The 50,742-nt window shown below is 27.4% G+C and carries 51 protein-coding genes, 3 pseudogenes and 1 riboswitch (1 of these 55 running past the window's edge); of the genes and pseudogenes, 5 read left to right on the forward strand and 49 right to left on the reverse strand.

Features of this window, described 5'->3' with window-relative positions; genetic code table 11:
• The 3 genes from NGI68_RS12185 to NGI68_RS12195 all read right to left on the reverse strand — a co-directional run.
• On the reverse strand, window positions 1–462 hold the 5' portion of the coding sequence (locus NGI68_RS12185) for a DAPG hydrolase family protein (protein ID WP_251861746.1). The gene continues 318 nt to the left of window position 1, outside the view; 462 of the gene's 780 nt are visible here — the first part of the coding sequence; it begins with the start codon at window positions 460–462; the stop codon falls past the left edge of the window.
• Between the two features lie 168 nt (window positions 463–630).
• Entirely contained in the window at window positions 631–2,631 is a 2,001-nt protein-coding gene (locus NGI68_RS12190) for an oxidoreductase (RefSeq protein ID WP_251861747.1), read from the reverse strand.
• A 114-nt stretch (window positions 2,632–2,745) separates the two neighbouring features.
• Window positions 2,746–3,699, reverse strand: a complete 954-nt coding sequence (locus tag NGI68_RS12195) for a flavodoxin family protein (RefSeq protein WP_251861748.1) — start codon at window positions 3,697–3,699, stop codon at window positions 2,746–2,748.
• A gap of 206 nt (window positions 3,700–3,905) precedes the next feature.
• On the opposite strand from NGI68_RS12195, the gene NGI68_RS12200 reads away from it, so the two are divergent.
• Window positions 3,906–5,159, forward strand: coding sequence for a PucR family transcriptional regulator (locus NGI68_RS12200; RefSeq protein WP_251861749.1), 1,254 nt, complete (start codon window positions 3,906–3,908; stop codon window positions 5,157–5,159).
• Between the two features lie 199 nt (window positions 5,160–5,358).
• Here the strand turns inward: NGI68_RS12200 and thiM are convergent, their stop codons facing one another.
• From thiM to NGI68_RS12265, 13 genes and pseudogenes are all read right to left on the reverse strand, one after another.
• Window positions 5,359–6,189 carry a hydroxyethylthiazole kinase gene (gene thiM, locus NGI68_RS12205; RefSeq protein WP_251861750.1) on the reverse strand — a complete coding sequence of 277 codons (831 nt, stop codon included), beginning with the start codon at window positions 6,187–6,189 and terminating at the stop codon, window positions 5,359–5,361.
• Window positions 6,134–6,703: an energy coupling factor transporter S component ThiW gene (gene thiW / locus NGI68_RS12210; protein ID WP_251861751.1), complete on the reverse strand. Its 570-nt coding sequence runs from the start codon at window positions 6,701–6,703 to the stop codon at window positions 6,134–6,136. The genes thiM and thiW overlap by 56 nt, the downstream gene beginning before the upstream one ends.
• 308 nt (window positions 6,704–7,011) lie before the next feature.
• Window positions 7,012–7,117: riboswitch (TPP riboswitch) on the reverse strand.
• Window positions 7,118–7,644: 527 nt separating this feature from the next.
• Window positions 7,645–8,356, reverse strand: a pseudogene (locus NGI68_RS12215) (polysaccharide deacetylase family protein).
• 98 nt (window positions 8,357–8,454) lie between these two features.
• Window positions 8,455–9,126 (reverse strand): response regulator, encoded by a 672-nt coding sequence (locus NGI68_RS12220; RefSeq protein WP_251861752.1) that lies wholly within the window; start codon window positions 9,124–9,126, stop codon window positions 8,455–8,457.
• Window positions 9,126–10,685, reverse strand: a complete 1,560-nt coding sequence (locus NGI68_RS12225) for a sensor histidine kinase (RefSeq protein ID WP_251861753.1) — start codon at window positions 10,683–10,685, stop codon at window positions 9,126–9,128. The genes NGI68_RS12220 and NGI68_RS12225 overlap by 1 nt, the downstream gene beginning before the upstream one ends.
• 260 nt (window positions 10,686–10,945) lie before the next feature.
• Window positions 10,946–11,944, reverse strand: a complete 999-nt coding sequence (locus tag NGI68_RS12230) for a 2-hydroxyacid dehydrogenase (RefSeq protein ID WP_251861754.1) — start codon at window positions 11,942–11,944, stop codon at window positions 10,946–10,948.
• A gap of 37 nt (window positions 11,945–11,981) precedes the next feature.
• Window positions 11,982–13,028 (reverse strand): AEC family transporter, encoded by a 1,047-nt coding sequence (locus NGI68_RS12235; protein ID WP_251861798.1) that lies wholly within the window; start codon window positions 13,026–13,028, stop codon window positions 11,982–11,984.
• Between the two features lie 466 nt (window positions 13,029–13,494).
• A complete protein-coding gene (locus NGI68_RS12240) occupies window positions 13,495–14,577 on the reverse strand; it encodes a hypothetical protein (RefSeq protein ID WP_251861755.1) in 1,083 nt (360 codons plus the stop codon).
• A gap of 25 nt (window positions 14,578–14,602) precedes the next feature.
• Window positions 14,603–14,812, reverse strand: a complete 210-nt coding sequence (locus NGI68_RS12245) for a hypothetical protein (RefSeq protein ID WP_251861756.1) — start codon at window positions 14,810–14,812, stop codon at window positions 14,603–14,605.
• A 375-nt stretch (window positions 14,813–15,187) separates the two neighbouring features.
• On the reverse strand, window positions 15,188–15,760 hold the full coding sequence (locus NGI68_RS12250) for an ATP-dependent Clp protease proteolytic subunit (RefSeq protein WP_251861757.1): 573 nt from the start codon (window positions 15,758–15,760) through the stop codon (window positions 15,188–15,190).
• A gap of 228 nt (window positions 15,761–15,988) precedes the next feature.
• Window positions 15,989–16,336 carry a YmaF family protein gene (locus NGI68_RS12255; RefSeq protein ID WP_251861758.1) on the reverse strand — a complete coding sequence of 116 codons (348 nt, stop codon included), beginning with the start codon at window positions 16,334–16,336 and terminating at the stop codon, window positions 15,989–15,991.
• A 157-nt stretch (window positions 16,337–16,493) separates the two neighbouring features.
• The gene (locus tag NGI68_RS12260) at window positions 16,494–16,739 is read right to left on the reverse strand and encodes a hypothetical protein (RefSeq protein ID WP_251861759.1); all 246 of its coding nucleotides are present in this window, start codon (window positions 16,737–16,739) and stop codon (window positions 16,494–16,496) included.
• A gap of 121 nt (window positions 16,740–16,860) precedes the next feature.
• Window positions 16,861–17,127, reverse strand: a complete 267-nt coding sequence (locus NGI68_RS12265) for a DUF1599 domain-containing protein (protein ID WP_251861760.1) — start codon at window positions 17,125–17,127, stop codon at window positions 16,861–16,863.
• A 426-nt stretch (window positions 17,128–17,553) separates the two neighbouring features.
• Between NGI68_RS12265 and NGI68_RS17295 the strand changes: the two are divergent.
• A pseudogene (locus NGI68_RS17295) lies at window positions 17,554–18,861 on the forward strand (IS110 family RNA-guided transposase).
• A gap of 199 nt (window positions 18,862–19,060) precedes the next feature.
• Window positions 19,061–20,044: a sulfide/dihydroorotate dehydrogenase-like FAD/NAD-binding protein gene (locus tag NGI68_RS12275; protein ID WP_251861761.1), complete on the forward strand. Its 984-nt coding sequence runs from the start codon at window positions 19,061–19,063 to the stop codon at window positions 20,042–20,044.
• Between the two features lie 190 nt (window positions 20,045–20,234).
• Here the strand turns inward: NGI68_RS12275 and NGI68_RS12280 are convergent, their stop codons facing one another.
• From NGI68_RS12280 to NGI68_RS12315, 8 genes and pseudogenes are all read right to left on the reverse strand, one after another.
• Window positions 20,235–20,405 (reverse strand): aspartyl-phosphate phosphatase Spo0E family protein, encoded by a 171-nt coding sequence (locus NGI68_RS12280; RefSeq protein WP_251861762.1) that lies wholly within the window; start codon window positions 20,403–20,405, stop codon window positions 20,235–20,237.
• Between the two features lie 286 nt (window positions 20,406–20,691).
• Window positions 20,692–21,840: a PAS domain-containing protein gene (locus tag NGI68_RS12285; RefSeq protein WP_251861763.1), complete on the reverse strand. Its 1,149-nt coding sequence runs from the start codon at window positions 21,838–21,840 to the stop codon at window positions 20,692–20,694.
• Window positions 21,841–22,578: 738 nt separating this feature from the next.
• Complete coding sequence (gene msrB / locus NGI68_RS12290) at window positions 22,579–23,028, reverse strand: peptide-methionine (R)-S-oxide reductase MsrB (RefSeq protein WP_251861764.1); 450 nt, start codon at window positions 23,026–23,028, stop codon at window positions 22,579–22,581.
• A gap of 284 nt (window positions 23,029–23,312) precedes the next feature.
• Window positions 23,313–23,393: pseudogene (locus NGI68_RS12295) on the reverse strand (ABC transporter ATP-binding protein); the annotation flags it as partial.
• Window positions 23,394–23,609: 216 nt separating this feature from the next.
• The gene (locus NGI68_RS12300) at window positions 23,610–24,080 is read right to left on the reverse strand and encodes a hypothetical protein (RefSeq protein ID WP_251861765.1); all 471 of its coding nucleotides are present in this window, start codon (window positions 24,078–24,080) and stop codon (window positions 23,610–23,612) included.
• A gap of 192 nt (window positions 24,081–24,272) precedes the next feature.
• Complete coding sequence (locus tag NGI68_RS12305) at window positions 24,273–24,572, reverse strand: hypothetical protein (protein ID WP_251861766.1); 300 nt, start codon at window positions 24,570–24,572, stop codon at window positions 24,273–24,275.
• 56 nt (window positions 24,573–24,628) lie between these two features.
• Window positions 24,629–25,981, reverse strand: coding sequence for a CCA tRNA nucleotidyltransferase (locus NGI68_RS12310; RefSeq protein WP_251861767.1), 1,353 nt, complete (start codon window positions 25,979–25,981; stop codon window positions 24,629–24,631).
• A gap of 240 nt (window positions 25,982–26,221) precedes the next feature.
• The gene (locus NGI68_RS12315; protein ID WP_251861768.1) at window positions 26,222–26,974 is read right to left on the reverse strand and encodes an alpha/beta hydrolase; all 753 of its coding nucleotides are present in this window, start codon (window positions 26,972–26,974) and stop codon (window positions 26,222–26,224) included.
• A 288-nt stretch (window positions 26,975–27,262) separates the two neighbouring features.
• On the opposite strand from NGI68_RS12315, the gene NGI68_RS12320 reads away from it, so the two are divergent.
• Entirely contained in the window at window positions 27,263–27,388 is a 126-nt protein-coding gene (locus NGI68_RS12320; RefSeq protein ID WP_251861769.1) for a helix-turn-helix domain-containing protein, read from the forward strand.
• Here the strand turns inward: NGI68_RS12320 and NGI68_RS17150 are convergent.
• The 14 genes from NGI68_RS17150 to NGI68_RS12380 all read right to left on the reverse strand — a co-directional run bounded on the left by NGI68_RS17150 (window position 27,382) and on the right by NGI68_RS12380 (window position 37,578).
• Window positions 27,382–27,495 carry a CPBP family glutamic-type intramembrane protease gene (locus NGI68_RS17150; protein WP_502799393.1) on the reverse strand — a complete coding sequence of 38 codons (114 nt, stop codon included), beginning with the start codon at window positions 27,493–27,495 and terminating at the stop codon, window positions 27,382–27,384. The two genes, NGI68_RS12320 and NGI68_RS17150, sit on opposite strands and share 7 nt — an antisense overlap.
• A gap of 277 nt (window positions 27,496–27,772) precedes the next feature.
• Window positions 27,773–29,119, reverse strand: coding sequence for a B12-binding domain-containing radical SAM protein (locus NGI68_RS12325; protein ID WP_251861770.1), 1,347 nt, complete (start codon window positions 29,117–29,119; stop codon window positions 27,773–27,775).
• A 51-nt stretch (window positions 29,120–29,170) separates the two neighbouring features.
• A complete protein-coding gene (locus NGI68_RS12330) occupies window positions 29,171–29,380 on the reverse strand; it encodes a helix-turn-helix domain-containing protein (protein WP_251861771.1) in 210 nt (69 codons plus the stop codon).
• 10 nt (window positions 29,381–29,390) lie between these two features.
• A complete protein-coding gene (locus NGI68_RS12335; protein WP_251861772.1) occupies window positions 29,391–29,843 on the reverse strand; it encodes a DUF2975 domain-containing protein in 453 nt (150 codons plus the stop codon).
• 144 nt (window positions 29,844–29,987) lie between these two features.
• Complete coding sequence (locus NGI68_RS12340; protein ID WP_251861773.1) at window positions 29,988–30,299, reverse strand: DJ-1/PfpI family protein; 312 nt, start codon at window positions 30,297–30,299, stop codon at window positions 29,988–29,990.
• Window positions 30,300–30,459: 160 nt separating this feature from the next.
• Window positions 30,460–31,014 (reverse strand): hypothetical protein, encoded by a 555-nt coding sequence (locus NGI68_RS12345; RefSeq protein ID WP_251861774.1) that lies wholly within the window; start codon window positions 31,012–31,014, stop codon window positions 30,460–30,462.
• A gap of 304 nt (window positions 31,015–31,318) precedes the next feature.
• A complete protein-coding gene (locus NGI68_RS12350; protein ID WP_251861775.1) occupies window positions 31,319–31,870 on the reverse strand; it encodes a DUF7010 family protein in 552 nt (183 codons plus the stop codon).
• Between the two features lie 546 nt (window positions 31,871–32,416).
• Entirely contained in the window at window positions 32,417–33,379 is a 963-nt protein-coding gene (locus tag NGI68_RS12355) for a threonine ammonia-lyase (protein WP_251861776.1), read from the reverse strand.
• Between the two features lie 16 nt (window positions 33,380–33,395).
• Complete coding sequence (locus NGI68_RS12360; RefSeq protein WP_251861777.1) at window positions 33,396–34,409, reverse strand: ornithine cyclodeaminase family protein; 1,014 nt, start codon at window positions 34,407–34,409, stop codon at window positions 33,396–33,398.
• 423 nt (window positions 34,410–34,832) lie between these two features.
• On the reverse strand, window positions 34,833–35,039 hold the full coding sequence (locus tag NGI68_RS12365; protein WP_251861778.1) for a hypothetical protein: 207 nt from the start codon (window positions 35,037–35,039) through the stop codon (window positions 34,833–34,835).
• Between the two features lie 109 nt (window positions 35,040–35,148).
• Window positions 35,149–35,502 (reverse strand): Rossmann-fold NAD(P)-binding domain-containing protein, encoded by a 354-nt coding sequence (locus NGI68_RS12370; RefSeq protein WP_251861779.1) that lies wholly within the window; start codon window positions 35,500–35,502, stop codon window positions 35,149–35,151.
• A gap of 2 nt (window positions 35,503–35,504) precedes the next feature.
• Window positions 35,505–35,639, reverse strand: coding sequence for a hypothetical protein (locus NGI68_RS16970; protein ID WP_286010114.1), 135 nt, complete (start codon window positions 35,637–35,639; stop codon window positions 35,505–35,507).
• 292 nt (window positions 35,640–35,931) lie between these two features.
• Window positions 35,932–36,798: a B12-binding domain-containing radical SAM protein gene (locus NGI68_RS12375; RefSeq protein WP_251861780.1), complete on the reverse strand. Its 867-nt coding sequence runs from the start codon at window positions 36,796–36,798 to the stop codon at window positions 35,932–35,934.
• Window positions 36,799–36,948: 150 nt separating this feature from the next.
• The gene (locus tag NGI68_RS12380; RefSeq protein ID WP_251861781.1) at window positions 36,949–37,578 is read right to left on the reverse strand and encodes a class I SAM-dependent methyltransferase; all 630 of its coding nucleotides are present in this window, start codon (window positions 37,576–37,578) and stop codon (window positions 36,949–36,951) included.
• 845 nt (window positions 37,579–38,423) lie between these two features.
• Here NGI68_RS12380 and NGI68_RS12385 point away from each other — a divergent pair.
• Window positions 38,424–38,864: a C-GCAxxG-C-C family protein gene (locus tag NGI68_RS12385; RefSeq protein ID WP_045519964.1), complete on the forward strand. Its 441-nt coding sequence runs from the start codon at window positions 38,424–38,426 to the stop codon at window positions 38,862–38,864.
• A gap of 147 nt (window positions 38,865–39,011) precedes the next feature.
• On the opposite strand, the gene NGI68_RS12390 is transcribed toward NGI68_RS12385, so the two are convergent.
• The 11 genes from NGI68_RS12390 to NGI68_RS12440 all read right to left on the reverse strand — a co-directional run bounded on the left by NGI68_RS12390 (window position 39,012) and on the right by NGI68_RS12440 (window position 50,250).
• Window positions 39,012–39,212 (reverse strand): DUF4177 domain-containing protein, encoded by a 201-nt coding sequence (locus NGI68_RS12390; RefSeq protein WP_076178532.1) that lies wholly within the window; start codon window positions 39,210–39,212, stop codon window positions 39,012–39,014.
• A gap of 50 nt (window positions 39,213–39,262) precedes the next feature.
• Complete coding sequence (gene arsB, locus NGI68_RS12395; protein ID WP_251861782.1) at window positions 39,263–40,336, reverse strand: ACR3 family arsenite efflux transporter; 1,074 nt, start codon at window positions 40,334–40,336, stop codon at window positions 39,263–39,265.
• A 43-nt stretch (window positions 40,337–40,379) separates the two neighbouring features.
• Window positions 40,380–40,796 carry an arsenate reductase/protein-tyrosine-phosphatase family protein gene (locus tag NGI68_RS12400; protein WP_251861783.1) on the reverse strand — a complete coding sequence of 139 codons (417 nt, stop codon included), beginning with the start codon at window positions 40,794–40,796 and terminating at the stop codon, window positions 40,380–40,382.
• Window positions 40,797–40,890: 94 nt separating this feature from the next.
• Window positions 40,891–42,636: an arsenical pump-driving ATPase gene (gene arsA, locus NGI68_RS12405; RefSeq protein WP_251861784.1), complete on the reverse strand. Its 1,746-nt coding sequence runs from the start codon at window positions 42,634–42,636 to the stop codon at window positions 40,891–40,893.
• 18 nt (window positions 42,637–42,654) lie between these two features.
• Complete coding sequence (gene arsD, locus NGI68_RS12410; RefSeq protein WP_076178535.1) at window positions 42,655–43,026, reverse strand: arsenite efflux transporter metallochaperone ArsD; 372 nt, start codon at window positions 43,024–43,026, stop codon at window positions 42,655–42,657.
• 21 nt (window positions 43,027–43,047) lie between these two features.
• On the reverse strand, window positions 43,048–43,371 hold the full coding sequence (locus NGI68_RS12415) for an ArsR/SmtB family transcription factor (RefSeq protein ID WP_076178536.1): 324 nt from the start codon (window positions 43,369–43,371) through the stop codon (window positions 43,048–43,050).
• A gap of 476 nt (window positions 43,372–43,847) precedes the next feature.
• Window positions 43,848–45,065 (reverse strand): IS701 family transposase, encoded by a 1,218-nt coding sequence (locus NGI68_RS12420; protein WP_251861785.1) that lies wholly within the window; start codon window positions 45,063–45,065, stop codon window positions 43,848–43,850.
• 192 nt (window positions 45,066–45,257) lie between these two features.
• Window positions 45,258–46,027, reverse strand: a protein-coding gene (locus tag NGI68_RS12425; RefSeq protein ID WP_251861786.1) for an IS5 family transposase whose coding sequence is annotated in 2 segments (ribosomal slippage) — window positions 45,258–45,700 and window positions 45,700–46,027 — 771 coding nt in all. Because the reading frame shifts where the segments join, the coding sequence is not laid out codon by codon here.
• 130 nt (window positions 46,028–46,157) lie between these two features.
• The gene (locus tag NGI68_RS12430; protein ID WP_251861787.1) at window positions 46,158–47,633 is read right to left on the reverse strand and encodes a SulP family inorganic anion transporter; all 1,476 of its coding nucleotides are present in this window, start codon (window positions 47,631–47,633) and stop codon (window positions 46,158–46,160) included.
• A 193-nt stretch (window positions 47,634–47,826) separates the two neighbouring features.
• Window positions 47,827–49,473, reverse strand: a complete 1,647-nt coding sequence (locus NGI68_RS12435) for a ribonuclease J (protein ID WP_251861799.1) — start codon at window positions 49,471–49,473, stop codon at window positions 47,827–47,829.
• A 576-nt stretch (window positions 49,474–50,049) separates the two neighbouring features.
• Window positions 50,050–50,250, reverse strand: coding sequence for a helix-turn-helix domain-containing protein (locus NGI68_RS12440; RefSeq protein ID WP_045883779.1), 201 nt, complete (start codon window positions 50,248–50,250; stop codon window positions 50,050–50,052).
• Window positions 50,251–50,742: the final 492 nt, after the last annotated feature.

The following is a 50,742-nucleotide window of genomic DNA, read 5'->3' on the forward strand; positions in this document are numbered from 1 at the left end:
TATATAAATAGTCCTTGATCCAAATCCTGTATCCTCATCAACAGTGTGAGTGACTCCCCATATTCTTTCTTCCATAGGAATGTTTTTATTCAATAGCCTTTCCCGTTTTGTAGTTTTAATTCCAAAATGATCTTCTCTATTCCATATTTTATATCTTAATGGTTCTAATCCATGCCAAGCAAACCACCAATCAAACATTTCTTTAGTAACTTTGGGCATTTTTATAATATTAGAAACAAATCCAGTACCATTATCCATTACACAATAACCTACTTCAGCATCAAGGTATCCTATGTTTAATAATTCATCCTTATTTTCTATAGTTAGTGCTTCCTGTGATTTTATTGGTCCTTCCATGATTTTTTCTAGTGAATCTTTTGGCTGTTTTGCCATTTCCATATAATAATATTTAGAATAGCTAATATTCTTTTCATAATCTTCTAACTCTTTTATATATGACATACTTATTCCCCCATTATTTATTTTTACATATATTGTTTGTTCATTGATTTTAATAATTATAATATTCTATAATTATTTCAAACTGCAAAATCTTAATTATTTTAGGATTAATTATATTAACACAGTAAATACTTATAAAACAGTTTGTCAATAATATGTAAATAAATATCAAATTTCTATTGCCATATTAAATCCTGCATGAACTGCACTATATACATTACCTATTTCTTTGCCATCTCCAATTACATAAACTTCTGTTTCTGGAATTGTATGTCTCAGTGTATCTATAGTTTTCCTACGCCTTTTCATTCCTAAAGCTAATAGAACTGTATCAGCCTCATATTCCTTCCATTGAAACTTAGAATTAATTGTCTTGATGCCTTTTTCGGTAATTTCTTCCAATTTAGTATTAGTTACAACTTTAACTCCATGTTTTTTTAGTAAAGATTCTAGGGAAAATCTATTAATTAATGAAGCTCCATTAAGTAAAGCCTCTGAACCTTGCATTTCTATTAAAGTAACTTCTTTGCCTTTCATAGCTAGACTAACTGCTGATTCTGCACCTGTCAGTCCACCACCAATTATTATAACGCTTTGTCCAACCTCTACTTTTCCACAATCTGCATCACCTGACCAATGAACATGACCCTTATGAATTCCTGGAATATTAGGAATAAGTGGTGTTGCACCAACAGCTAAAATTAATGCATCTGGATTTTCTAATTTTATAGTTTTCTCTGTAGCTTCTGTATTTAACTTTACTGTTGCTTTACTCTTTAAAGTTTGATTAACTATCCACTTTAAGTAATTTCTTAGATCTTTTTTAAATTCAAGATCTATAGCATAATTTAAACTACCACCTAATTTATCTTCTTTTTCAAAAAGAACAACTTCATGTCCTCTTTCAATAGCAGTAAGTGCAGCTTGCATTCCAGCTGGTCCACCTCCAACTATTACTACCTTTTTCTTACTATCTGCCTTTGGAATTTTACCATTAGGATAATCTATTTCACGTCCATTTATTGGATTAACTGCACATCTAGTCTTTTTAAAAAAAGCTGAACGACCACAACATGTATTACAACGTAAGCATGGTCGTATATCATCTGTTTTTCCAAGAACAGTTTTCCTCATAAACTGAGGATCTGCTACAAAAGGTCTTGCCATTGCTACAAAATCAACTAATCCTCTTGATAATATTTCTTCTGCATTATCTAAAGTCATTACCGAACCAACTGCAGTTACATATATATCGCTACCAACTGCTTTCTTAATTTCTTCCGCAAAATGTATATTTAACATATACGGTATATACATAGGTTGAATCATATATTGAATTGTAAATTGGTTAGGAAGCATACCAGCGGAAACATGTAGAATATCAATCTTATCTTTTATTAATTTTACAAATTCAATTACTTCCTCAGTTTTCATGCCACCATGAACCAGTTCATCTGCACTAATTCTATATTCTATAATAAAATTTTCACCAACTCTTCTGCGCACAGCATCTAATAATTCAATACAGAACCGTGCTCTATTTTGAAAACTTCCCCCATATCTGTCTGTGCGTTTATTTACATAAGGAGATAAAAACTGTGCCGGAAGCATGCCATGAGCTCCATGAATCATTACCATTTTAAAGCCACTATCTTTGCATCTACCAGCAGCATCTGCATAATCTTGAATAGTTTTATTTATCAATGAAATATCCATTTCCTCAACTTCTCCTGGAGTCTTTCCTTGCAATTTTGAAAAATATTCATCAATTTCTGCTGGTTTTGAAGTGGAGCTTACTGGTTTTAATCCTTTAGATGCTAGATTTATTGAATTAGCAAACCGTCCTCCATGATTTAGTTCTATAGAAATTAATGCTCCAAATTTTTGTACTTCATCTGCTAAATGATCTAGTCCCATCTTAACATTATCATTACCTAAATTAATTTGTCCTTCATGATCCATAGCATGTTCCCAGTTCACAGCAGAATCTCCTACTGTAACTATTGCTGCACTTCCCCTTGCAAAAGTTTTATAAAATTCTATAAGTTCCTTTGTAATCCATCCTTCTGGTGTGGCCATACAAGGTACCATTGGTGCTACTTCAATTCTATTTTTAAATTCTACACCTTTAATTATTATAGGTTCAAATACATGCTTATACTTCTTCATAAAAAATACACCCCTAATATTTATACTATAATTTAAAGCATGCTATATAAGTTTTTTAAGTAAACCTATATGGTATGTTTTAAAATTCAAATAGATAATTATAATACTATGATTTTATTTTTTTATTTCGATACCTGGAAATTTTAATTCTTTATATTTAGCAAACTTTTCTTTAACAATAGCTAAATTTTCTTCTGTATAAAATCCACCTTGTGTATGCTCAATTTCTCTTAAATGCTTTTCTCTTCCCTCTACAGATGTACGATCACGACTTAAACCATCTTCCTGAATCACAAACTTCCACTTGCCATCTTCTGTCTTTTCTAAATTTCCACCTGCACCACATACTTGACATTCAACTGGGAAACGTACACCATCCCATTGCATTTCTCCCAAAATTAACGCATTAGAATGGCAATGTGGGCACCATCCCATATTCTCTTCTCCCATCCATGCTCTTTCTTTAGCTGGAGTATTTAATGATTTCATAATGTTTTCTCCCATTTTATGAGCACGCTGAATCATGTCATCATGTAATAAGCATTGTTTTGGTGCTGGTACTCTAGTTGCTAAATACATGTCTACTACTTTAAAATCATTTGTAAAACAGGTAGCTTGTATACTTTCTAAAGCCATTGATTGCCATGAACGAGTAGAACCACCAACTGAAATTAATCCAGCAACTCTATCTTTATGTTCAATTGCTCCAATTAATTCTAAAAATGCTGACTCATATGCTAAATTTCTATGCATAAATTTTAAATATGTGGCTGTTGCCGTTAAATCATATGTAGGCGCTGATACAATTAAGGCATCTACATTTAACATTACTTTCATGATTTCTTCTTTATCATCTTTTTTACTTAGTGTACATCCAACATTTTTCCCATTAATCATCCCCTGTGTGCAAGCTGTACAACCTGAACATTCCATGATATTATAATCTCTTAAATTAATCATCCTTACATGTGCACCTTGTTCTTCACATGCAAGTAATGCCTCTTTCAATAAAATTTCCGAATTTGAATCCTTTCTTCCTGCTGTAATACCTAATACTGTAAAACTCATACTGTCATCTCCTTTTCATAATGTTAATATGTCTGTATTTTATTATTTTTTAATAAAACATAAATTTCTGCTTACAGAAACAAATGAATTAGTATAATATTAACATGTATAGAAATGCCATTCATCCAAAATAAGTTTTAAAATATTAACTTGAAATATATAATATTTAGACATTTTTATAATTATAATAAAGTAAGGAGAAGCCTATGCAGAAGAAATATGATTTATATAAAAAGAAATATGAACTTTATGATAGTTTATTCACTAAAAGTACTGTAGATGAAATTGTTAATACATCTGAGAATTTTTTAGATAATCCCATTTTCATTTTAGATACAAGCTATCGTATTATTGCCAGATCCAACCTTGCAAAGACTGAAAATTCAAGTGTTGAATCACATAACGGAGAAAATTATCTTCTATCAAATACTATTAAATTGATGAAAAAAGATAAATGCATGGATACTATTTATAAAACAAATACTGCTTTCTTTCATTATTCTAATGAAAATTTAATCTTTTGTTCAATTAGAGTTAATTGTATCACCATTGCATATATAACTATTTTGCAAAGCAAATGTACCTTTCAAAAAGAAGATCTAGATTTAACAAATATATTATCCAAAGTGCTTTCTATACAAATGCAGAAAGAGAACCTATTTATAAGTAACTCTGGATTAGATGAAGAATACTATTTAATGGATTTATTATTAAATGGTTTAGATAGTATCAGTTACGCCAAAGAACGTTTAGCTCGTAGTAATTTTATCTTAAATAAAAATCTAGTAATACTTTCAATACCATTTAAACAAAAATACAAAGATTATAGACATAACTTTGCATTAAAGCAATTAATTCAATCTGTAAAAACCATATTTAAAAATTGTATTTCAGCATATTATTCTGATAAAATTATTTTTCTTATTAGCAGCAAAGATGAGTATATTATTTATGACAATAGAAAAAAAGATTTATTAGAATTTTTAAATTTAAATAATTTGAAATGTGGGGTCAGTATTGTTTTTCAAAACTTATTGGATATACAAGACTTTTTTAATCAATCAGTGCATGCCTTACAATTATCAATATATATGAAAATAAGTAACAGACTTAATTTTTTTGAAAATTATATAGAATATTACTTATTTTATATAGCTACACATCCAACCAATGATTTATATAAACTAAATTTAATAAATTTAGTTCATCCTTGGATTAAAAAACTTATAAAATTTGATAATGAGAATAATACCCAATTATTTGAAACTCTAAAAACTTATCTAAAAAATGATAGAAATGCTAATAATACTTCCAAACAACTGCATATACATAGAAGTACTTTCTTTTATCGTTTTAATAAAATAAAGAGTTTGATTAATATGCCTTTAGAAGATAATAATAATCTATCTAAATTAGAGTTATCATTTAAGATTTTAAATTATAATGCATTACTTAAATAGAAAAATAGTGCATCATACTATCTTATATGTACTATGAACATAATATTAACCCATTATTTATATGTTTAACTAAAAACAAGTATGATGCTTATATATCCTATTTATTTCATTAATTTAATTATTTTTTTCTTAACACCATAATAGCTGAAGTTCATTTTTATTTTCTGTACTTTAAATTATAGATTATTACTATCTATTGCTATCTAAATTTACATTTTATTCTTTCTGTTATAGTATCATCAGAAATATTTAACATACTGTCTATAATCTCAGTTTTAAATGATCCTGTCCCCTTAGCATGCTGAGAAAGCTCGCCACATATCCCCATAAGAATTGTAGCGAGAATAGTCCCTTCTAGTATATCATGAGAAGATATATAAGTTGCTATAATGGCCGTAAGCATGCATCCTGTACCCGTTATCATTGAAAGCATTTCACATCCATTTGTTATTAAATATGTATTAAAACCATCTGTTACTATATCTGTTTGTCCTGTTGCTACAATAATAGCACCTGTTTTCAATGACAACTCCTTCATCATTTCTATATTTTCATCAATATTTTTTTCTGTTGCAATATCAGATATACCAACATCAATGCCTATTGCGTTACTTTTTATATTACAAATTGCTTTTATCTCAGACATATTCCCTTTGATCACATTGGGCTTGCATTCTAAAATAATTTTTTTTGCATACTCTAGTCTAAGCCTACTACATCCAACGCCTACAACATCAATTATTTGTGGAATTTTATTTTCAAATGCTACTTTACCAGAAATCAGCATAGATTTCATTCTATTATCTGTTATATTACCAAGATTAATACCCAGTGCTTTAGAAACGCCAGTAATTTCACAAACCTCTAATTGATGTTCTGCCATAATAGGTTTACCACCAACTGCTAAAATCATATTTGCGCAATCATTCATTGAAATGGGATTTGTAATATAATGTATAAGAGGTTTTTTAAATTTAACATCCTGTTTTATTTGTAATAACTTCTTCATTGTTATTTCTTGGTTTATCATAAACTCTAGCCCCCAACCTTATTTGAATTTTTTTAAGTATACCTCTTCTTTTTAATTCGACTAAAAAAATAAATGCAATTATTCCTCCTATAAGCGTTCCCATAATAAATGAAGGAACATAAAACATCCATGTAAGTCCTGTTCTTCCCCATATAAATGTCATAATAGGGTATGAAAGTATAGCTCCTATGACTCCTGTTCCTATAATTTCACCTATAATAGCACATATCAAGATTCCTTTAGACAATCTGTATAAAATTCCAGATAAAACTGCTCCAAAAATTGCTCCAGTCAAAGCTAAAGGTGGAATTCCCATAAAAAACATTCTTATCACACCTATCAATGTGGCACAAATCAACGAATACCAAGGGCCAAGAAGTACGGAGCATACAATATTTATAAAATGAGCCATAGGACACATTCCTTCAATTCTGAGAATTGGTGAAATCACAACCCCCATTGCCACCATCATTGCTAGCATAAGTTTTTTTAATAATTTTGAGTTTTTTTCCATAATAAAAATACCTCCTAATAATATTTAACTCCCTAATATATCATATAGGAGATAAATGTTATTATTGAGGTATACTCTTATATACTCTTAGCATAACCAAATAGCAATCCCATATATGATATAATCCATATTGGTCGGTCGAAGCTCAAAAGCTTCCTCTCACCTTGAAACACAAGTTCCCTCGCTATTTAGTTGTTTTGTTAATATAAACAAAGGGCGCTCCCCCATTGCTTATGAAACATATACTATTTAAAATAAAAATGAGATATACCAAACTAAGGCATATCTCTTTATACTCATAAAATATATAAATAGTATAAAATATTTCCTTACGTCGGCATTACCCGAATCAAGTTATAGGTCGAAGCATAAGCTTCCTCTCAGCCTGATATACAAGCTCCCTTTTAAAAAAATTATATCATATTATTTTACTGGACTCAATAAAATCTTTTATTAAATCATAGTAAAAACTTATATACATAAATATTAATTAATATTTTATTTTATGCTTCATCACCTCACTTAATAATATTACTTAACTACACATTACTATTATGTTTCAACATTTATTTTCTAATATTATCATTACTTATTTTCATTTTATATCTTTATAAAATTTATCCAAATAATTTTATTTATTAGTATTCTCTGCTTTATAATATAATCTTTCCATATGTAATACTTATGATACTCTGTTCTATACCTTTTTAGTTTATTATTTTCAGTAAAAAATTTAATTGTTTTTGATCATATTAGGATTTTTATAAATATTTGATTTTTATATAACATATAAAAGATCCCATTGCCAATATCAATGGGATCTTTTTAAAAAATAAGGAGGTCTCTAACTATACCCAGTTTATGGGAATCTTTATATTTAATATTCTATAAGAATTTAAATATTCCTTCTTAAAATCTCTAAATAAATATTTTTTTAAAATTTATTTATTTTTTAATGGAAAATAACATTCAGGTGTTTCATCATTAATAGTCTTAAACTCATAACCTTTATCTTTATAGAATTTTATTATATCAGGTAAAACTTTACAAGTATTTTTTTTCATATAATCACAGTGCACAAGTAATATTATAGGTTCAGATTTTTTATTAATCTCTGTAGCTTTTTTAAATATTTTGTTAGGTGACATCTTTGGTTTTATACCATCTTGTGAGTCAACATTCCAATAATATACCTTAAAACTTTTTTCTCTAATTGACTTTTAAATTCTTTATTCAACCTCTTTACACTACCCCCTGGGAATCTAATTATATTTGTATTAACACCTGTTACTTTATGAATTTCTTCCTGACATCTTAACATTTCATCTATAAATACCTCATTACTAGAATATATTTTTTTGAAATCATGAGTATAAGTATGCAATCCCATACTGTGTTCTTCATTTTGTATTCTTTTTATAGTATCTTCTTATCCTTTAATTTGATTTGCTATGATAAAAAAGTTGCTTTCACATTGTATTTTTTTAATGTATCTAGTACCTTATTAGTATTTTCACTAGGGCCATCATCAAAAGTTAAATATATTACATTATGTTCTTCTGAATGATTTTTATTAGTTACTTTATTATCAAAAGCATATACACAAATACTTGATATACATAGTAATAAAACTAAACTAATACTAAATTTAATGCTTTTTTTATATTTTTATAATTCTCTAATTGTATTATAGGAATATATATATTTTAGATGTTGAAAATCATTTCTTATTATAAAATCCTTCTTTCTAATTATTTTTTATATATATAGTTATACTCTGGTCTTCCCACATTACCATAAACAGGAGTTACTTTTACTCTATTTATATTTTCTAAATAATCCATATATTTTTTCACTGTAACATTACTAATGTCTGTTTCACAAGATATTTCTCTAATAGTCCAAGTTTTACATTCTTTTCCTTCTAAAACTTTAGCTATTTTTTCTAAAGTTCTCTTTTGCAGTCCTTTAGGAAGATGTAATTTTTCTTGATTTTCAAGACAGGATATATTATCTATTTCCTTTTGCTTAAATTCATCACTCTTTGCTAAAACTTCCTCTATAGACATATATTTTTTTATAGCTTCACTAAATCTATCAAACTCGAAAGGTTTTACTAAATAATCTATTGCACCATAAGCAAAAGCTGTTTTAATTTCATTTCTACTATTTGCTGCAGTTACCATAATAATATCTACAATGTACCCTTTTGCTCTTAAACTCTTTAATATATCTAATCCACTTTTTTTAGGTAAATAAACATCCAAAATAATTAAGTCTACATGTTCTTTATCTAGTACATCAATTATTTTCTCTTCTTCTGTAACACATCCTAAATAATTTAATCCTTTTATCAAATTTACATAACTTTTATTTATTAAAGCGACCATAGGATCATCTTCTACTATAAGAACATTTTTCATTATCTTTCCTCCTTAAATAAAGTTATAATAAATTTCTTTTCATTTTTTTCTTCTTTCAAATTTATAATCCCTTCATGAAGTTCTACTTTTGTTTTTACAAGATAAAGACCAATACCAGCATTTTTATCACTATTATATTTTGAAGAAATACCTCTTTGAAAAATCTTGTTTCTTATACTTTTAGGTATGGCCATACCATTATCTTCCACTTCAATATATATTTTCTCATCATCTTCTTTTAACTTAACTTTAACTTGTTTATTATCATTATTTTCACAAGTACAAGCCTCAAAAGCATTACCTATGAGATTGCCTAATATAGTTATAAGATCATCACTGCAAATTGGCCCATGATCTTCGTAAAGACATGAATCTTCTGATACTTCAAATTTAATATTCTTCTCTTTAGCAATAAGTTTTCTACTTATTATCATAGCCCTAATATAAAAATCCCCTATATAAGAGTATTTTTCATTATTACTCTCTTGCATCTTTTGAGTATTCATTATATATTTTTTTGCTGCATCATACTGCTCTATATTTATAAGCCCTAATATAACATGAAGCTTATTTTTAAATTCATGAATACTAGCTCTTAAATCTTTAACCAATTCATCTGCACCAGTTATTTCCTTTGCAATCTTTTTTATATCTTTTTTATCTGTAAATATAATTACCTTACCTAAATATTTTTTTTGTTCATATATAGGATTAATTGTTACAAAAAGATTTTTTCCATTAATACGTATTTCTCTCATATTAATTAGCTCATTTGATTCCAAATATGGCTTAACCTTTTTTAAAACTTTTTCTAATGAAAAATCTTGAAAAAGCATTGCACAATTTTCATTTATCTCTACCACTTTATTACTATTATCCAATGCTATAATTCCATCACTTATGTTATCTATAATAATCTTCTTTTCCTTATATAATCTTGCTATTTCTTCTGGTTCCATATTAAGCATTGATTCTTTTATGCCTCTTACAAAATACTTAGTAAAAATAACAGTAAATAAAATTGCCACAACAAACAATAAACAATACAATATCTGTGTTTCCCAAGTCAGCCATTTTACATCATTATAATATTTACCTACCATAACAAAACCAACTCTTTTATTATTATAAAATACAGGCTCAAAACGTCTTAATGTAACTCCTATGGATCCTTGTGTTATAGAATAATAGGCTGTCCCTTTTTGTAGTACATCCTTTTTATCCTCACCTATAAATATATCCCCTATTTGCTTTACATCATTATGAGAATATTTTACTCCATCTATATCACCTATTACTATTATGTCTGCATTAGGAACACTTTTTACATACTTTTCCGCAATTTTTTGTATTGTCATATCATTTTCTTTTTTGGCAAGCTTTTCTCCTATTTTATCAATATGACTTACAGTGAAAGCTATAGTATATAAGTTGTCCTTTATACTTTTGTTTATAAATGTAGTCTTATCATACAAAAATATTCCATAGGATATTATAATAGGTATTACTGCTATCAAAATTGCTCTAATTACTATCTTTCTTTCAAATTTACCTCTCATATTTATCACCAATTTATATATTTGAAAATATTATAACATATTTATTCTTTTTTTGCTAAATCCCTTCTATTATTTGGTATATTATTTTAATATAATTAAAATAATATTGAAATATATGCTTTTTACTACTAAATACTTTCTTACCAATCTAATTATATCCCTAAAATTTATAAACATTATTATACTTCACTTTATCTTAAATATATATACATTATCATAGAAATAAATCACTAGAACAAACTCTAGTGATTTATTTGAAATTACGCTATTTCATTTTCACATTTCCCTGCTGTAATAAATTCATTCATATTTTTATATGAAATACTAATCATATTAGTTAATGCTTGATCAGTAAATGATCCTATATGTGGTGTTACAATAACTTTTGGGAACATATCCACTAGTTTGTTTACTGCCTTGTTTTCAAGTTCTCTTCCTCTTAAATTTTTGGAGAAAAAGCTGGATTCTCCTTCAAAAACATCTGTACCATATCCTCCAAGTTTTCCTGATTCAAGAGCATCTGATATAGCATCATTATCTTGAAGTTCTCCTCTTGCAGTATTTATAAGTATTGCTCCTTTTCTCATTTTAGATATAAATTCTTCATTAATCATATGATAATTTACACCTTTTATATATGGAACATGAATTGTAACTATGTCTGATTTAGAAAGCACCTCTTTAAGAGCCATAAATTCAACTACTTCTTTGGCTGCATCGCTTTGGAATACATCATAACCTACTATTTTAGCTCCAAGACCTTTGAAAAGTTTAGCACTAGTAAGACCTATTTTCCCAGTTCCGATTACCCCTACAGTACAATTTCTTATTTCTTTACTAAACATTTTAGAATCTACAGTAAAATCTTTTTTTCTAGTTTTGCTAGCAGCATAAGCTGTATTTCTTAATAGCATCATAGCCAATGTAACCGCTAGTTCTGCTATTGCATTTGGTGAATAAACAGGTACTGTAGCAATTCTCATTTTAAATTCTTTTACCGCTTCTAAATCTATATGATTATACCCAACAGTTCTTGTAAGAATATACTTAACTCCATTTGAAGCTAAGAATTCTATGTTCTTTCTGTCTGCTTTGCAATTTCCTCTTATCATCACTGCATCCGCCCCTATAGCTTTAGCAGCATTTTCATAATTTAAAAAATCACTAACTAACTCAATTTCATATCCAAAATTGTTTAATTTATTAAAATAAGTAACTTCTATATCTCTAACACCATAACATACGATTTTAGTTGACATCATTATACCTCCCATTTAATTACTAATACCATAAAATCTATGCAAATAAGTTCAATTGTTTTATAACTTCTAATGCTACAATCCATATAGGCATAAACACTATACTAAATATAGTTGAAAGGAAAGAACAATTTGAAGTAATAAGTGCTTCTTTATCAAAGCTAATTGAATAAGCTGCTGCCACTGTAGCTGTAGGTGTAGCCATTGCAATAACAACTGTAGCCAAAGCCATATGAGAAATTTTTAATATTCCTGTAACTGTTAAAATATATAATGCAACAATATTTAAAGCAGGAACCAATATTACTTTCATAAGTGTATAGTACCAACATTCTTTAGAAGATACTGCTTCTTTTAAAGAAATTGTAGCAAGTTTACCACCTATAGCAAGCCAAGCCAATGGTGAACATAATTTTGCAAGATAATTTAATGGACTATATAACCATGCAGCTGTTTTATCTATTCTTAAGAAAGCATAACTAGCTGTTTTTCCTCCTTCTGTAACAACAACTTGTGGAAGTGATTTTTGAACTACCCAAATTATCATACCAAAAAGTGTGGCTAACACTATAGGATTAAAAATTATTTTTTTAATATTTGCCTTGTCCATTTTTAAGCCAGACATCTTTACATATCCATAAGAATATAAGAACGCTCTATATGATATATTAAGTATTGATGCATACATTACTCCAGTAGCTCCATAAACAGCTTGTGTTATTGGGATACCAAAGAACGTAGTTGAACCGAATATAGTAAGTACCCTTAAAACTTCTTTTTTATCACCTTTAAATTTAATGTATAATACCTTTGTTATTATTATTAGTAATACGTACATTGCGAATCCCCATATAAGAAGATTCATTGCTTGTTTTAAAGACTTACCATTTATATCTTGCATAAATGAGTTATATGCCAATGCAGGTAATGCAGCTGATAATACAACTTCACTTAAAATCTTTGATGTGGAATCTTTAAAAACTTCCTTCTTTCTTAAAAAATAACCAAATAATATAATTAAAATTGATGATGCTATAGCTCCTACAATTTTAGAGTCTGTGGCTATTTTAATCATTATTTCCATAATATTCACTTATTTTCTACCTCCTATAATTATAATTTTCCCACTTTAAATATTAGGTTTAAATATAGATTGTTTATTTTTTAACTTTGAATGGGATATTAAATATATTTTTATGTATTTATTACAGAAAAGCTTCTCTACTTTGATATTTTTTATACTATCTTATTTTATCTTAATAGTACATCTTAACTAACTTTTTTAATAATTAATTAATTTAATTAAATTAATTAAATTAATTAATTATTTTTTAATTTATTAAACAGAATACTTCTCACATAACTATAATTTAAATTGAAAAATTCTAAAATATATATTATTTTATCTCAATTAATGTTATTTAATTAACGACTATTTTTTAATTACTATCTATAGCAAACCCTTCATAGTTTACTTAATCTATTTAATAAAAAAAGCTCTATGAACTTAAATTTCATAAGTTCATAAAGCTTTTTATTATTTTATGCTACTAAGCTTTAACACCATAGTTTATTATTAAATTAGCTATTTCGCCTATATTAGAATATCCATAAACCACACTGTTTACAACCTTGCAAGAATATATTTTTTCGTTATTGTCATTTTCAACTACAACGCAGTCTCTTTTCAGTCTGCCATTATAATATAAAATATCTTTAACAAAATTATGTGGTTTATTGTATTTTTTAAAAGCTTCTGCATCAATATAGTGCATTAGAGCTACATCACCTTCCATAAGTGCAAATCTACAATCAAAATCTACAGGCCAGCAAGAAGGGGGACATATCATGAGTTCTGGTTCATCTATTACTCTAAGATGACATCCTATTACTGGTAACTTATAATTTTTAATTTTACTTGATATAAACTCTGGTATATCTGGCATTTCTCCATTATATTTAAAAGCCCATATCATATCGTCATCCTCAATAATTTCAAATGCTTCTTCACTTTGCAAACATATTTTAACAACATCATTTAAAATTTTCCAGTTATTACTTATGGGCTCTTTTTTAATATATCTATGCTTATTTAAAATTTCTTTTTTCATTAAATTAATATGTTTATTAGAATTTAGTGTATGTAGTGCTTTTTCTTTTTTAAAACCACATAAGTCAATTATATTCTCGGAATCATAATTATCATTACATTGTATGGTTAAAGGGTTTTCTATATCATCGCATATAAGTATATCACAGGTATTTATATAATTTGTAACAGCACCAATTATAATAATATTTCCTTTTTGTGCGTAGTATTCAGCTTTATTTAATATATTAGTAATTTTTTCTTTATTGTCACTTAAAAAAGTTAATTCATTTTCTATATCATATAATTTTTCTATATTACATGGGGATAGTATGCGCCAAGGGAGTGTGTCTCCATAAGTTCTAAGTAAAAGAATATGCTCTCTGTATTCCTGCAAATAGGTATCTTTATAATTATTTTCTGCTTCTATAATCTCATGTACTATTTTACTTTGAATATTATATAATTTAATTGGTGAGTCAATATTATCTATTTCTTTTAATAAATTTCTTCTTATATATTTTAAATTATCCTCTACTTTCATAAAGAAACCTCCAAGTACTCCTAAACTATCTATTAATATCTATTTGTTGTTTCTGTTTGTTTTTAAACCAATACTTTATTCCTAAGGCATTAAATATTATAAATAACGTAACTCCACATCCTATAAGTTCATTAATTTTTAGATGGGAATTATAATATAAGAAAAAAATCGAAAGATCTATAATAATAATAGAATTAACTACTAAATTTAATATATATTTAAAAAAATCATTCACATTATTCTCCCCCTTTTAAATAATTTTTTAAGTTAATTAAATGATATTCATTTAATTAACTTAAAAAATTCATAATTCAATATTAGCACATCCTATGACCCAAGTAAAATAAGCTTAATTTCACTTCATAATTTAAATATAAATAACTTTAAAAATTCATAATTTATTTATAAACTAACTCCTTGTGCCACTTAAATTGCGCTTACATAATCATATTTTTCACATTAACCCAATACTAAATCAACTGACATTAATATTAGTTTATTTATAACTTTATAAAATAAAACAACAAGCCCTATTTATAAGAACTTGTTGCTTTATTTTGGTATATATAAATCAATATAATAATAAGTTAACTTTTTGTGCTAGTTAAAGTTAGCTTATGGAATTATATTTTGAAATAACTTTGTTTACTATTCCGTAGTCAACGGCTTCTTGAGCATTTAGCCAATAATTTCTATCAGTATCCTTTTCCACTTTTTCAAAAGATTGTCCAGTAGCCTCACTAATTATACTATTAATTCTTTTACGTACTCTCAATATTTCTTCTGCTTCAATGCCAATATCTGTAGCTTGTCCATTAAAGCCACCTAATGGTTGATGTATCATATATCTTGTATTTGGTAAAGAATAACGATCTTGCTTATCTGCTGCAAGATAAATTGTAATAGCAGCACTTGCTACCCAGCCTGTACCAATTACAATTACTCGTGGTTTAATAAATTTAATCATATCATGAATTGTATCTCCAGCCTCAACATGACCACCTTGACTATTTATAAATAATTTTATTGGTTCATCTCCCATTTCTTGTAGAATAAGAAGCTGTGTAGTTATTTTTTCTGCTAGTTCTTGATTTATTTCTCCTGAAATTATGATTGATCTAGATTTCAACAATTTTTCTTGTACTAAAGTTGATTTTTCTTGTTTCTGTTCTTCATTATTCATTATATCATCCTCCTATAAGTACTATAATTAATTTTAATAATAAATACATATTTATTATATTATAAACATTATGAATTTAACTAATTATAACATAATAATGCTAAAATTGTTAATAAGTTAATTATCTAATTTAGTAAGCTCCGATCATATTAATATATTTATTTAAATTTTGAAATAAATATAAACATATGAATAAGAGCCGTCAATTGCGACGACTCAAAATTTTATCTAATCTGTAGGTTCTTCAATTAAAGTAGCAAATATAAATTTATGCACATGACCTCTATCAAGAGTAGTTGTTCCATAAACAAAGTGTACATGTCTACCATCGCCAACTGGTATTGCACGGCCAGTTCTAGCTCCAACTTCATGAAGATGTTGCACAGCAAAATCTGAATTTCCTAATAACTGATGGACATGACTATTGCCACTTGGTATGGCCTCACTAGTAACTCCAGCAAAACGATGATTGTGTGGTATTCCTTCAAAAATTGTAGTACTACCTAAATATTCGTGTACGTGAGTTTGACAGCTTTGAGTTTGTTCTTTTTCACAATCAAAATTTTCATCAAACACAACAATTCCTCCTTTGAAATGAACAAAAATGCTTGTCCTATTATATAATATGAATATCTCTTTGAAAGGTTACCTTACACATGAAACTTTTTAATAAAGAATGAAAATTTCTATTAAAACTATTAAAATAAAAAACAAAAGAGCCCTTATGAGCTCTTTAAAACTTTTCCGCCATATCTTTTAATTCTTCTGGAAGATATTCTTTTAAATATTTAAAATGTATTCTATCTGCCATTTCTGCTGTGGCATAAAATTTAAGATATAAATTTCTTAATTCATCAATTTTTATAGGTTTATCTGTTTCATACTGATCTGTTAAATATATGTCTAATAACTCCATAGCAACATCACGACAATTTCTTTGTATTGGTATCAGATTATTATTTGTTATTTGCTCTGCCATAATATACACATCCTCTCTACATCTTAGTATATTCTCATATATCTAAATATGTTAATGTAGGATGTAAAATATATATGATGTTATTTATATGATTTAAATATAGATTTATGTACCATTAATATTACTCTTCCTTCTCCAGTTCAATTAAAGTCATAATACTATAGTTAGCCAAATCCATTAATGTGTCTTTTATAGATTCATCTACTAGAGCATCCTTAGTGCACAAACTTTGCAGCCTATTAACCTTATCTGTAATTCTAGTCACAGCACTAATTATACCTAATTTCTTATATGTTTCTCCAAAGCTATCACCATAATCATGATTTTTATCTTTATATAACTTATTTAGATTTTCACAGATTTGTTTATGCTTATTTGCTTTATCCATATTATTACCTCCTTATATAATGTAGTTGTAACATTTGATAGAAAACATCTTTATTTTCTAACGAACATTATCAATCTACTTTTTAAAATTATTCTTATATTTTATTTAGCCTATCAGATAATTAATCTCTTCATTTTATGTTTTCTATTAAAATATCTGACAGGAAACTTAACGTTAAAATTAAATCATTGTATAATATCTCCTGAATAGAGGTTAGATGGAAACCTCCAGGGAATCTCGTAGAGATTATACCCGTAAATTAGCGTATCATTCCATCAGTGAGATTTCTATGGTTTAGCTGGTTGGGTTTCCCGTAGGGTGTTCCTATTGAGAATTCCCCCTGTCACAAATAAGGTTATAGGCTCATTGATAGAAGTGGATACTCTATTCTATCTCAAACTAATTAAGGTAAAGGAGATATTAATTATGTCTAATTATTTTTATAATCCAACAGTAGGTATTGATGTTTCAGCAGACTTTTCTATAGTTTCTATTCTTGCACCTAACGGTGATATTTATAGGAAGGCATTTAAGATTAAATATGACGTGGACGGCTTTAACCACTTAGTTAAAGAAATAAAGAAAGTGGAAAAAGAGTTTGACATGAAAACAGGCATTTTCATGGAGTCCACTGGCGTGTACCACTTATTTCTTTTCCACTTTCTTAAAACCAACAACTTAGAGGCTTTTGTTATTAATCCTCTAGTTACTAATTCTAACAAAAATAAAAACATAAGAAAAGTGAAAAATGATAAAAAGGATGCCTTAGCTATGGCTAAAATAGGTAAATTTGAAAATATTAAAGCTTCTAGCTACTTTGATGTTTCTATTTTTACTTTAAAATCTTTATGCCGAGATTACTATAAACTTGTTGATACAAGATCAACATTCAAGAAAAAATTATCTGCTGACTTACGTGTGGTATTTCCAGGATATAACAGTGTATTTTGTGATATAACTGGAGCAACTTCAATTGCTATTCTTAAGTGTTACCAAACACCTCAATCTATTCTTGATACTCCTAGAGAACATATTGTAAAAATTCTTAGAGAGTCATCTAAAAAGAATTTAGCTTGGTGTAACAATACTTATGATAAATTAATTAAGACTGCTTCTAATGCTAAAGATATTGCTATATCATCCATTGGATTATCAACAAAAGTAATTATTAATATTGGAACTATTGAAAACTTTAATAAACAAGTAGAACTAATATTGAAAGAAATAGAAAATGTCTTATATAGCAATGAAGTTTCTTCAAAGTTTTAAAAAAATATCCTGTTATTGATGTCAATACCTGGCGTTGGTTTTATTTCAGCTGTAACTATACTAACTGAAATCGGAGATTTTCAAGGTTTCTTAAAACCTAAGCAGTTAGTTGCATACTTTGGTGTTGACCCCTCTGTTAATGAATCTGGTAAATTTAAAAGTGATAAAGACAAAATATCCAAAAGAGGTACTCGATTTGGACGTAGAGCTTTATATGCAATAGCATTAGCTTCTATAAGAACTAAACGTACTGGGGAAGCCAACAATAAAATCTTACTAGACTACTACAAAAATAATCTAAATGGTAAAAAGAAGAAGGTAGCCTTAGTAGCTATTATGCATAAACTTATTAACTATATCTTTGCCGTTCTACGTGATCAAAAAGAATATGAACAACGTTTACCAAAAATTCATCTGTTTTCTATAGATTATTTTCTCCATGCATTTAATTTGTATGTCTATTAAATTAAGATTTAGTTACATTGTATATTTGTATTATTACTTAAAAATCACTAAAAATCCAGATAAAAATAATGCATCACTTTATTAAATTACTAAATTTTTAACTTATTCTTCTAAAATGAAATATATTATATAAGTTTATGTAACAAAATCATATTTAAAAAATATTTTAATAGTATAAAGATAAAGTGGAGGAATGGGCATGGATTACGAAATAAAAGATTGCATAGATGCTGGTAGTGAATATTGTCCTTGTCATTTAGCTGAAACAGGAGATTGTATACTATGTTCTCAGTTATCTGGGAAAAAATTTTGTGATTGTATAAATTGGAAAGGTGTTTGCATATACCAAGAATTTATATGGAATAACAAAAAGGCTAAAGACGAAAGAGAAACTTATTTAGGCAAAATTATAAAAAAACATAACATAGAAGATAAAACTATAGTTTTAACCATAGAACTGAGCCATAGATTATGTCAGCAATTAGTTTATCCAGGTAGCTTTGTATTTTTAAGAAATAAAAATCATTCTGGTTTTTATGATACACCTATTTCTATAATGGCCGTAGATACAGAAAAGGATTTTATTAAGGTAGCCATTGAAATCAGAGGTGTAAAAACTAAAACCATAGCAAATTTAGATAAAGATGATAATATTTGGGTAAGAGGCCCTTTCTGGAATGGAGTATTAGGCCTAAAGAACGTTTATAGAACTAAAAATGGAACCAGTCTTTTAATCTCAAGAGGCATAGGCCAAGCGCCTTTGGTACCAGTTATGAAAAAATTACACTCTAATGGAAATAAAATAATAGCTATAATTGATAATTCTGGTTATGAAAATATACTAATAAAAGATTATCTTAAATTATACAATGCAGAAGTTATAGAACTAAACACTTTAAATTCTGGCGAGCTTACAGAAGAACTAAAAAATAAACTAAAAGATATTTTAGATAAGGAAGATATTAATATAATTCATTGTTCTGCTCAAGACATTATAATATATAAGCTTGTTGAATTTTTAGGCGACAAAGTACCAATATCTAGTTCTAATAATGCAAAAATGTGCTGTGGAGAAGGAGTTTGTGGTACTTGTACTGTAAGATATAAAGGACATATAGTTAAGCGATTATGTAAAGTTCAAACTGATCCTAAATATGTATTTAAAGAAAGACGTCTTATTTAAATATATACAAATTGCTTAAGCACATATACCTGAAATATAAAAGCATAAGTAATATAATATTTTTTCAAATTATAAAATTAAAAATCTAAAAATAATATAATTAACATAAAACCCCAAGAATTTCACTTGGGGCTTTATTAATACCTTTAATCTTCATAATTTGAAGATTTTATCTTTAGTTTACCAACATTTAGTGATTATTATGTCTCAAAAAATTGTCGTACTCATTAAGTAATTTATCTAATCTTTGGCTTAATAGTACTAGCTCTTCATCAATAAGTTGAGATTTTTCACTTATTAGTTGATTCATTAGTGTCCTAACTTCTTCTATTTTCTTTAATAACAATTCTTCTTTTGACATAGTATCCCCCCTTTCTAGATTCACTATATAAAATTGGAAGGATACTATGTAATAATTTGTAATAAAAGAAACACTTAGAATTTAATCTAAGTGTTTCTTTTACAATATATTATTCTTTATTTTTATATTGGCTAAACTTTTTCATATCATTCATATCACAACTTACATGGATAAATATCTCCACAATTTAAGTATTATTATATTTTTAACATACATTTCTTTTACTTTCATTTATTTAATATGACCTTAACTATTCTTTAACATTAAGTATTAGGATATTCTTCTATTAATCATTACCTATATTCTCTTTTTTACCATTCCATGATAATAATCTCTGGCTTCTTTCTAAACTTCTAATTCGAGTTACATCCTGCATCATTTCTAACACTCCTTTAAAGTTTCCCACTTCATCTCTTACAGCATTATAAATAATATAGATAAACTTTCCTCCAATTTCTAACCAAAATTCTGCCTCATCCTTTTCTCCTGCTCTAAATGCTCTAAATGCTCTAATTATTTCTTCTACCGTACTTACACTTTCTCTAGGGTGACAATTTTCAACCTTTCTCTCAATTACTCCTGCACTTCTTGGAAATACTCTGTGTTTAGTATCACTATAAAATTTTACAATTTCATTTTCATCATCTCCCTTTCTCATCTTAACAAAGTCTTCCTCAGACAAGATTTCTATTGAGGTTGGATAAAGAATTTCTTCTTCTTTTACCATCATATCCTCTACCATTTCAATCACTTCATCCTGAAGTTCTAAAAATTCCTTATCCTGATCAGCTTCTAAATACCCTTTAGCTTTTTTAATAATATCCCTAATATTATTATCTAATGTCCACATTACCTTAGATGGCTTATCAAAGCCTTTACCTTCTAATGCTGGGAACAATTGATTTTGTTTTCTAGCAAAGTGAATATTAATTTTCTTCAACTTATCATAAAGTTCGGCCCATTGATTCTTTATAAATTTCTTCTGAAGTATACTTCTCATTTTATTTAGAACTCTTCTAATAGCATCTACTTCATCTAAGTAAGTTCTAATTGGATGTCCTAAATCAATATCTAACTTATTGTTTATAAGAATTCCTTCAAAAATTTCTAAAATTCCATCCATTTTTTCTGCCAATTCATCATCTGAAATACCATATTGTTGAAGATATTGTTCACATATTGCAAATTCTTCAGGTGTTATCTTATCAAAGCGCTCCTTCATCTCTCTTTTAGCCTCTTCTAAAGAAATATTACCTTTTAGATAGTTAAGTTTAATTGTAACGATTTTTTTAATCTTCTTATTATCCAGATTTAAATATTCACCCATTTTAATCTTTTCAAGTTCTGTTTTTAGATAAAAGTATACATGAAATTCTTCCTCACTTACTTTTTCTATATATTTATTAAATGCCTTTTGTTCCATCATCTTATACATTGGAAAAGGTTCAAAATCTTTAATGACATGTATACCCTCTCCTGGTTTTAAACTTTAAATTATCTTTGTTATACAATCTTTAAAGGATTCATGCTCACCACGACCGTCTATGGTAATATACTTTATTTGTTTTTTCATATTTCATCATCCCTTCTTAATTAATGTAAACAATTTAAAATATACTTTATTTCAAATGATTAATAATTTTATATTATCTAATATCTCGATATAAATGATAATATCTATCATTTATAATGTATCACTTTTATTATTTTCTAGTCTGTGATTACTATCACAAAAATATAGAAATTGTAACTATGTTATTAAAATAAAATATTTAAATCTAATTATTCCAATTGATACTGACATTAGCAGTAAAAACCTTATATATTATTCTACTTTTGGGTTTAATTACTTGAAGATCTTTGTATACTTTCTTTACTTTTTTATAAACTAAAATCTCATCTTCTATAGTAAAATTTCTTTTAAAATAAGAAAAATAATTAATGTCTATATAAAAACTTTATGTAACAAAAGTATTTTATATAGACATTTTTATAATATGAATATAAAGTAAAATTTTTATGGTAATGAAAAAAATAACTATTAGTTTTCTAAAAATAGATTCTCTTTTATTATCTATTCATATTAGTTATATAATTTATTATATTAAAGAGATTTATAACTTTAGTCTATAATATATGAATAAATGTAAATCATTCTAATAAAGCAAATATGTTATTTAAAAAATTTTAAATATTCACCATATCCTTCTTCTTCAAGCTTATCCTTAGGGATAAATTTAAGTGCAGCTGAATTAATACAATATCTTAATCCACCTAACTTTTCTGGTCCATCGGAAAATACATGTCCTAAGTGAGAATCAGAATTTTTACTTCTTACTTCCGTTCTAATCATTCCATATTTTTTATCAGCAAATTCTTTTACTATTTCTTTATCTATTGGTTTGCTAAATGCAGGCCATCCACAAGAAGAATGAAACTTATCATCTGAAATAAATAAAGGTTCTCCATTTGTTATATCTACATAAATACCATCTTCATGTAAATCCCAATATTCATTTTCAAATGGTGGTTCTGTTCCATCTTCTTGGGTTACTTTATACTGCTCTTTCGTTAATATATTTTTTAATTCTTTTTTAGACTTTTTACCATAATTTTTATCCATACTTCCTCCTTCGTTTCGTATTTGCAAATTATTTTTTAAAGTTTAAATAAAAATTTTTATATAGTTTCTTATATGACATTTTCTACATGTTTTTATATGTTTTATTATACACTTTACTACCCTATATTGTTATAGTATTTATTATTCTCTTTAGCCATATTTCCTATACTTAAAATAAAAGCCTAATATTATAAGTTTCTGTACTTTATTATATCGTTAAAATTTTACATATTCATCTAATAGTTTTGACTTTAACCTAGTAATATCATTATTTTCCCTGTAATAATATTATCATTAGCCTTTGTTACATTATCTTTGTTTCCATAATACTTTTCAATTTTTTCGACTCTTAATATATTTTCCATTTATAGCTCCCCTTTTTTATTTTATGTGGGATTTTTTAACTTAACCTCATGTAATTTATTTTACACAATAAAATTTACAGTATCAATTGGAGTAAATTTTATTACTATTACATTTTATTACATTAATTTTTATTATAATAAAAAAACACCACAAAATTCATTTAAATATCGTGGAGTCTATAAATTATTTGTTTTTGAGTTGTTGGATTTATTTATCTATGTAACGTTTATCTTAAGCACATAATCAATAGAATGTCCTTCATCCCATGAACTAAAAATTAAGAAAATATATTCTCCCTTTTCTTTTGGGGCATTAAAGGAATTTCCATTTACCACTTGTTCCTTTAATTTAATGTCTGACTCTTTATCTTTATTGTATATTAATAAGTACACATTAGTTTTACGTGGCTGTCTCAATAAAGTATTAAAATTAAATTTTATTTGTCCACCTTTTTCTACAGGAGACACTCTAAGTTCTTTAGCTAAATTTATTGGACTATCAGCCAAACTTGAATTTCCAGGTTTGTTAGCCAAAGTATAATCGCCTGTTGCAGTTTCAAATTTACTCTCATTATATGTAACATTAATATCAGGTGGCCATAAAGGAATGACTTTTTTCATAGGTTTAATCCAGAATAATACGGAAACTAACAATACTATTATTATAATACTAAAATATTTTTTCAAAGCATAACCTACTTTTAACTTGATTTATTTTTATTATATATGAATATTAAACTCTTTGAATTTAAACATTCCATTTCCATGCTTTAAATGACCATTTTCATATGCCCAGCACCAGGTATTAAATATAATTTTTTATTTGGTGCATTAATTTTTTTAAAATATTCTTCCGCAATAATATACGGAGTTTGTCAATCATTTATTGTTAATTTTTATATATATTTTCTTTATTAAAATTAATACAGCATAAATAATAAGAATATTCCCAAAGAAATATAATAAATTGATTCCCATTCCTATATTTCCATCAAACAAATTAGTTAAAAGCTGTAAACTGCCTTTATTATTTTGATATATTGACCAATACCTACAAGGAAATCCAAATTTATATTCTATAAAAATTCCATTTTGTGTTACATTTGCTGGTACAATAAAAGAAATAATAATAACTATTAGTACACTTACCTTAAATTCCAAGGTCTGAATTCTTCTCATTTCATTCACCTTTCTACAGCATTATTACACAATAAATATCTTGATAAAATATATTTTTATAAACTCTTTACTAGCTCAATTAAATCTTTTTTATTATTTAAATTAGGCTTTTCTAAAACTATATCCAATAATTTATTCAACACAGTTCCTATTTCTTTTCCTTGTCTTATTCCTAATTTCATTAAATCATATCCAGTAATATCTAAATCCTTCACTTTTAGTGGTTGTTTTTCACTAAGTATTTTTTCACACTTTATTTTTAAATTTAATACATTATGAAAATTATGATATTCTTTGGCACATCCTTTTATATCAGCCATTTGTAGCTGAAATAAATCATCCAAGTTATGAATTCCTACTCTATTAATAAACTTTTTTATGCTAGAATCTTTTAATTTGTCATCTATGGTCATATGATTATAAACTAACTTATGTACCTTATCTATTGTTTTATTATCAAATTTTAATCTTGTTAGTATTTTTTTAGTAATATCAGAACTTATTTTTTCATGGCCATAAAAATGCCCTTGCCCATCATCCCCTATACTAAAACACTTAGGTTTTCCTATATCATGTAATAACGCCGATAATCTTAATTCTAATTTATTAGGTATATTTTCTAACACACACAATATATGATCATACGCATCTTTATCATGATGTTTATTATGTTGTTCAAACCCTATACAATCTTTTAGCTCAGGAATAATATAATCTATCAAATTTAATTTAACCATATTTCTTATACCATAAGCAGGTTTACTACTTATTAATATTTTGCATAATTCCACTCTAATTCTTTCTATAGATACATTGCTTATATTTACACTTAATTCTCTTATACTAAATTTTGTAGATTTTTCTATATGGAAATTTAATTGTGAAGCGAATCTTATACATCTTAACATTCTTAGTGCATCTTCATTATATCTATGTAATGGATCTCCTACACATCTAATAATTTTATTTTTTAGATCTTCCACGCCATTAAAATAATCTACTAATCCATTTTTTTCACTATAAGCCATAGCATTAATTGTAAAATCTCTACGCCTTAGATCTTCTTTTAAACTTGATGTGAATTTAACTTCTTTAGGATGCCTATTGTCTTCATACTCTCCATCTATTCTATAAGTTGTAATCTCGAAATTTTCATTATTAAATATTATAGTAACTGTTCCATGCTTAAGTCCAGTAGGAATAATTTTGCATTGTAGGTTTTTAAATATTCCCATTATTTGTTGTGGTTTTGCATTAGTGGTTATATCCCAATCATTAGGATTTTTACTTAGTAAACTGTCTCTAACACACCCTCCTACTATATAACCTTCATATCCTTGATTTTCTAAAGTATCTATAATATATTTTACCCATTTAGGTATTAGAATTTTTATATGTTCACTTATCATTATTTATCACACCTTTATTTCTATAACTGTTTCTTGTACCTTGTTATAATTAAGTTTATCAGATAAATCTATATTACATGATTAATATTTAAAATCTTTTTCATATTATATACAAAATTAATATTCTCATTTGTATTTGAATATCTTGAATAAATATAATTTCATTCTTTATAGTATTTAGTATATGTTGTTACTTATACATTAACATCCATAGAACTTTAGATATTTCTCAATATCAGATTATATATATTTAGCACTGTGGTTACCAGTGAATATATGATTCTCACAATTTACACCTTTTTTATTCAATATTTTATGTAAAATTGAACAGCCTTTATAAAATCCACCTTCATCTTTATCTCCGGCATCCAGATAAACTCTCATATCAGAAGAAATATTAGTGTTTCTTGCAATGTATATTGGATCATATTTTTCCCATACACTCATGTCCTTATAATATAATTTATCTTCATCATCAAGCTCCAATTCCAGAGCAGGCATATGTGCTCCTACTTTGGAAAATATATGCTGATATCTAAATGCATTATGAAGAGCTATATACCCTCCAGCAGATACGCCTCCTATATATCTTCCTTTTTTATGCTTTATAGTCTTAAAGGTATTATCTATTAAAGGCACTATTTCTTTTATAAAATAATCTTCGTACATTCCTAAATTTATAATTCTATTACCATCTCCATTATGAGACACCTGTTTACTCATTAAAGATGAATTAATCCCTCTGCTGTTTTCAATTCTTGGACATACAATTATCATAGGTTGAATTTCTCTATCTTTTATCAATTTATCAACCTTAATATTCATATCTATTTGAAACATTATATTTTCGTTTCCACTTCTTCCATGTAAAAAATATAAAACTGGTAGAGACTTAAAATTATTATACTCCTTGGGCAAATATACCAACATCCCCATTTCTTTATCAAGTATATTACTATAAAAAGTTATTTTTTCTAATTTTGATTTATTCATTTTCATACCACCGTATTGAAAATTTTGCTATTTATAATAAAACTCACTTATATTATAATATCTATATTTACTGTATAATTAAAGAATTATATTGCTAAATTTTAGTACAATTTTGATATAAGGATATAGATATGAAAAATTTACAAACTTATTATTCTAAGAAAATGTCCAATCCAAACTTGGGCATAGACATATTCCTAGCAGAAAACTATAAAAAAGGCGTAAAATTTAACACACATTGGCATGAACATATGCAGCTATATTTTTTTACTAAGGGTAGTGCTTTAGTTGAACGATCTTTCAGATATTGTCCATATAAGTACCTATCATTTTTGTAGAATTTTTAAGCAGGTGACAGGTAAAACAACTACAGATTATATTAATGGAATAAGACTAGAGAAAGCTGTTCAATAAATGATGTTTCCATGCCATACTCCAAATATAATTGATGACATAATTATGGCAGTTAGTGCTTTATACTTGTTTAAGAAACCTTCTAAAATAATTCCTCTTAACACTATTTCTTCAAAAACAAGTAATCACCTACATTTCTAAATTTTTCATGTAAATAATAATACTTTTATAGTTATTTAAAAATATACTCTTAGCCAAATTTAACATATATTTTATATTTTACCATTATTATATGGTTATTGTATCATAAATTATTTTAATAATACAATGTTATAAAATTTACAGAAATATTAAAAACCTACCTTAAAACTTTATAACTAAAAGCTTAAGATAGGTTTTAAAATAAAAAATTTATAAATAATAGTACTATAAAAATTCCACCATCTACTTTATAGAATAAGCCAGCCATCTAAAAAATTTTCCTATACTTTTAAATGAAATTATATTACACAGTAATTCTGTCAGCTTTCCAAATTTTCTATAAAACAAATTAAAGGCTAAAAATGGAATCCATTGTTTTTTAGATTTGGGCAGTCTTTTCATTATATTTTTAAATGTGTACACTTCTTTGTATATCCATATATACCCGTTATACAATTCTTCTGCCCCCATATTCTTAGGTTTATATACCACATGGGCAGTATTATAGTTTGACAAATCAAAATCTATAATTCTATTTTCTTTTATTAATGATGAGTATAACTTTGTACCAGGATATGGTGTAAGAATATGTGAAGTTACCGTTTCTATCTTATTTTTAACTATCCATTCTAATGTATTTTTAAATACAGAAACATCATCTTCATCTAATCCGAAAACAAAACTTGCATTTATCATTATTCCTCTTTTATGAATTTCATCTACAAGTTTCTCATATCTATTTACACTATTTTGCACCTTGTGTACACTATCTATGGACTTTCCATTTATACTTTCAAAACCTATAAATAAACTTTGACAACCAGACTCTTTCATTTCATCTAACAATTTAGGCATATCTACTATATTGGAAGTAACCGCTGCGTTCCATTTTAGTTCAAGAGGTTTTATTTCCTGTAATAATTTTTTTGTCCATTGAGGATTTCCAATAAAATTATCATCAATAAACATTATATGTCTTGTTTTTAATGCCTTTATATCTTTAATTACATCTTCTATGGGTCTATTAATATAATTTTTAAGCATATTTTTGCAACTATTATAGCAAAAATCACATTTAAATGGACACCCTCTGCTTGTACTAATTATATTTGTATATAAATACTTTTTATTATCAATAATGTAATAGTTGGGTGCTACTATTTCTTCCCCTTTAATATTCTCTGTATCATAATATATATTTTTAAGTGAATTATTTTTTTTATCCTTAAGAATTTCTATCCAAACTCTCTCTGCCATTCCAACACATATTACATCAAAACTATTAAGAGCTACCTGTGGATCCGCTGTAATATGTATACCTCCTGCAATTACTGTTACTCCTCTATTTTGAAATTCTTTTGATATTTCAACTGCTCTATTCATAACATCTACAGTAACAGTTATAGCCACCAAATCTACTGGATCATCAAAATCTATCTTTTCAACATTTTCATTTTCAATAATAACTTCATGTTCCTTTGGAGTAAGATTTGCTATTGTTAATAAAGCCAATGACGGAGACATTCTTGTTTTTAATTTTGTATCCATAGGTCTTGGCAACATTGCAGGTTGAATTAATTTAATTTTCATATATTACCTCCCAAATAAACCTTTATAACATACTCTCATTCAATTTATAGTTTATAAATCATTTCTGTATTCTAAAATATCACCGGGCTGACAATCCAACGCTTTACATATTGCCTCTAAAGTTGAAAATCTAATGGCTTTTGCCTTTCCATTTTTCAATATAGAAAGATTGGCCATGGTTATTCCCACCCTCTTTGTAAGTTCTGTTACACTCATTTTTCTTTTAGCCAACATCACATCAATATTAATTATAATCGCCATTTTATCTACCTCATACCGTTAAATCATTTTCTGACTTTATATCAACGGCATATTGTAAAAGCCTTTGAAGAACAGCAGCAAAAACTGCAATGACGGCAGATACAAAAATAATGATTAATGGTATTGCTACCACACCTGGTGCATCATCTACATCTGCTATTGGATATAAAAAAGGTAAGAGTATAGCATATAAAATACTTATGGTAATCCCACAATATTTTATATGCTTTAAAGCATTTACAGATAATTCAGAAAAAGCTTTGTTCTTATCAATATAACTTAAAAGCCTTAAAGCTTGATACAGGGCAAAGAAAAATGTTATAGCCGTTGCATATATACCAATTAAAATGGGATAGTGAAAATAATGTACCATTAAAGGCAATCCAAATATACACATACCCAGAACCGGAATTCCAATGATAATAACAGCTATTTTTAGAAAAATTGTTGAATATCGTTTCATAAAAACACCTCTCTTTTAATTTCTATAATATAGGATACCACACATTTTTATTGTTTATCAATAAATTTTTATTAATTTATATCATATTTTTATCGAATCATCTAATTTGCAATTAAGGTGCTCTTAAGGTTAAAATTAAAGAATTTATTTTTTATAATAACCTAGCTTATGAAATTCATACCATTCATTAATCTTATCCACAGGCTTAGCCTTTAAATATAACATAATCTCTTTAGTAAATTCCAATGTGGCTGTCCCATTTGCAGTAATAACATTACTATCACATACCGCTTGTTTTTCAATATAATTATTTTCACCTTTATAATGAGGAGTTTTCAATTTGAAAAATTCCAATATATTACTTGAATGTTTTCTACTATCTAAATATCCATTCTCCCCTATAAAAAAAGTAGCACCGCAAATTGATGCCACTGGAATGTTATGAGCAAATTGCATGATTAACTATAAGTTTAATATGATTATTCTTCTCTTTCACCCATCATCACCATCAATTAATAAAAGCATTGCAAAATTCTTAGGATAATCATTTATAGAATAATCCGAAAGTAAATTCATATTCTAATTTAACATTTATATCATCTCTTGTCTTTTCTTTTTATCTTCTTCTATTTCTTACTTTCTTTATTATAAATGTAATTATTACTATAGCAATAATTAAAGTTAAAATATCTTTCCATATTCCACTATAACCGTAATCTATAGTTTCCCATGTACCATTAGATCTATTTACAACTACTGTATTATGGTTAGTTAATATTCTATACATCCAATAATTATCCCAAAAGCTACCTCTAAAACTATTACCATGAGGAGTATAATAAGTAGTATTGTACTTAGGTGCATTATAATGATTATAAATTACAGTATTATTAATATTTTTGTTGGCATTTGTATTTGTATTTGTATTTGTATTTTTACTTTTATTCATATTCTTATTAACTTTAAATTTTCCACCTTTAAATCTTTTAGGGTACTTAATCTTAAATGAATTGCTTTTAAAACTACTTGATTTGTTACTTTTAAAGCTACTTGAATGGAAACTTGAACGACTACCACCTCTTGAGCTAAGCCCTTTTGCTTGTACATTAAAGGCTATTCCTATTGATATTATAGTTATTAACAATAAAGTCACCATTTTATTTCTTTTCATTAATTTATCTCCCTTTGTTTTTATAATTTATTTTAAACTTATTGTAATACTAATATGTTTTATACTCTTATTTTATTAATTCGAACTCTTTATTCAAATCTTCTCCCCTATTAGTCAATTTGTCAATATAATTTACAAATATAATGTCTTCTTCTAAATCAATCATTTTAACTGTCTAAACCTTTTATTTATATTGAGACATAAAAACACCCCAAAATTCAATTCATGAATAATGCGGTGCTTAAGTAAATTATTTATTTTTTCAGTTATGGCATTAAATAAGAAAAGTATAAAATAAATATGATTAAACGTTACATTTAAAATCCAACATAAGTTTCTTGTTCTCAACTGCCAAGCTGATACTAAACAAAACTTCCATTATCACCATCATCATTGCAAGAATATGAGGTTCGAAGTTTATACCAACTATAAGAGACAAAATTGGTATTAAAATAGCTAATACTGCATAAGACTTAGATTTATAAAGCCAACCATATGGCAACAGGTGTGCTCCAAAAATTATTGCTAGTACCATTAGCATTTTTTCAGGTACAGTTGGATATATCCACATGGCAATCAGTAAATATATCATCTGATTTAGAGAAAAAATAATTCCCAAATTAGTTAACGGATTTTCTTTATTCTGAAAATTCACCTTTATTATTTTAGATATAAGAAATGCTAAAGGCATTAATGGTGCCGTAGCGCAAAATGTAAGTAAGTTCTTAGTTAAAATATGTAATGATGTTAAATGAATAATTAGTACAACACACCAAATAATAATTGATGCTAATATAAAATGTAACCCTTTCTTTTGCTTAATAGCACAGCATAAACGTAATTCTTCTAAGCTCATATTCAATCCTCCATACAAGTAAAATATAGATATTTTTTATTTTTTATCTTTTTTATTAGTAGACACTAAAGAGCATAAAATAGCAGCACCGATTGCAATCCAAATAGCAATATTCATTTGAAATTTCTCCTCTCAAAATCTAATTTCATTTATCTAATTTAAGTAAATTATAACATATTTTATATATCACATTATTCAATTTTCAAAAATCATCATTTCTATTTTTACTTTTAATATTTACGTCATATTATCTTTATATTGCGACACAAAAACGCCCCAAAATTCAGACTCAAATACTACAGTGTTTTAATAAATTATTTGTTTTTTCAGTTGTTATGCTAAATATAAATATTTAAAGTATATACTTGTAGAAAACTATAAATTTTCTTTAAATAAAATATAAAAATACCCTAAAATTAATTTAAATATATATTCACTCACACTTTTAGGGTATTTTTTTATTACTCTGAGATTTAAAATTTATTTAAACTAGCAAGTATATATGTTGACAAGCTAGTATTCATCATTTTTTTAAATAATCTTTAATCAATATTTTTCTAAAATAGAAGTTAAAAGTTTTCCATCGATGTTTCCACCAGATAGAACAAGGGCTATATTTTTTCCACCAATTCTTTCTCGATGCTCCATAACTGCAGCTATAGTTGTACAACTTCCTGCTTCTACAATATATTTTTCTTCTTTTGCCATAAAACTAACTGCCTTAGCTATAGATTTTTCTGTTACAATAAGGAAGTCATCAACATAATCCTTGGCCATTTCATAGCTTAGCTTTCCGATACCACCAACCAGAGCATCACATATTGACTCTTTGCTAGGATATTCTTCATAGAAGGTATTGTCTTTATAAGAGTCTATCATAGCAGGACATGCTTCTGTCTGTACACCAATTATACGAATGCCTGGCTTTATTGACTTTGCAGCAACTGCAATACCTGTAATAAGACCTCCACCACCAATTGGAACTACTATTGTATCAATATCTTGATTTTGCTCAAGGATTTCAATGGCAATTGTTCCTTGGCCACCATATATTTTTGGATCACTATAATATGCATCAATGAAAGTTAGACCGTTTTCCTTTATATATGCCATTCCAAGTAAGTGGGCCTCATCATAATTTTTGCCCATAAGCATTACATCCCCACCAAAGTATTTAATCTTATCTATTTTACTTTGAGGAGTGTTTTCAGGTACAATAACTTTTGCATTCTTTATGCCAAGAATAGAAGCACCGTAACTAACAGAACTACCATGATTTCCAGAAGAAATTGCTGCAATTCCACACTCTTTTTCTTCTTCAGTTAAAGTCATCATTTTATTTAAAGCACCTCGGATTTTAAAGCTTTTTGCTCTTTGAAAAGATTCCAGTTTAAAGAAATATCTTTTATTTTCATCTCCTAAATAATAGGATTCCTCTAATGGTGTTTTGCGTATATAGTTTTTAATGCGTTCATAGGCATTTTTTACTTCTTTATAATTAAAACTCATAATGTTATTCCTCCTTTTAAAGTTTTGATTTTGAACCTAATTTATTTTTTTCTGCAAGTTGTAGTGCAACTTCAGCTGTAGCAATATCTAAAAGTGCCATACCAGTAGCATCAAATATTGTTATTTGGTCATCGTTTGTTCTTCCATTAACTTTATTTAATATCAAATCACCTATTTCACCAATTATATTTCTTTCGTTTATCACTCCTTGCTTAAGAGGTATTTCTATTTCACCTACATCCTTACAGTGTTCCATGTCGTCTACAAATATTAAAGCTGATGACATAATTTCTGAATCTATTTCTTGTTTTCCTTCCATATCTGCACCTATACAAGAAATATGAGTACCTTTTTGAACCCAATCTTTTTTTATAATTGGCTTTCTTGAAGGCGTTACAGTTATGATAATATGACTTTCTTTAACTGCAACTTCCAAATTTTCTACGGCTCTAAATATGATATCTTCACTATTAATTTCAAATTCGTCTTGAAGTCTATTGCGAATACCAGCGACAAAACGCTCCGCTTCTAATAGATCTAACGCAGCTACCTGTACTTTTTTTATATTTGGCAGTACCGTTAAAGCTGCAGCAATTTGGAAAGCCGACTGATTGCCTGCACCTACAATTAATAGATTTTCTGAAGTCTTTCTGGCCAAATATTTTGCTCCTAATGCCCCTGCTGCTCCTGTTCTCATTCCTGTGATATAAGAAGCATCTGTGATTCCAATTGGCATTCCAGTTTCGGCATCAAACACAGCAATCATTCCAATTAAAGTTGGAAGGTTTTTTTCTACATTTGCACCAAACCATGTTACAGTTTTGTGACCGAAAAGTTGCTTACTTTTTAAGTAGCCAGATTTAATATCCAAATCTGCTTTACCTAGATCAAATTCATAAAAGACAGTAGGCCATACATCTGTCATTCCTTCACTTTTTGATTTATATACAGATTCAACCACATCAATTACTTGGTTCATTTTTAGAGTTTTTGATACGTCTTCTTTGCTTAATACTTGAATTTCAAACATATTAATTAACCTCCTTTAAATTATTCAAGAAATTTTTAGTTTAATTTATATTTATTAGCTCCTATATTAAAATCCTATAAAATATCCCCCCTTTAACCAATATGAATTGAACTATTCCTAAAAAACAATAAAGCACCAGATCTCATCTCTCCTAAAAATAGGCCCTAACGAAATGAAATCTAGTGCTTTTTATTATTCTTACCCGGGGGTAAGAATAAGCATCATGTTATTTAATTGGTAATATTATATTATAATATTTTTCTTAAATCAACAAGAATTTAATTTCATATTACGAACATTTTAAAATAAACTTTAAAAAAGTAATACCCACTAAATAAAAAAAACCCTATAATATAAACAATATGAGCACCTAAACTATGGGCAAAAATAATAAACTTATTAAGTTTTAAGTGTTGTACAAAATTATACAATGAGTTTCTTTAAAAGCAAACATTTTTTCAATGTTTTTAATAATAAAGATGTTGGTAAATAATAAAGACGTTCAGGAAATATATTCCACACTTGTATAGTAAGTGCCCTGCAACCTTTATAGCCTTCTCTTAAAATAAGTATTGATAGTTTTGCAAAATCATCCTGATTTACATAAATTTCTTCCAAACCAGCTTTCATAACACCTGCTAAAAATTATACATAGTTTGTTTATAGTAAAGTAATTATATTCTTTGACACCTTTGGATTAAGTCCTACTTTATTCATAACTTCTTAAACTTTTAAAAACCTATCTGTTATTTTCCCATGTTTTTGTCCAAGAATTGTAGATGCATTTTTCACTCCGAATATTGTATAATAAATAGAGTTTCCTTCTTTTCCTCCATCCATAATATGTGGTTGTAGAAAAAACTTTAAACTCTATTAAATAAGGTTCAATTTCTTTAATATTATAAATCCATATATTTTTCAAAATTAATATATCTGATTTATCATCTATTTTTAAAATAATAGGGAATATTGATATTAGTTGATTAGCTTTTACAGTAACATTAATAAGATCATAATTTTCATCTTCACTTATTTTGTCAACAATTTTAGGGTTATATAATACCTCTTTATGATTTTCTTCTCCAAATCTCATATCTAAACAACGTATAGTATTTCAATTATCTGTTTTTTACCTTTACGAACAAAATGTGTAATATCATTACCTGATTCAAACAATTGCCATCTATAAATACTTCTAATAATTCCAGTACCTGTAATAAGAATTTTCATATGCAATATATACCACCTTTTGTAAATTTCAAACCATCTAACTATTTATTTATATATACATTCAAGTGAAGTTAATTTATATATATCAATAATACATTGTACGTTTATGAGCAAATTATATCATTATTTGTCATTATATTCAGAATAACATCTTACTATACTACTCTAATATTACACATAAAAAACGTAGTTACCTAGAATTTTGCTTCTAAGTAACGACTTTATTTATTACTTTTCAAATTTATAAGTTACTTAGATGATATTGAAACATTATATTTAATAAGCTTCCTTATTAAAATCTTCTGTACTGATCTTTAGTAGTTAAATCTTTATCTAAAACTTTTTTTAAACCATTTAAAATATGTTCCTTATCCAAAGGTAATACACCTTGAAGATTCACAAAATTAGATGCATGATTTATTCTTAAAGTAGTGCCTTTAACTTTAAGCTTTTCCACAAGACTTAAAGCTTCTAAAACTAGCTCTTTTGGTGTTAACAATTCAAATCTTCCTGCTTTTATATCCTTCATAAGTTCCATTTCACCACTAACTAAAAGTGTCATTAAACTTACAAAGTCAGGATTTATTATATTAAGAGCTTCTGCTGTTTTTGTTATATGTTCCTTAGATAATTTTTTACCCCCTAATCCTAAAAGCACTGTTGTATAAATTGTTATTCCTGCTTCTTTAAGCAAATTTGATGCTTTGATTGCATTGTCTACTGTTGAATTTTTATGTACAAAAGTTAAAACTTCATCGCTTCCACTTTCTAAGCCAAGATATAGTTTTTTTAATCCATTTTCACGCAGCAATTTTAAGTCTTCAGGACTTTTTCGAAGTACATCGGTAAATCTTGCATAAGAAGCTACATGAGTGCATTCTGGATATATTTCTTTAATATGCTTTAGTATTTCTAAAATACTTTCTGTTTTTAACACAAAAGCATCCCCATCAGCTAAAAATATCTTTTTTATATTTGAATACATTTTTCTTGTTTCTTTTAGCTGATCCACTATATCACTGATTTTTTTAATTCTGAAATCTCTATCTTTATACATACTACAAAATGTACACTTATTATGGGCACAGCCTGAAGTAACTTGAAGGATTAAACTATCATATTCCATTGGTGGTCTATATATATTTTTTTCATTTTCCATTTAATAAACCTTCTTTCATTTGATTTCTTTATTTTGAATTTTATGCTGTATCTAGTAAGTCTTATTTATGTTTACCCATCCATCTGAACCCTAGTTTATTTAGTATGGAGACTTCTACTTCTGCTAGTTGTGGAAATTACATAATTGTATTTATAGTTCTTTCTGACATTTTATCATTATAAATTTGAATGGAGGTGTATTTTCCTTATTCTTATGTGGCTCATCAATTTCTACAAATTCTATAAGTCCATATTTACCAAATTCTTGTTTTATGGAGTCAGAATCATAAAAAAACATTTTTACCCCTTCCATTATCTCAAAATAGTCTTTACCCAGTTGTTTGCCCTTTCCAAACATTGGAGCTTTCTTTGAAATAGTAGTAAAAATCATATATCCATTTGGCTTCAACTGATTATAGCAATCTTTAATAAATTTATTTCTCTCAGCATTATTCAATAAATGAATAAGTGCGTAACAAAATATACCGTCATAAAGTTTATTATCAAAAGGCATATCACTTACTGAACCATTAAAGATACTAATATTAAGCCCACTTTGTCGTGCTAATTCAATGGCTGTTTTTGAAATTTCAATACCTGTTACATTTATTCCGTTATCAATAAAAACATTTGCGTTTCTACCATATCCAATACCAGGTATTAATATATCCTTAACTTTCTTTTCAATAAAAAAATCTTTTGTTAAAATTGCTGAATCTGATGGTTCATTCCCCCACATCATCTGATTTTGTAAAAAACTTGATTCCCAGAATTCTGTCATACCTTTCTCTCCTTTATTTTTTATTCTAATTATACTTTATTTACTTCGTATTTTTTACAATTGTTTATTTGTTCAATTACACATTAGGTAATTATAGAATCACAAACATTCAACATAACTTATTATAACCCATTCTAAATGTGGTAGCCAAATTTCAACTCAGTTCTTTAACATAGCCTAAAATTAATGAAAAACTTTTATAATAATTTATATTTTTTATTTTGGTTGGACTAGGTTTCTTTTACCTCTACTTAAAAGTAATACCCTATGGCAAATGGAAGCCTGTACAAAAATTTCTATTTGGATATTTTAAAAAAAGTAATGCTCCACTAAATTAAAAGATACCCCATAACATAGACAAAATAAGTCTATCTATAGGGTATCTTTTAACTAATAAGGTTGCATTTCTTTTGTAATTATATTTTGTCCTTGGAATTGCTTATTTCTGTAGCTACAAAGAAATACTTAAAAGTAGCAGATATAAGCTAGTACAAGGCTGCCTATTTTAAAGTATTACGCCCTAGCGGATTATAGGCTTTAGATAAGCTACTTAATGAGCCCTATGGAATACCTAAAATTAAGCATTGTGTAATTAGATAAAGTTTCTTTATTTTAAAATACATATACGCACATTATTCTTAGCAAAAAAATCACTATATAATGAAGAAGGAATATAATTTTCAATGTAGAATATTACAACATAATAGAATAAGAAAATTGAAAAAATAGATAAAAATATGAATTAAAAACGAATAATAGTTTATTCATTTTCATGTGAACTATATTTTTTATTAGCTTAAAATAAAAATAGTTTACAACTAATTAATCATTTTGGAGGTAATATAATGAATAATATTGACTTTGATAAAATAAGAAAAGTTGCTGAAGATTACTATAGAAATGGAGATTTTTATTGTTCAGAAGCGGTAGTTAAAACTATTAGAGATGAATTTAAAATAGAAGTTTCAGATGATGCTATAGCTATGGCATCAGGATTTCCAGTAGGTATGGGAGGTTCAGGATGTACTTGTGGCGCTATAGCAGGTGGAATAATGGCACTTGGTATGGTGTTTGGTAGAAAAGAAGCAAAAGACCCTATAGTTGCAAAATCCATGGAACTAAGTAAAAAATTACATGATGATTTTAAAAAAGAACATAAAAGTCTCTGCTGTAGATTTCTAACAAAAGACATGGAATTAGGTTCAAAAGAGCATATGGATCAATGTATAGCATTCACGGGTGAAGTAGCGGAAAGAGTAGCAAGAATAATAGTAGAAAATAGATAGGTAACAAGAATATATATTCTACATAAATAATGAAAATCCTTTTTGTATAAATTTAAAAGGCTGTTTACAAAATATGTTTATCAACAACCCAAGGAAAATATAATTAATTTTTAATTATATTTTCCTAATTTATATAATTCTCATCTATTATATACTAAGCGCTCTTTTAAATATTACTGAACCATCATCTGGTTTTGGCATCCATCCTATTCCCTCATGAGGTTTGGCCAAAGCACATACAAGTTCCCATCCTTCTTCACCATAATTATTAAGTTCATTCTGTAAATTAATAGGATTACCTAAATTCTTTATAGAATTAATTTCAATAACTTTATATTCCCATTTCATATACATCACCCCTTAATTAATTCTAATAGAAGTGTAACTTAAAAATTTATTTATTGTTTCTCTATAATCTCTGTTGAAAACCATCCTCGTGTATTATTAGCAATTCTAACAAGAGTTAACATTATAGGTACTTCAGTTAAAACTCCTACTACTGTGGCAAGGGCTGCTCCTGATTTCAATCCAAACAAAGATATTGCAACTGCAACTGATAGTTCAAAGAAATTACTTGCTCCTATCATGCCTACTGGTGCAGCCACATTGTGAGGTAATTTCCATAGTTTTGCCCATCCATAAGCAATAGTAAATATAAGAAATGTTTGAATTGTAAGAGGTACTGCAATCAATAAAATATGAAGCGGATTGTTTAATATAATCTCTCCTTGGAATGAGAAAATAATAACTAAAGTTAGAAGCAATCCTATAATAGTTATATTATCGAATTTCTTTAAAAACACATCATTAAAATACTCTATTCCCTTATTTTTTATAACTGATTTTCTTGTTAAAAAGCCTGCTGTTAAAGGTATAACAACAAATAATATAGTTGATAATATTAATGTTCCATAGGGAACTGTAACATCACTTACTCCCAATAAAAACGCTACAATAGGTGCAAAGGCTACTAATATAATTAAATCATTTACAGCTACTTGAACTAAGGTATATGCTGCATCTCCTTTAGTAAGATAACTCCATACAAATACCATTGCTGTGCATGGTGCTGCTCCTAATAGTACTGCACCTGCTAAATACTCTGTAGCAAGGTTTCCTGGAATAAATGCTTTAAACACAACCTTTAAGAAAAATGAGGCTATTAAATACATTGTAAAGGGCTTTATAAGCCAATTAGTAACGCAGGTAACTATTAACCCTTTAGGTTTTTTAGTTACACCTACTATACTATTAAAATCAATTTTTAACATCATTGGATATATCATAAGCCAAATTAAAATAGCAACTGGTATTGAAACATTGTAGTATTCAAATTTATTCAAAGTTTCAGGTATGGACGGAATAAATTGTCCTATAAGTATTCCTACTATAATGCAAAGTGCTACCCATATAGTAAGATATCTTTCAAAGATACCTAATCCTTTATTTTTTTCTTTACTTTTTAAGGGCATAATTAATCCTCCTTTATAAAAATTCATAGTTTAAAATCATAAATTATTCCGTTAAATCAATTTCATTGTTTTTTATTCTTTCCGCTAAATCTTTAATCTTTTCTTCAATAATTTTTGCTGTTTTAATAAACTCTTCATCACTTTTACCTGTAGGATCTTCTAATTCCCAATCTTCTGTATGCTTACAAGGTAAGAAAGGACATACAACGTTACATCCCATTTTTATAGCAATGTCTACTTTTGGTATATCCGTTAATAGTTTAGACCTATGGTCTTTATTCATATCTACTTTATACATTGTCTTTATAATTCTTACTGCATCTTGATTTATTTGTACTTTAGTTTCTGTACCGGCGGAATATGAATGAAAAACATCAGATGCAAACAATTTTCCTAACGCTTCTGCCATTTGAGATCTACAAGAATTATGAACACAAATAAATGCTACTTTAGGTTTCATGAAATTATCCTCCGCTAAAATTATTTATATATAATCATGTTTATATATAACTCCACTACAAAATTAATTTTTACATTTTGCAGTGGAGTTATTCCTAGTTCACTAAATCATTAAGTATTTCACCTTTAACCTCTTTAGGAATCCACTGTATAACTGCAAAATTTCCTTTAGATATTTCATTCACTTTGTTAATCCACTGTACCTCATTGTTGACTTTTACCTTTAAGATAGAATTTGTTGTATTGGTTGCATAGAAACTTGAATTGATAACCCACCATTTACTGTGAATACCAGCTCTATTTAAATCTTTCTGCAATCTTAAAGCCTCATAAACAGGAGTAGTTTCAGCTAGTGTTGCGATGATTACTTCTGTATTTTCCTCATTTCTAAGCTTAGGTAAAAGCTTCTTAACTGATTCTGGAATATCTCCTTGTGAACGTTCAATTTCTTTATTATAACTTTGAGTAGAGTCTAAAAGTAATAAAGTGTGCCCTGTTGGTGCTGTATCAATAACTACAACCTCATTTTCTGACCTTTCAACTATTTCTGCAAATGCCCTAAATACTGCTATTTCTTGAGTACAAGGTGATCTTAAATCTTCTTCAACATAAGCAATATCATCTTCACTCATGGTTTTTCGTGCTTTACCTAATACCTCTTCTTTGTATTTTTCTAGTTCCTTTTTTTCGTCTATATGGCTTAAAGTGATTCCATAACTTTCATCTAACACAAATTTTAAATGATCTGCTGGATCAGTAGTTGTTAAATGTACTTTCTTTCCTTTCTTAGCTAACCCTACAGCAATTGCAGCAGCTATTGTAGTTTTACCTACACCACCTTTACCCATTGTAAATATTACTTTTTTATCAGTATTATATAAATCTTCTATTACCTTATTTAATTTAGGTAAATTAGTAGTGTTTAATTTTTCATCATTATATTTAATATTATTATTCTTTAAAAAAGCTCTTACATTTTCTAAACCTGTTACATTATATGGTCTTAATGGGATTTGAAAAGTTTCAACAGTCTTTAGTGATTGTGGAATATCTTCTAATGCTTTTTGTTCTTTAGTATAAATAGCATTAGAAAGATAATCTTCATGCTCTTCAAGTACTCCATTAATAACTAAAACTTGATTGTTTACCCCTATATCTTGAAGTTCTTTAGAAGCTCTTTCAGCCTCCTTTAAAGGTGATACTTCTGGGCGTGATACAAGTATAAGTGTAGTTTTATCCTTATCCGCTAGAGTATTTACTGCATTTTTATAAACTTCTTTTTTACTTTCAAGTCCTGAAAGCTGTCCTAAACATGAAGCACCATGTGTACTTTCATTAATAAAATTGCTCCATGCTGAAGGAAGCTGCAACATCCTTAGTGTATGACCTGTTGGTGCTGTATCAAATATAATATGGTCATACTCTTTTTCTACTTTTTCATCAGTTATAAAGGTTGAGAATTCATTAAATGCAGCAATCTCAACAGTACATGAACCTGAAAGCTGTTCCTCCATATTACTCAAAACTACTTCTGGTAGTTTTCCACGATAAGGTGCTATTACACTTTCTCTATATTCCTCAGCTGCTTCTTCTGGCTCAAAGTTTGCAACTACTAAATTAGGAACTTCTTTTATAGTAACTCCCTTATTATTTAATTTTGTATTAAAAACATCTTGAAGATTTGAAGCTGGATCTGTACTAACAAGCATAATTTTTTTACCTTTATCAGCTAAAGTTACCGCTACAGCACAAGCTGTTGAAGTCTTACCAACTCCACCTTTGCCAGTAAAGAATAAATATTTTGTTAAGTTTATATCTTCTACATTAAATTTTTTAAACATTATATCCCCCTTTTCTTTTTAGCAACATCCATCTTTACAATTACAACCTTTAGATGGTTTTTTTATAGTAATTTTTAAATAATCCTCTGGTATATCTAACAATTTACAAAATTCTTTGTTAGTTGGATACGCTTTTGTTTTTACAATAATACCATCAATCATTGTAACTGGAAGTATTTCTACTCCTTCTTTATTTAGAATTTCATTTATTTTCTTATTGTCAACAAATATTTGTGGATTACTAGTTAGATTATATCTTTCAACTAATATTCCATTATTCTTTAATCTGTTTATTGTTGTAGCTATCCTCAATAATTCTGGATTAACAGATGGGCCACATACTCCTGTTGAACAACACATAGCTGGATCAAAAATTATCATTTTTTTCATGCTTATTCACTCCTCATTTTTTTATTTACAATTACATTTTGATTCATTCTTACAGATACAGTCGTCTGTATCCGTTGTAATGCTCATAAGAAATAAAATTAGTTTATTACAATTAGTAATATTTAATGAATAATATGACCATAAACCTTCTTTTCTAGATTCTACAAGACCACAATCCATTAGAACCTTCATATGATGAGAAAGTGTTGGTTGTGTAAAACCAAAGTGTTCCAATATATCACAAGCACACTTTTCTCCACAAGATAATATATCAATTATTTTTAATCTACTACCATCTGATAATGCTTTAATAATTTTTGCATTATCATCATAATTTAAGCTCATTGATTTCCCTCCTATATAGATATTTATCTATACATAGTATAGAATGTATTCTATATAATGTCAACATCATTTATATTTATCAACTCAAAATACACCTATATATAAACATTTGTCTATATAGAAGTATATTATGCAAATAATATATTAAATGTGAACATGAAAGTATTAACTATAATCTAAGTTATATATTGTGTAAAATAGATCAATCAATACTAATATTATTTAAATAATTATATAAATCAATAAACACCTGAAATAATAATTGCAAGTATAAATAATTTTTATGCTTTAATAAAAAAATACTATAGAACATTAAGCTCTATAGTATCTTTTATAAATATATTAAATTATATTCTTTAGTTAGGCAATTTCAAAAGCTAAATTACCTATTGAGACGATATTATACTTATTATGATATATTATCCATATAATATGAAAACACTTGCCCAATTTTATATGATGAATTTTTAAAAACTCTAAGGGATTTTTAGCTCAGATAAAATATCTTTTAGTTCAATATTCTGTTTTGATTTTTCATATATAAAGCACACAAGTGCTTTTGCCGTCAGGCTGTTTAGATATTTCTGAGTTTCACCTATAGTCTTAAAATCTCCGTGGTTGGAACTAACTCTAAATAATTCTAAAAAATTATAGATTAAGAATACTATAAGAAAATATCGTTCTATAGACAAAATGCTACGCATTCTATATTTATCAAAAGCTAAATTGCTTTTTAAATATTTATATGAAGTTTCTATAGTCCATCTGTGAGAATAATATTTAATTATAGTTTCTGCATTTAATAAGATGTCGGTAGACAGCAAATATACTGGGTTCTTGAATCCATCATGGGTGACTTCATAGCAAATAAGTATTTTAGCATAAGGGAATTTAGAAACATTACCTTCATAGGTATATACTCTATAGTCCTTACCTTCAACTGTAACAAGGTCTAAGGTGTTAGGACTAAGGAATTTTTCAAATTTTGATAACTGCATTGAAATTCCTAATGGAGATATTTTTCTGTTAGATTTAATTGCTCCTATTAGGTGGTAGCCCTTTGCTAAAGATGCTTCTATTAAATTATTATTTGTATACCATGAATCCATAAGACAATAAATTTTTTCACAATTAGATGGAGTTTTAAAAGAAGTTATAAAATTTTTTGCAATATCAATATTAGATTTAAAATTTTTATTTAAATCTTTGCAAAATTCCTTTTTATAGTAAGGTTTATATTGTAAAGGAATAGATTTATCATTTACAACAAAATTTGAAGTAACCACACAATGTGACCAAATATTTTTGTCTTCTGTATGAGAGTAATTATAAGATAATCCTTGCATTTTCTTTGCTGATTTCTTGGGATTTACAGTATCATCTATAATCAAAAATCCTACGGATTTAGGTTTAATATTATGCTCAAGGAAAAAGTTTAAATAGCTAATTCTATTGTTGTTCAGAAGACTATGGTCCCATTTAGAATGGCTTAAAAATCTATAAATACAACTTTTGTCTTTTGAATGCAACACATTTTTAGCAATTTCAGATAAAGTTTTAGTGCCAGGTAAATTAATTAATCCATTGGCAATATTGGTTAAATGATTAAATTGAGGCTTAGACATTCCATAATTTACATCATTTAAGTAATTGTAAAGTTCATTATTAATGGATACAATATTAGTACTTGGCATACTTCTTACCTCCTGTGTTTGTATTTGTATGGTAACTTTTATATAACACAGTGAGAGAAAGTATGCCATATTTATTTTTTGGTAGTTTTACCAATTTAGATTTTTATTTTGCATAACTAAAGTTATATTATTAAATTTTTTAAAAATCTAAAAAACATACTAGGGCGTGTCTGAAAACAATATATCAAGAGCTTATTTAGATAAAACAAAAATGGCAGAAATATAAACAAATGCAAGAAAAGAAGAAGAAAGCGTATCATATCTAGTAGCAATTCTTCTAAAATGCTTCACTTTATTAAAAAAGCATTCAACTAGATGACGCTCCTTATATGTCCACCAATCACAAGGCCAAGGATTCTTTGAATTAGATTTTGGCGGAATAGTATATGAGGCTCCCTGTGACGTTATATATTCTCTAATTTCATTTGTGCCATATGCTTTATCAGCTAAAATATTACTACTTTGTATATCAATGTTTGAAAGGATATCTATGGCTTGTGTACTGTCATGTAAATTACCAGATGACAATTGGAAGTATACCGGATTGCCAAGGGCATCCACAACTGCATGAATTTTTGTCGTATGTCCTCCGTGGCTTAATCCAATATGTTGTTTCGTTTCGTTGTTTACAGCCCCTTTTTAACACCTGCACTATGTTGGTGGGCTTTAATGCATGTTGAATCGATACTTAAATTTTCATAATCTGCTTCTGAGGTTAGCTCTTTAAAAATTACTACTAAAGTACCGTCATCACGCCACTTACAAAAACGACTATATACTGTTTTCCATGACCCAAAGCGTTCAGGTAAATCACGCCATGCAGCACCGCTTTTTGCAATCCATAGTATGGCATTGAACATAATTCTATTATCTTTGGGTGGTCTTCCTGTCTTTGCAACGGGAAATAAGTTTTTTATTTGATTCCATTGTTCATCTGATATTTCGTAGCGTTTTTGTGTCATTGTTTTAACCTCATAGTTTTTTATATTATTATACCTAAAATTTAAGTCTTTTGCACTAGTTAGTTTTCAGACACACCCTAATTTATAACTAAATAATTTTATATATATTTTTTATAATTTTAAAATTATTTTAGTGAACAAATTCTTGTTGACATGCATCATTTTTATTAAAAATAGCTATTTTATCAATTAGATTTGTACTATGCTTATTTAAGCCTACTATATTTACATTTGAACCATTCTTTTTATATTTAATCATAGCCTTATCAATTGCGCCAACACCTGATTCATCCCAAATATGTGCTTTAGATAAATCAATCTCTATAGAGTTAAACTTATCACTAAAATCAAATTGCTCTAAAAAATTTGTTGCTGATGCAAAGAATAATTGCCCTTTTACTTTATACACTTTCTTATTACTATTTTCTTCTACAATAGAGATGACTTTTATCTTTGAAATTTTTACTACAAAGAAAACAGCGCTTAGTATTGTTCCCAACAATACTCCAATAGCAAGATTATGTGTTAGTACAACAACAGCTACAGTTACTATCATTACAAAAGAATCACTCTTAGGTAACATTTTCATTTTCTTAATAGAACTCCAATCAAAGGTACCTATTGAAACCATGATCATAACCGCAACCAATGCCGCTAAAGGAATTTGTACTACTAGTTTATTTAATGCAATTATTAAAACCATTAAAAATATTCCTGATGAAAATGTAGAAAGACGACTTCTACCACCTGATTTAATATTAATAACAGATTGTCCGATCATAGCACATGATGCCATTCCTCCAAAAAAGCCAACAATTATATTACCAATACCTTGTCCAAAACATTCTTGTGTTTTATTACTTGAAGTTTCAGTCATATCATCTACAATTTGTGATGTTAATAATGATTCAATCAAACCTACAAATGCAAGGGAAATAGAATATGGTAATATCACTTTAAATGTTTCAAAGTTTAGAGGAACATTTGGAATTAAAAACTTTGGTAAGGTATTTGATATATGACCCATATCTCCAACAGTTCTAACATCACTTTTAGTAAGAATAGCAATAGCACTAATTACAACAATAGCAACTAATGGAGATGGTATTGTCTTAGTTATTTTAGGAAATATATATATTATTAATAGCCCACCTGCCACCATAGCATACATCTGCCAAGATTCTCCGGAAAAGCTAGGAATTTGTGCCATGAAAATTAAAATAGCTAAAGAATTCACAAAACCTACCATTACTGATTTGGGAATAAATTTTATTAAATTTCCAACTTTTAATGTTCCCAATATCATTTGTATAATACCTGTCAATATAGTTGCAGCAAACATATACTGTACACCATGGTTTTTTACAAGCCCTACCATTACAAGAGCCATAGCTCCTGTTGCTGCTGAAATCATTCCTATCCGGCCACCTGAAAAAGCAATTACTAATGACATACAAAATGAAGCATATAGTCCAATCATAGGATCAACTCCTGCTATAATAGAAAAACCTATAGCCTCTAGGATAAGTGCTAGTGCAACTACAATTCCCGACAGAATATCTCCTTTAATATTAGAAAGCCATTCTTCTTTAATTTTTTCTCTCAAAACATCACCTCTATTTAAAATTTATATGACTTTTTCCGTAAAAGTCTATTTCCGTTTCGCACAAGAATAAATTATACCTGCATAATTATCTAAATTCAAGCATATTTATATATATTATTTTTATATGAAAGCAATATAAAGGGAAAAGGTTTAAATATGATTTTTATAAAATTAGCACATCATATTTGTAATTTTATATTTCCATTATAATAGGAAGTATTATAGGTTTTCTTTTAGTTTTTTTATATAAAAATTGACCTAAATCATTTCTTATAGTAGCCTTTATTACTGACCATTCAGTTATATTATTACTAATACACTCCTCCACTGACTCCCTTACTAAATTTTTGGAATCCCTTAGTAATTGCTCTGACTCTTTAATATAAACAAACCCTCTAGAAACAATATCAGGACCTGCTAAAACACTAGGACCTTGTTTATCAATTGTTACTACTATTGTTATAATACCATCCTGTGATAAATGTCTTCTATCTCTCAAAACTATATTGCCTACATCTCCCACACCTAATCCGTCTACCATTATTCTTCCTGAAGAAACTTTGTTTACAATTTCTGCTTTTGTAGATGTAATTTCAAATACATCTCCTATATCTAAAATAAAAATATTAGATTCATTTAGACCTAATTTTTCAGCAATCATAGCATGTTGTTTTAAGTGTCTGTATTCTCCATGTATAGGTATAAAATACTTTGGTTTTAAAAGTGAATGTACTAATTTAAGTTCTTCTTGACATGCATGACCAGAAACATGTATATCTTCTAAGGACTTATAAATAACTGCTGCTCCTCTTCTATACAATTGATTTATCACATTAAATATAAATTTTTCATTTCCTGGAATAGGAGATGCAGAAATAACAATCATATCTCCTGGTTCAATCTTAATTTTTTTATGAGTACCTGTAGCAATTCTAGTGAGAGCTGACATAGGCTCGCCTTGACTTCCAGTTGTAATAATTGTAATTTTGTCATTAGAATATTTACCAATTTCATCTATCTCTATTAATGACTTAGTTGGTATATTTAAATAACCTAATTCCATTGCAACTTGTGATATTCGTTCCATGCTCCTTCCACTAAATGCAATCTTTCTTCCTTCCTTTATAGACGAATTTGCAATCTGCTGAACCCTATGTATGTTAGATGCAAAAGTAGCTACAATAACTCTCCCCTTTGATCCATTAAAAATATTATCTAATTTTTCACCTACAGTTTTTTCAGACATTGTATATCCTGTTCGCTCTGAATTTGTACTATCTCCCATAAATAATAGGACACCTTGCTTACCCAGCTGAGAATATCTTTTTAAATCAATAATTTCTCCATCAATAGGAGTATAGTCAATTTTAAAATCTCCACTATGAACAATCACACCTAAAGGAGTATGTATTGCTAATGAACAACTATCCGCTATACTATGATTTGTCCTTATAAATTCAACAGAAACTGTTTCTAACTTTATAACATCCCCTGGTTTTACAATATTAAGTTCACACTGTGATAGTATATTGTGTTCTTCCAATTTACACTTTACTAACCCTAAAGTTAATTTTGTGCCATATATAGGAACATTAAGTTCCTTTAAAATATATGGAAGGGCTCCAATATGATCCTCATGACCATGGGTTATGAAAAATCCTTTTACCTTATGACTATTTTTCATCAAATATGTTATGTCCGGTATTACAATATCTACCCCATACATTTCCGCATCTGGAAAAGCTAACCCGCAATCAATTACAACAATCTCGTCATCATATTCAATAGCTGTAATATTTTTTCCTATCTCACCAAGACCTCCTAGTGATATAATTTTCATCTTACTTTTATTTTTCAAAAAATTCCCTCCTTCATATAATTATTATTATCTTTTTTCCAGGCTAACTTTATAATGCTTTCTTAATATATATTAAATAACTGTATAAAACTCACTATTTACAGATGAGGTTCTATAACTTTGTCTTAAAGTTTTGTAATTATTATCTTATCCAAAAACATTATCAATAATTTGCTGCCAATTATTTATTGCTCCATAAGAATGTATTCCCTGAAAAAGATCTCCCAATAAAGTGAACATATTAGTATTTAAAACATAAAACTGAAATACACTGAAATCCTGCGCCTCATCTATTACTATACTTCCACTTGTTTTTTAAATTCTAAACCATTTCTAAAATAACGTACTGTACAAACATTTTCATTTACATTAAATATTTCTATCTTATGCATGCCATAATTTTCTAGATGTTTATTAATCTTTTTAAATCCTTCTAAATCTTCTTTTGTTACTTTTTCATCATAAAAAAACTAAAGGAATATTTAGCCCATAATTCCAATAATTCATGAAATGATGTATTATTATTTATTATCATTCGTGTACCTCCTGATAAAAAAATTATAATCTTTCTCCCCTTTTTAATTTTTCAATAAATTCAGATAAATCTTCTTTTTTAACACGCCAATGTCTTCCTATTTTAAAAGCTGGAATCTTTCCTTCTTGAACTAATTTATATGTTGTAACTTCACTAATTTTAAAATATTCTGCAACCTCTGCTACTGTCATGATTTCATCATATTTTTCATTTTCTTCTTTCATCTTAACAATTCTCCAATCTATTCAAATTTTTTATATTTGATTTTATTCTATATCAAAAATGTTCTGCTTCTATCCTTTAAACATTTTTATTATATACAATATTTTATAAATAAACAAGTTATTTTATATTATAAATCAAATAACTTATAATAATTTAATTTAATTATAATAGATAATAAATTATTATAGAAGCTTATTATAAATTTCACTTAATATTATATTACCTCATATATTCCAGACATGAAAAAACATCTCATGTAATAACACAAGATGCACATATTTTTAATTTCTGTCCAATTTACCTTAAATATTAGCAACGCCCTTATTAGAAATTTTATATAAAAAATATTGAACTATTTTTTATAGTATCTCTAATGAAAATCAAAATTCAAAGTTATAATAAAACAAATAATGAAATTTATTTTTGTAACTTTTACTCTCTCATTATTCTATTCCATGTCTTTTCTCCTATAATTCCATATATCATAAGAT

Origin of the sequence: Clostridium sp. Marseille-Q2269 (assembly GCF_943736985.1) — a bacterium.
GTDB lineage: Bacteria > Bacillota > Clostridia > Clostridiales > Clostridiaceae > Clostridium_F.

Bases quoted from the DNA above. Each gene is read 5' to 3' on its own strand.
- NGI68_RS12335 (WP_251861772.1), bottom strand. From the start codon at position 29,843: ATGAAACGATATTCAACAATTTTTCTAAAAATAGCTGTTATTATCATT.
- NGI68_RS12360 (WP_251861777.1), bottom strand. From the start codon at position 34,409: ATGTTTGAAATTCAAGTATTAAGCAAAGAAGACGTATCAAAAACTCTA.
- NGI68_RS16970 (WP_286010114.1), bottom strand. From the start codon at position 35,639: ATGAAAATTCTTATTACAGGTACTGGAATTATTAGAAGTATTTATAGA.
- NGI68_RS12325 (WP_251861770.1), bottom strand. From the start codon at position 29,119: ATGAAAATTAAATTAATTCAACCTGCAATGTTGCCAAGACCTATGGAT.
- NGI68_RS12420 (WP_251861785.1), bottom strand. From the start codon at position 45,065: ATGCCAAGTACTAATATTGTATCCATTAATAATGAACTTTACAATTAC.
- NGI68_RS12265 (WP_251861760.1), bottom strand. From the start codon at position 17,127: ATGGATAAAGCAAATAAGCATAAACAAATCTGTGAAAATCTAAATAAG.
- NGI68_RS12370 (WP_251861779.1), bottom strand. From the start codon at position 35,502: ATGAGATTTGGAGAAGAAAATCATAAAGAGGTATTATATAACCCTAAA.
- NGI68_RS12235 (WP_251861798.1), bottom strand. From the start codon at position 13,028: ATGGAAATAATGATTAAAATAGCCACAGACTCTAAAATTGTAGGAGCT.
- arsA (WP_251861784.1), bottom strand. From the start codon at position 42,636: ATGTTTAAAAAATTTAATGTAGAAGATATAAACTTAACAAAATATTTA.
- NGI68_RS12285 (WP_251861763.1), bottom strand. From the start codon at position 21,840: ATGTATAAGATGATGGAACAAAAGGCATTTAATAAATATATAGAAAAA.
- NGI68_RS12330 (WP_251861771.1), bottom strand. From the start codon at position 29,380: ATGGCGATTATAATTAATATTGATGTGATGTTGGCTAAAAGAAAAATG.
- NGI68_RS12350 (WP_251861775.1), bottom strand. From the start codon at position 31,870: ATGAGCTTAGAAGAATTACGTTTATGCTGTGCTATTAAGCAAAAGAAA.
- NGI68_RS12310 (WP_251861767.1), bottom strand. From the start codon at position 25,981: ATGATAAGTGAACATATAAAAATTCTAATACCTAAATGGGTAAAATAT.
- NGI68_RS12340 (WP_251861773.1), bottom strand. From the start codon at position 30,299: ATGCAATTTGCTCATAACATTCCAGTGGCATCAATTTGCGGTGCTACT.
- NGI68_RS12260 (WP_251861759.1), bottom strand. From the start codon at position 16,739: ATGGCAGAGCAAATAACAAATAATAATCTGATACCAATACAAAGAAAT.
- NGI68_RS12440 (WP_045883779.1), bottom strand. From the start codon at position 50,250: ATGAAAGAAGAAAATGAAAAATATGATGAAATCATGACAGTAGCAGAG.
- NGI68_RS12390 (WP_076178532.1), bottom strand. From the start codon at position 39,212: ATGAAATGGGAATATAAAGTTATTGAAATTAATTCTATAAAGAATTTA.
- thiM (WP_251861750.1), bottom strand. From the start codon at position 6,189: ATGATAAACCAAGAAATAACAATGAAGAAGTTATTACAAATAAAACAG.
- NGI68_RS12355 (WP_251861776.1), bottom strand. From the start codon at position 33,379: ATGAGTTTTAATTATAAAGAAGTAAAAAATGCCTATGAACGCATTAAA.
- NGI68_RS12400 (WP_251861783.1), bottom strand. From the start codon at position 40,796: ATGAAACCTAAAGTAGCATTTATTTGTGTTCATAATTCTTGTAGATCT.
- NGI68_RS12365 (WP_251861778.1), bottom strand. From the start codon at position 35,039: ATGAAAGCTGGTTTGGAAGAAATTTATGTAAATCAGGATGATTTTGCA.
- NGI68_RS12280 (WP_251861762.1), bottom strand. From the start codon at position 20,405: ATGTCAAAAGAAGAATTGTTATTAAAGAAAATAGAAGAAGTTAGGACA.
- NGI68_RS12200 (WP_251861749.1), top strand. From the start codon at position 3,906: ATGCAGAAGAAATATGATTTATATAAAAAGAAATATGAACTTTATGAT.
- NGI68_RS12195 (WP_251861748.1), bottom strand. From the start codon at position 3,699: ATGAGTTTTACAGTATTAGGTATTACAGCAGGAAGAAAGGATTCAAAT.
- thiW (WP_251861751.1), bottom strand. From the start codon at position 6,703: ATGGAAAAAAACTCAAAATTATTAAAAAAACTTATGCTAGCAATGATG.
- arsD (WP_076178535.1), bottom strand. From the start codon at position 43,026: ATGAAAAAAATGATAATTTTTGATCCAGCTATGTGTTGTTCAACAGGA.
- msrB (WP_251861764.1), bottom strand. From the start codon at position 23,028: ATGGATAAAAATTATGGTAAAAAGTCTAAAAAAGAATTAAAAAATATA.
- NGI68_RS12220 (WP_251861752.1), bottom strand. From the start codon at position 9,126: ATGAAAAATGTTCTTATAGTAGAAGATGATCCTATGGTCGCTTTAATA.
- arsB (WP_251861782.1), bottom strand. From the start codon at position 40,336: ATGCCCTTAAAAAGTAAAGAAAAAAATAAAGGATTAGGTATCTTTGAA.
- NGI68_RS12380 (WP_251861781.1), bottom strand. From the start codon at position 37,578: ATGACAGAATTCTGGGAATCAAGTTTTTTACAAAATCAGATGATGTGG.
- NGI68_RS12435 (WP_251861799.1), bottom strand. From the start codon at position 49,473: ATGAAAATTATATCACTAGGAGGTCTTGGTGAGATAGGAAAAAATATT.
- NGI68_RS12415 (WP_076178536.1), bottom strand. From the start codon at position 43,371: ATGAGCTTAAATTATGATGATAATGCAAAAATTATTAAAGCATTATCA.
- NGI68_RS12375 (WP_251861780.1), bottom strand. From the start codon at position 36,798: ATGGAAAATGAAAAAAATATATATAGACCACCAATGGAATATGATAGT.
- NGI68_RS12275 (WP_251861761.1), top strand. From the start codon at position 19,061: ATGGATTACGAAATAAAAGATTGCATAGATGCTGGTAGTGAATATTGT.
- NGI68_RS12345 (WP_251861774.1), bottom strand. From the start codon at position 31,014: ATGAAAAGAAATAAAATGGTGACTTTATTGTTAATAACTATAATATCA.
- NGI68_RS12305 (WP_251861766.1), bottom strand. From the start codon at position 24,572: ATGAGAAGAATTCAGACCTTGGAATTTAAGGTAAGTGTACTAATAGTT.
- NGI68_RS12250 (WP_251861757.1), bottom strand. From the start codon at position 15,760: ATGAATAATGAAGAACAGAAACAAGAAAAATCAACTTTAGTACAAGAA.
- NGI68_RS12315 (WP_251861768.1), bottom strand. From the start codon at position 26,974: ATGAATAAATCAAAATTAGAAAAAATAACTTTTTATAGTAATATACTT.
- NGI68_RS12225 (WP_251861753.1), bottom strand. From the start codon at position 10,685: ATGAGAGGTAAATTTGAAAGAAAGATAGTAATTAGAGCAATTTTGATA.
- NGI68_RS12385 (WP_045519964.1), top strand. From the start codon at position 38,424: ATGAATAATATTGACTTTGATAAAATAAGAAAAGTTGCTGAAGATTAC.
- NGI68_RS12230 (WP_251861754.1), bottom strand. From the start codon at position 11,944: ATGTCAACTAAAATCGTATGTTATGGTGTTAGAGATATAGAAGTTACT.
- NGI68_RS12190 (WP_251861747.1), bottom strand. From the start codon at position 2,631: ATGAAGAAGTATAAGCATGTATTTGAACCTATAATAATTAAAGGTGTA.
- NGI68_RS12240 (WP_251861755.1), bottom strand. From the start codon at position 14,577: ATGAAAGTAGAGGATAATTTAAAATATATAAGAAGAAATTTATTAAAA.